The organism is Salinivirga sp. (assembly GCF_035268865.1).
Lineage (GTDB): Bacteria > Bacteroidota > Bacteroidia > Bacteroidales > Salinivirgaceae > Salinivirga.
The window spans coordinates 57,672-107,389 of the sequence record NZ_DATFKB010000104.1 but is presented as its reverse complement, the minus strand read 5'-3'; the positions used below and the strand labels follow the sequence as shown (position 1 = coordinate 107,389).

38 protein-coding genes and 1 pseudogene (1 of these 39 only partly in view) are annotated in these 49,718 nt (G+C 38.8%); 18 read left to right on the top strand and 21 right to left on the bottom strand.

What is annotated here, in order from left to right:
• Positions 1-262: pseudogene (locus VJ937_RS06575) on the top strand (signal peptide peptidase SppA); the annotation flags it as partial.
• 51 nt (positions 263-313) lie between these two features.
• On the opposite strand, the gene VJ937_RS06570 reads toward VJ937_RS06575, so the two are convergent.
• On the bottom strand, positions 314-2,797 hold the full coding sequence (locus VJ937_RS06570; protein ID WP_324066094.1) for a DUF5686 and carboxypeptidase-like regulatory domain-containing protein: 2,484 nt from the start codon (positions 2,795-2,797) through the stop codon (positions 314-316).
• The gene (gene lptB / locus VJ937_RS06565) at positions 2,794-3,531 is read right to left on the bottom strand and encodes an LPS export ABC transporter ATP-binding protein (protein WP_324066093.1); all 738 of its coding nucleotides are present in this window, start codon (positions 3,529-3,531) and stop codon (positions 2,794-2,796) included. Before lptB ends, VJ937_RS06570 begins: the two co-directional genes overlap by 4 nt.
• Positions 3,532-3,853: 322 nt before the next feature.
• Between lptB and VJ937_RS06560 the strand changes: the two genes are divergently transcribed.
• Positions 3,854-4,057, top strand: coding sequence for a hypothetical protein (locus VJ937_RS06560; protein ID WP_324066092.1), 204 nt, complete (start codon positions 3,854-3,856; stop codon positions 4,055-4,057).
• Between the two features lie 28 nt (positions 4,058-4,085).
• Here the strand turns inward: VJ937_RS06560 and VJ937_RS06555 are convergent, their stop codons facing one another.
• On the bottom strand, positions 4,086-5,333 hold the full coding sequence (locus VJ937_RS06555) for an ABC transporter permease (RefSeq protein WP_324066091.1): 1,248 nt from the start codon (positions 5,331-5,333) through the stop codon (positions 4,086-4,088).
• Between the two features lie 118 nt (positions 5,334-5,451).
• On the opposite strand from VJ937_RS06555, the gene VJ937_RS06550 reads away from it, so the two are divergent.
• Positions 5,452-6,636, top strand: a complete 1,185-nt coding sequence (locus tag VJ937_RS06550) for a DUF1343 domain-containing protein (RefSeq protein ID WP_324066090.1) — start codon at positions 5,452-5,454, stop codon at positions 6,634-6,636.
• Positions 6,637-6,652: 16 nt separating this feature from the next.
• Here the strand turns inward: VJ937_RS06550 and VJ937_RS06545 are convergent, their stop codons facing one another.
• The 3 genes from VJ937_RS06545 to VJ937_RS06535 form a co-directional block, all read right to left on the bottom strand.
• Positions 6,653-7,288, bottom strand: coding sequence for a hypothetical protein (locus tag VJ937_RS06545; RefSeq protein WP_324066089.1), 636 nt, complete (start codon positions 7,286-7,288; stop codon positions 6,653-6,655).
• A gap of 139 nt (positions 7,289-7,427) precedes the next feature.
• Positions 7,428-8,009 (bottom strand): hypothetical protein, encoded by a 582-nt coding sequence (locus VJ937_RS06540; protein WP_324066088.1) that lies wholly within the window; start codon positions 8,007-8,009, stop codon positions 7,428-7,430.
• Between the two features lie 177 nt (positions 8,010-8,186).
• Positions 8,187-9,386, bottom strand: a complete 1,200-nt coding sequence (locus tag VJ937_RS06535) for a pyridoxal phosphate-dependent aminotransferase (RefSeq protein WP_324066087.1) — start codon at positions 9,384-9,386, stop codon at positions 8,187-8,189.
• 215 nt (positions 9,387-9,601) lie between these two features.
• On the opposite strand from VJ937_RS06535, the gene VJ937_RS06530 reads away from it, so the two are divergent.
• Entirely contained in the window at positions 9,602-12,238 is a 2,637-nt protein-coding gene (locus VJ937_RS06530; RefSeq protein WP_324066086.1) for a valine--tRNA ligase, read from the top strand.
• 263 nt (positions 12,239-12,501) lie between these two features.
• The gene (locus VJ937_RS06525; protein WP_057952599.1) at positions 12,502-12,966 is read left to right on the top strand and encodes a homing endonuclease associated repeat-containing protein; all 465 of its coding nucleotides are present in this window, start codon (positions 12,502-12,504) and stop codon (positions 12,964-12,966) included.
• A 54-nt stretch (positions 12,967-13,020) separates the two neighbouring features.
• Here VJ937_RS06525 and VJ937_RS06520 read toward each other — a convergent pair whose 3' ends face one another.
• The gene (locus VJ937_RS06520) at positions 13,021-14,979 is read right to left on the bottom strand and encodes an ABC-F family ATP-binding cassette domain-containing protein (protein WP_324066085.1); all 1,959 of its coding nucleotides are present in this window, start codon (positions 14,977-14,979) and stop codon (positions 13,021-13,023) included.
• Positions 14,980-15,164: 185 nt separating this feature from the next.
• Between VJ937_RS06520 and VJ937_RS06515 the strand changes: the two genes are divergently transcribed.
• Together VJ937_RS06515 and VJ937_RS06510 are read left to right on the top strand one after the other, a co-directional pair.
• Positions 15,165-15,932: a glycosyltransferase family 2 protein gene (locus VJ937_RS06515; protein ID WP_324066084.1), complete on the top strand. Its 768-nt coding sequence runs from the start codon at positions 15,165-15,167 to the stop codon at positions 15,930-15,932.
• Complete coding sequence (locus VJ937_RS06510; protein ID WP_324066083.1) at positions 15,905-17,011, top strand: glycosyltransferase family 4 protein; 1,107 nt, start codon at positions 15,905-15,907, stop codon at positions 17,009-17,011. The genes VJ937_RS06515 and VJ937_RS06510 overlap by 28 nt, the downstream gene beginning before the upstream one ends.
• Before the next feature lie 21 nt (positions 17,012-17,032).
• On the opposite strand, the gene VJ937_RS06505 is transcribed toward VJ937_RS06510, so the two are convergent.
• Genes VJ937_RS06505 through VJ937_RS06495 form a run of 3 tightly spaced genes read right to left on the bottom strand, consistent with a single transcriptional unit; the run spans position 17,033 to position 19,109 of the window.
• On the bottom strand, positions 17,033-17,272 hold the full coding sequence (locus VJ937_RS06505; protein ID WP_057952595.1) for a 4a-hydroxytetrahydrobiopterin dehydratase: 240 nt from the start codon (positions 17,270-17,272) through the stop codon (positions 17,033-17,035).
• Between the two features lie 57 nt (positions 17,273-17,329).
• Positions 17,330-18,388, bottom strand: coding sequence for an adenosine deaminase (gene add, locus VJ937_RS06500; protein WP_324066082.1), 1,059 nt, complete (start codon positions 18,386-18,388; stop codon positions 17,330-17,332).
• Positions 18,389-18,401: 13 nt separating this feature from the next.
• On the bottom strand, positions 18,402-19,109 hold the full coding sequence (locus tag VJ937_RS06495; RefSeq protein WP_324066081.1) for an SAM-dependent methyltransferase: 708 nt from the start codon (positions 19,107-19,109) through the stop codon (positions 18,402-18,404).
• 166 nt (positions 19,110-19,275) lie between these two features.
• On the opposite strand from VJ937_RS06495, the gene VJ937_RS06490 reads away from it, so the two are divergent.
• The 7 genes from VJ937_RS06490 (at position 19,276) to VJ937_RS06460 (ending at position 27,228) form a co-directional block, all read left to right on the top strand.
• The gene (locus tag VJ937_RS06490) at positions 19,276-20,178 is read left to right on the top strand and encodes a hypothetical protein (protein ID WP_324066080.1); all 903 of its coding nucleotides are present in this window, start codon (positions 19,276-19,278) and stop codon (positions 20,176-20,178) included.
• Between the two features lie 6 nt (positions 20,179-20,184).
• The gene (locus tag VJ937_RS06485; protein WP_324066079.1) at positions 20,185-20,946 is read left to right on the top strand and encodes an MBL fold metallo-hydrolase; all 762 of its coding nucleotides are present in this window, start codon (positions 20,185-20,187) and stop codon (positions 20,944-20,946) included.
• A 10-nt stretch (positions 20,947-20,956) separates the two neighbouring features.
• Entirely contained in the window at positions 20,957-21,688 is a 732-nt protein-coding gene (gene pgeF, locus VJ937_RS06480) for a peptidoglycan editing factor PgeF (RefSeq protein WP_324066078.1), read from the top strand.
• A gap of 81 nt (positions 21,689-21,769) precedes the next feature.
• On the top strand, positions 21,770-22,792 hold the full coding sequence (locus VJ937_RS06475; protein ID WP_324066077.1) for a sigma-70 family RNA polymerase sigma factor: 1,023 nt from the start codon (positions 21,770-21,772) through the stop codon (positions 22,790-22,792).
• Positions 22,793-22,905: 113 nt separating this feature from the next.
• Positions 22,906-23,937, top strand: a complete 1,032-nt coding sequence (locus VJ937_RS06470; protein WP_324066076.1) for a hypothetical protein — start codon at positions 22,906-22,908, stop codon at positions 23,935-23,937.
• A 42-nt stretch (positions 23,938-23,979) separates the two neighbouring features.
• The gene (locus tag VJ937_RS06465; RefSeq protein ID WP_324066095.1) at positions 23,980-25,377 is read left to right on the top strand and encodes a PKD domain-containing protein; all 1,398 of its coding nucleotides are present in this window, start codon (positions 23,980-23,982) and stop codon (positions 25,375-25,377) included.
• A 333-nt stretch (positions 25,378-25,710) separates the two neighbouring features.
• Complete coding sequence (locus tag VJ937_RS06460; protein WP_324066075.1) at positions 25,711-27,228, top strand: adenylate/guanylate cyclase domain-containing protein; 1,518 nt, start codon at positions 25,711-25,713, stop codon at positions 27,226-27,228.
• 3 nt (positions 27,229-27,231) lie between these two features.
• On the opposite strand, the gene VJ937_RS06455 is transcribed toward VJ937_RS06460, so the two are convergent.
• The 10 genes from VJ937_RS06455 to VJ937_RS06410 all read right to left on the bottom strand — a co-directional run bounded on the left by VJ937_RS06455 (position 27,232) and on the right by VJ937_RS06410 (position 42,671).
• Positions 27,232-28,896: a nucleoside kinase gene (locus VJ937_RS06455; protein WP_324066074.1), complete on the bottom strand. Its 1,665-nt coding sequence runs from the start codon at positions 28,894-28,896 to the stop codon at positions 27,232-27,234.
• Between the two features lie 4 nt (positions 28,897-28,900).
• Positions 28,901-31,750: an excinuclease ABC subunit UvrA gene (gene uvrA / locus VJ937_RS06450; protein ID WP_324066073.1), complete on the bottom strand. Its 2,850-nt coding sequence runs from the start codon at positions 31,748-31,750 to the stop codon at positions 28,901-28,903.
• Positions 31,751-31,754: 4 nt separating this feature from the next.
• The gene (locus VJ937_RS06445; RefSeq protein ID WP_324066072.1) at positions 31,755-32,702 is read right to left on the bottom strand and encodes a lytic transglycosylase domain-containing protein; all 948 of its coding nucleotides are present in this window, start codon (positions 32,700-32,702) and stop codon (positions 31,755-31,757) included.
• A gap of 7 nt (positions 32,703-32,709) precedes the next feature.
• The gene (locus tag VJ937_RS06440; RefSeq protein ID WP_324066071.1) at positions 32,710-33,774 is read right to left on the bottom strand and encodes an MraY family glycosyltransferase; all 1,065 of its coding nucleotides are present in this window, start codon (positions 33,772-33,774) and stop codon (positions 32,710-32,712) included.
• Positions 33,775-33,794: 20 nt separating this feature from the next.
• On the bottom strand, positions 33,795-36,209 hold the full coding sequence (locus VJ937_RS06435) for a GumC family protein (RefSeq protein ID WP_324066070.1): 2,415 nt from the start codon (positions 36,207-36,209) through the stop codon (positions 33,795-33,797).
• A 2-nt stretch (positions 36,210-36,211) separates the two neighbouring features.
• Positions 36,212-36,973 (bottom strand): polysaccharide biosynthesis/export family protein, encoded by a 762-nt coding sequence (locus VJ937_RS06430; RefSeq protein ID WP_324066069.1) that lies wholly within the window; start codon positions 36,971-36,973, stop codon positions 36,212-36,214.
• A gap of 49 nt (positions 36,974-37,022) precedes the next feature.
• Complete coding sequence (locus VJ937_RS06425) at positions 37,023-38,219, bottom strand: glycosyltransferase (RefSeq protein WP_324066068.1); 1,197 nt, start codon at positions 38,217-38,219, stop codon at positions 37,023-37,025.
• A gap of 11 nt (positions 38,220-38,230) precedes the next feature.
• Positions 38,231-40,108: an asparagine synthase (glutamine-hydrolyzing) gene (gene asnB, locus VJ937_RS06420; protein ID WP_324066067.1), complete on the bottom strand. Its 1,878-nt coding sequence runs from the start codon at positions 40,106-40,108 to the stop codon at positions 38,231-38,233.
• Complete coding sequence (locus VJ937_RS06415) at positions 40,109-41,215, bottom strand: pyridoxal phosphate-dependent aminotransferase (protein WP_324066066.1); 1,107 nt, start codon at positions 41,213-41,215, stop codon at positions 40,109-40,111.
• Positions 41,216-41,276: 61 nt separating this feature from the next.
• Positions 41,277-42,671 (bottom strand): C1 family peptidase, encoded by a 1,395-nt coding sequence (locus VJ937_RS06410; protein ID WP_324066065.1) that lies wholly within the window; start codon positions 42,669-42,671, stop codon positions 41,277-41,279.
• 289 nt (positions 42,672-42,960) lie between these two features.
• On the opposite strand from VJ937_RS06410, the gene VJ937_RS06405 reads away from it, so the two are divergent.
• The 3 genes from VJ937_RS06405 (at position 42,961) to VJ937_RS06395 (ending at position 48,457) form a co-directional block, all read left to right on the top strand.
• On the top strand, positions 42,961-44,298 hold the full coding sequence (locus VJ937_RS06405; protein WP_324066064.1) for a saccharopine dehydrogenase C-terminal domain-containing protein: 1,338 nt from the start codon (positions 42,961-42,963) through the stop codon (positions 44,296-44,298).
• A gap of 162 nt (positions 44,299-44,460) precedes the next feature.
• A complete protein-coding gene (gene secDF / locus VJ937_RS06400) occupies positions 44,461-47,640 on the top strand; it encodes a protein translocase subunit SecDF (RefSeq protein ID WP_324066063.1) in 3,180 nt (1,059 codons plus the stop codon).
• 127 nt (positions 47,641-47,767) lie between these two features.
• Positions 47,768-48,457, top strand: coding sequence for an ABC transporter ATP-binding protein (locus VJ937_RS06395; RefSeq protein ID WP_324066062.1), 690 nt, complete (start codon positions 47,768-47,770; stop codon positions 48,455-48,457).
• On the opposite strand, the gene VJ937_RS06390 is transcribed toward VJ937_RS06395, so the two are convergent.
• Entirely contained in the window at positions 48,411-49,079 is a 669-nt protein-coding gene (locus VJ937_RS06390; protein ID WP_324066061.1) for a LysE family translocator, read from the bottom strand. The two genes, VJ937_RS06395 and VJ937_RS06390, sit on opposite strands and share 47 nt — an antisense overlap.
• A gap of 62 nt (positions 49,080-49,141) precedes the next feature.
• Between VJ937_RS06390 and VJ937_RS06385 the strand changes: the two genes are divergently transcribed.
• On the top strand, positions 49,142-49,718 hold the 5' portion of the coding sequence (locus VJ937_RS06385; protein WP_324066060.1) for a TIGR02757 family protein. The gene runs 203 nt beyond the window's last position; the window shows 577 of its 780 coding nt (coding positions 1-577); the start codon lies at positions 49,142-49,144; its stop codon lies off the right edge, out of view.

Here is a 49,718-nt window from a genome sequence, read left to right as displayed (position 1 = left end):
TTTGGTCGATGTGTTGGGCGGACTCAATGATGCTATCGAAATTGCGGCAGAAAGGGCCGGTGTCGAAGATTATGTTATAAAGGACCTTCCAAAGCAAAAGGATCCTATACAGCAAATGCTTGAAGAGTTTGGAGCTAACGCATCGATGCAGGAGATTTTCCTGGAAAATACCAGGCTTAATCCATACCTGGAACACTTGAAAAGTTTAAGTCAAATGAAAGGCGTGCAAATGCGCTTGCCATACGATATTATTATCGAATAATAAATTCTTTGTAAAATTAGCGCGATCGTCCAGGTCGCGCTTTTTTTTGTTCTAGAATTCTACTTTTAGCTGTGCTCTGATGCCGAATTTTGGGATTTTTGTAAAGTTCTCCACATCATCTGGTTTGTCGAGATAGGTTAATCGCCACATGGCATCTATTCGGAAAAGTTTTAGAATATTTTCTATTCCTGCGCTGGCTTCTATATAGGGTTCTTTTAGTCCACGAAGATTATCGGGAAAAATCATTGCATCTCTGTTTCTTTCACTCACACGGCCAATTAGTGCTTTTGCTGCAATAACTTCCCGCCATTTGAGTTTTCGGAAAAGGGGTATCCTGTTGAGGAAAAAGCCATCGAAATGGTGCTCTGCCAGTACGCTGACATATCGATCACTAACGAACTCGTAGTAATTCATCATGTTAAAAGCATAGTCGTCGTAGGCATATGTTTCATTTCCTTCATGAATTTGCAGCAGCGGATATGGGGCTGTGCCAAAATAGTACCCGGCGTCAACGATGTAGCGGAACCTGCCAAATGGATTGATATTGAACTTGTGGTCAATGCTCATATGGAGTTTATAATACTCATGATTACTTTTCAATACGTTAGGTAGGCCGATAATGAAATTGAGATTCAGAATCGGATATTTTGTGCCAAGACTTACCCGTTCAAATTCACCCATCAGAAATTTTTCGTTGTATGCAAATCGGGTATTAAGTTTTATTTCGGTACTGGATACCTGACTTAATGTGGCAGTGTCGGCGTTATTTACAGTTTGAAAAGGGACATATTCTGTTCCGAAAATTCGCCGTGTGTTAATGCTTAGTGTGTTCGAGAAGCCCTGATACCACTCATGTTCATAGAATACTCCGGCCTCATTGACCATTGTCAGTTTTTTGTTGTAGGTGCGTCTGAGAAATGAAGCCAGTATATTGTCCTGGGTAAAAGCATTTTGGCTTATGCCAAGCTGCTCCATATCATGTTTTATGTTGAACCCCGTAGACCGCCTGGGGTTTTTATTGAGCATGTAGATCATGCCAAGCGCTCCTTTAAATCGGTCATCTTTTTCGCCGTAAGCCACATGTCCGGTAAACATAACTTTTGTGCTGAAATCGTTACTGGTTCTTCCTCCAAACCTAAATCTGTGGCCCTCAATTGCGTTGAAACTATATAGTTTGTAATATGGCCCGATTTCCCAAAACCCAACGACGTAGTGCCCGGTTATGAGCGTGTTGATAACATCTACCCAGGTTCGGAAAACAGGAACCTGTTTAATGGAGTCTACCATTTGATAAATGTTACTTTCTTTTTCAGTTAGTATTTCGTGCCTTTTGCCTTGCCAGAAATTGGTGGTTTTCTCATTCACACTGTCTTTGGTAATGGTTTCCTGCGCCACTTGCGGGTTGAAGAATCCTTTAGGTATGTCAATATTGAGCTTTACATCACGGTAAGATGTGGTTTTGCGACCAAATATTCCACTGGTTTTGTCTGCAATGTTGAAATCGATAAAGTAGTGCTCTCTTTTCAAAAACCAGAGGGAATCCTGGACTTTTTGATAATCCATTTCAGCATAAAGGTCGTTGACAAAGTTTATATTAGCATCTTCTGCTATGCGGATGTTGACTTTTTTTATGGCATAGGTTGTGTCGTGTACCCAGAAATCGCCGGTGAAAGTAGGGTCTTGTTTTCGCTTGGGCTGAAAAGATACCTGGTAGCACCAGCTATTATCGATATATGAGGAGTCAACCAGGTAGTATTTGTAATAAAGTTTGCCGAAACTTGCAATCGGGCTCACGAATCCTTTGCCAAAGATACTCATGAAATTTTCGTAGATATTGACTTTGAGGTACATTTGCCCCGTGAATTCGGAGATTTTTTCGTTTTTTACTCCTGAAATATTGCTTCCATGAATAACCTCTTTCTCTTTCTTTGGCGATTTTTGAAAATAGAAGTCGGAGAGCGTCTCTGTGATAAAAACAGGCAGGTAGCTTTTACCTGTTACAGCACTGGTATCAACATAGTCAAAAACAAATTGAAATTGCTTAAAAAGCCGGTTTTTCCTGAAGTTCTCATCTACATTGCTTATGTCGATTTCCATTTTATTATAAACCTCATAACTGTAGGTATCGTAGCGTTCAATGTTGTTTCTTTTTCTGTTCTTATCAATTTTACGTAGTAAAACGTGCGCCGGGTTTTCGCCGGGTACTACAACAACTTCCTGAAGCTGCACACTACTTGGCTGAAGAGAAGTGTTTATAATTTGAAATGTGTTGGGTTGTACTGAAAAGGATTCGCGCTGGTAGCCAACATATGAAAACACTACAGAGTCAACTGTTTTTTTAGTTTCGAGAAAATATTTTCCATTAAAATCAGTAATTACCCCAACGGTAGTCTCTTTAAATGATACATTGACGAATGGTAAAGGTTCGCCTGTTTCAGCGTCTTTCACCATTCCTCTTACTTTGGTCTGTCCTGTTGCGTTTTGGAAAAAAAGTAATGCCAGAATGAATAATATGATAAGGGACTTATCTTTCATGCCTGGTTTTTTCTCAATTGGAAATTTTTACCAAGATAAAGATTTCTCACCTGTTCGTCTGAAGCTAGTTCTTCAGCGGAGCCTTTTTTCAAAATAGCCCCTTCAAAAAGTAAGTAGGCCCTGTCGGTTATTGAAAGGGTTTCGTGTACATTATGGTCAGTTATAAGAATACCAATATTTTTATCCCGGAGCTTGAAAACTATTTCCTGGATATCTTCAACAGCAATTGGGTCTACTCCTGCAAAAGGTTCATCTAATAGTATGAATGATGGTTTGAGTGCCAGGGCTCTTGCAATTTCAGTTCTTCTGCGTTCACCTCCCGAAAGCTGAATGCCAAGGTTTTTCCTTCTTTGTGTAAGGTTAAATTCGTCAAGCAAGCTTTCCAACCTGTCTTTTCGTTCATCTTTATCGTAACCGGCCATCTCCATTACAGACATTATATTGTCTTCCACACTCATTTTTCTAAAAACAGATGCTTCCTGAGCCAGGTAGCCAATGCCCATCTTTGCGCGGTGGTATACAGGCTCGCTTGTAATATCTCTGTCATCAAGGTATATGTTGCCTGCATTGGGTGTTATCAGGCCAACAATCATGTAAAAAGAGGTTGTCTTTCCAGCTCCGTTTGGACCCAGAAGACCAACAATCTCACCCTGTTTAACCTCAATTGAAACGCCTTTTACGACTGTTCTTTTCCGGTATTTTTTAACAATATTTTTTGTGTATAATGTTTTCATCTGTTTGTATTTTTCTTACGTTGAAGCTATTTTGTCTATTGTGTTACCAATTCTATATTATAATTTTATTCTTCATTTGTTTTGCCAATTCTTGTAAAATGTTCTGCTGAAGATTATGTTCTGTATTCTGTTTTGTTGGTAACCCTTATGCTCTGGCCTGAATAATGATGATGACTGATAAATGTTTTATTTTTCTCCGTAAAGATTTCTAAAGTAACTTTTTCTGAGTAAATTTGTTAAATAGTAAAGTGATGAAAAACAAAAATAGGTCATTTTAGAATTGTGAGAAAAATATTATTGTTTATTTTTAAATAAAAAACATATGCAAACCACCTACATACTTATCGGCCTGGGCGTTATTTTTGTTCTAGTTATATTCTTATTATTTGAAATTTACAGATTAAAACGTAAACTAAGACAAGCTGAAATTGATACGCTGCAACAAATAAATCTTACCATAAAAAGCCTTGATACTGAGGTTCAGCAGCTCAAAAAGGACGTCTATAAAACAATCGACGAACAATAGCTAGTGTCATGTCAAGCATGATATTACACTAGTTAAACTTTATAGCTTGAACAGGACGTATTCTGGCTATTATGAGACTGGGTAATATCATCATAGCCAGGTTTACAATAAATGCACCAGCATTGAGCAAAATAAAGTATGTCCAGTTAAAATTAATTGGGACCTCTGATAAGTAATAGCTGTCCGGGTCTAGTGAAACCAATCCAAATTCCTGCTGTAAGTAACATAGGGTTATACCAATTACATTACCCCAGAGCATGCCTTTACCTATTATTTTGGCTGCATTTATCATAAATATTTTAATAATTTGCTTGTCTGTTGCACCCATGGCTTTAAATAATCCAATTTGGTTGGTTTTTTCCAGTATGTTGATTAACAGGCCTGTTATCATGTTGATGCCAGCTACGAGCGTAATTAATATGAGTATAACCCATACGTTCATGTTTTGTAATTGTAACCAATCATAAATCTGCGGACTCATATCCAGTGTTGAGATGGTTTGCAGGGATTCATTTTTGGAATTGAATTCAAGTGCTACCCGTGAGCTGATTTTTCTTTCAATTTGCCGTACCTGCTCAAAATCATTAACCATTATTTCAAATCCGCTGTATTGATTGGGTTCCCAGTTGTTGAGTTTTTGCAAGTGACGTAAGTCTACTACCGCATAGAGTTCATCAAAAGTTTTCAGGTTGGTTTGGTATATGCCTATAAGCTTAAAACGCCTTAACCGGATAGGTTTTTGCATGAAAAACATGTTAATACGTTCACCTACCTTAAGTTTAAGTCTGTTGGCAATATAGGCAGAGAGTAAGATACCATTACTTTTCTGGGTGCTATCAAGCTTCGGTGCCTGACCACTAATCAGGTACTTATTGAAAAACGACCAGCTGTAAGTGCTGTCAACCCCCTTCAGTACAATAGCTTCAATTTCATCGTCTTTTTTTATAACGCCTGGTTTGGTGATAAATGGATGAATGCTATTTACACCTTCGTAGTGCTGAATTTCAGCCAGATATTCCCAGTTGTTGTCGACGGGCGTGTATTCATACGATCTGTTCAGGTCCCTGTTTACAAGTTGTATGTGGGCACTGAATCCGGTTACTTTTTCGCGAATCTGATTTTTGAAGCCTGTAATAATTGCTACTGCAGTTATCATGACAATCATGCCCAGTATGATGCCAAATACGGCAATACGCATCATGGGTTTAGACCATAATTGTTCACCTTTTTTGCTTGTGTGATTGTATCGTTTGGCAATATACCTGGCGAAACTCATTCGCTTAATTTTTAAATTTAAACCTTAATAGCTTCGATTAACTTGTTAAGATTAATGGTTGATGATTATAACAACATTGCAAAATATTTTGTACTATTGTTTGTTCAAATATTTCGGTATGCACAAAAATAGTTTAATCGTTGGGATTGGCCTTTTTTTTAGCTCGGTTTTTACTCTGTCTGCCCAGGAAATCGTGCCGGCGGCTCATCGTGTACAGGAATATATCCCTTTGTTGCAAAATAAATCAATAGGTGTTGTCGCTAATCATACCAGTTTAATTGAAGATACCCATATTGTGGATTCCCTTTTAAATATGAATGTTGATATTAAATACATTTTTTCACCGGAGCATGGATTCAGGGGTAATGAAGATGCCGGGAAACTCATTTTAAATTCTACCGATAGCATTACGGGGCTCCCTGTGATATCATTATATGGAAAACAAAAAAAGCCGGCAGGCAATTACTTTGAACATATTGATTTTATGCTTTTTGACCTGCAGGATGTTGGCGTTCGGTTTTACACCTATATATCAACACTACATTACGTAATGGAGGCATGCGCTGAAAATGATACCCCTTTGATATTACTTGACCGTCCGAATCCTAATGGATATTACATCGATGGTCCGGTGCTCGATACTGCCTACAGATCATTTGTTGGTCTTCATCCTATTCCTGTTGTATACGGATTAACAATTGGTGAGCTTGCTTTTATGATAAACGGGGAAGGATGGATAAATGAAAAATGTGACCTTAAGGTTATTGAGTGTGATGAATACACACACAGAGACCTTTATGATCTGCCAGTACCACCTTCACCCAACCTGCCTAATATGCAGGCCGTGTACCTCTATCCCTCACTTGCATTTTTCGAGGGTACAGTGATGAGTGTTGGGCGTGGAACGCGATTTCCGTTTCAGGTTTATGGACATCCGAAATACAACGAAAAAGACTTTTATTTTGTTCCTTTGCCAACAAAAGGGGCCAGCAACCCTAAGTATAACGGACAGAAATGTTATGGGCATAATTTAAATGATCTAATACAGTTGGGGCGAGGGACTCATGGAATTAAACCTGAGTACCTGAAAGATGCTTATCTTAAAACCCAAACCGATAAGTTTTTTAATAGCTTCTTTAAACTTTTAGCCGGCACCACAAAATTGCAGCAACAGATTGAAGATGGAGAGAGCGCTGAGCAGATCAAAAGCAGCTGGCACCGGGGATTAAATGATTTTAATGAGCTGAGAAAGAAATACCTGCTTTACGAAGATTTCGATCGTCAGGGACTAAAAAACGAATAGCCCCGGACCAAGTGGTTCATTCTGCGGGAGCTGTTAATTCAATTCGATGCTTCTTAGATTTGCCGGTATAATCATAATATGACATACTTCCGCTATAGCTTCCCGTAAGTGTTTGTGCCTCGCCTATAGGCATATAGGTTTCCTGATCGTACTCTTGCACAGTAAGGTTAAATGAAATATCGTAGCTTGCTCCATCCTGGGTAATTTCAATTAACCCTTCGGTGGCTCTGAATATTTGATCTGCAACAAAACTTGATGCCTGAAGATTTAGCATTAGAGAAACATAGTTTGACGTTCCTGCTTCGGGACTGTAATTTGTGAAATCAAAAGTTCCACCCTCAAAACTTGAAGATCTTGTGTATACATCAAAAAGCATAAGGTCACCTGATCCGGACTCTGATTGATAAGTAAGTCCGGATGAAGCCAGTGCAATTGTGTATTGGTACATGTCAGATCCCGTTTGATAGGGTCCATAATACTCTAGTATACCTTGTGAGAAAGAAATTTCAGTTGTCCCTACAGTGGCAGAGCCTGAACCCGTTCCGTTGTTGTCGTTGCTGTCATCATCGTCGTCACTGCATGATGTAAACGATAATGCTACGCTTATTAAGGCACTTAAGAAGAGGAAACCTAATCTTTTGCTTTTTTTCATAATTTTTGAATTTAGTTTGTTTTGTTAAGTTCCGAATATTCTTTTACAAAAACAATATTTTAACATTTAGTTGACTGATATGCAGGCATAAAAAAACCGCTACAACTTGCAGCGGTTTTTATTGGATTTATGTTGATGTTTATTTTGCTTCATCATAAATAAGCTCACCTGAGTAATCTACGCTAATAGATGTTATTGTTGTTTGATCTTCGTCACTTGCTGCTACAGGAAAAACTGCGTTTATTTCGTATATGTCGCCATCTTTGGAAATAGAAAGTGAGTCACCCTGGCCAGGCATAAACTTATAGGCAACCTCCGATTCCATGGTTACCGGGTTGGCCTGTACTGCAAAATATGAAAATGCTGAGTCAATAGTATTTACCTGGGGAGAGGTATTTAGAGTAAATGTACCATTTGTTAAAGGTTTTTGATCGCTGTAAACCACCAACCATACTACTTCACCTATACCGCTGAAGGTTTCCCAGTCGAGTCCTGATGAACCTAAAATTAATGCGTAAGTGTTAAAGCTATCGCCTTCGTTAGATAACTGGAGCACTCCTTGTGACAGGTCGTAGGAATCTCCTGTTGCAAGTTCAACTGTGCCACTGCTTTCAATGTTATCATTATTGTCTTCATCGTCATCACTGCAGGCTGTAAATATTAATGCTGCGCTGAGCATTGCAATTAGAGCGATGTAAAAGGGGCGTGTCAAATTTCTCATGATATTGATTTTTTAATGATTAGTTGTATTTTAAATTAAGTGATTATCCGACAGAATTCTATAATCAAATTTTGGCTTAACGTATGCTTAACATTCTTGTGTGTTGTTTATAATGTAGCGAAAAAAAGGCTGTTCAGAAAACTGAGCAGCCTTATTATTTCATTTAAATCGTACTTGTTAAATTGTTCTGCCAGGATACTGTTTTAACCCTTCTTCAAGGGCTTCCATGGCGTTTGTTAGATCTTCTTTGTTGAGTACATATGCAATTCGTACATGTTGCTTGCCTAACTCGGCATCTTCATAAAAGCCTGATCCGGGGGCCATCATTACGGTTTGGTTTTTATGTGAAAAGTCTGACAACATCCACCGACAGAACTTATCAGTATCGTCCACGGGTAGTTCTGTGATTGTATAAAATGCGCCCTTAGGCATTGGGCATGTTACACCCTCCATTTTATTTAACGCTTCTACCATATAATTACGACGTTCAATGTATTCGTTGTAAACCTCTTCAAAATATTCTTTTGGCGTATCGATAGAGGCTTCGCCTATTACCTGTCCAAGTGATGGGGGGCTTAAACGTGATTGTGCAAATTTTAATGCCGTTGCCAAGACCTCCTTGTTTTTTGTCACGAAGGCCCCGATTCTAACACCACATGCGCTATAGCGTTTCGACACCGAGTCAACTAAAATAGTGTTGTCTTCAAGTCCTTTTAGGTTCATTACAGAGAAGTGGTCGTGTCCATCATAGCAAAATTCACGATATACTTCGTCAGAGAAAATATAGAGGTCGTGTTTTTTTGCCAATTCACCAAGCTGCTCAATTTCTTCCTGCGAATATAAATATCCCGTGGGGTTATTTGGATTACAGATCAGAATTGCCTTGGTTTTTGGCGTAATGGCTTTTTCGAATTCCTCTATTGGAGGTAGTGCAAATCCATCTTTAATGGTAGCATTAATCGGCTTTATTTTTACACCAACAATATTTGCAAATGCATTATAGTTTGCGTAAAAAGGTTGTGGAATAATGAGTTCGTCTCCGGGATTCATGACTGAATTAAAAGCAAATGTTAGTGCTTCCGATCCACCAGTTGTAATTAGCAAGTCGGTATAATCAACGTCGATACCGACACTTTTGTAATAACCCGCCAGTTTTTTCCGGTAACTTTCATTTCCTGCAGAATGACTATAGGCGATAACCTTCTCGTCAAAATTCCTGATGGCCTCAAGCGCAACCTCAGGTGTTGGGATATCTGGCTGGCCAATGTTGAGGTGATACACCTTTTTGCCATCTCTCTTGGCTTGTTCAGAATAAGGAACAAGTTTGCGAATTGGAGAGGCAGGCATGCTCTTGCCTCTATCTGATATTTGTGGCATAATTGATAATTTAGATTTTATATTACCTGTGCATTTTGCATTGAAAACTACAAATTTAGCAATAGTTTAAGCTTTGGCATTAATTTTTGCTTATTTATAATTATTTTAAATAGGTTTAAAACATTTGGGCCTAAATTTTTTCTTGCTTAGATATTACAATAAGATTACTATTTTTGTAATCTTTTAGTAAAACACAGTAAATAAATCGATTCGATATGAAGGAGATACCCACCAAGTACAATCCCCTCAACACAGAAGATAAATGGTACAGTTACTGGCTCGAACATGGTTTTTTTCACTCAGAGCCTGATGATCGTGATCCATATACGGTAGTTATACCACCGCCCAATGTAACAGGCGTTCTCCATATGGGACATATGCTCAACAATACAATTCAGGATGTATTGGTTCGCCGTGCCCGCATGAAGGGTAAGAATGTTTGTTGGGTGCCGGGTACCGATCATGCATCAATCGCAACTGAGGCCAAAGTAGTAAACAAACTAAGGGATGAGGGTATCGATAAACATAGTCTGTCTCGTGACGAGTTTCTTGAACACGCCTGGGAGTGGAAAGAGAAACATGGAGGAATAATATTGGACCAGTTAAAAAAACTGGGTGCTTCATGCGATTGGAACCGTACCTCGTTTACTATGGACGAAGAGTATTCTAATAGCGTGCTCCAGGTTTTTGTTGATTTGTATAAGAAAAGCAAAATCTACCGTGGTGTGCGCATGGTGAACTGGGATCCCAAAGCTAAAACTGCCGTTAGCGATGAAGAAGTAATATATAAAGAAGAACAGTCGAAGTTATATTACCTTAAATATCTTGTAGAAGGCAGCGAAAGCGAATATCTGACAATTGCAACAACGCGTCCGGAGACAATTTTGGGTGACACAGCCGTATGTGTAAATCCAAACGATGAGCGGTTTCAGAAGTTTGTGGGGAAAAAAGTAATTGTGCCCCTTGTAAACAGGCCGGTTGAAGTTATTGAAGATGAGTATGTGGATATGGAGTTTGGTACGGGAGCCCTTAAAATTACGCCTGCACACGATATTAATGACTATGAAATTGGACAACGCCATAATTTGAGGTCAATTGATATTTTTAATGATGACGGTACACTTAATGAAGCTGCAGAGGTGTTGGTAGGGACCGACCGTTTTGAGGCCCGTAAGCAAATTATTCCCATGCTTGAAGCACAGGGAAACATGCTTAAGATTGAAGATTACACCAACAAAGTGGGTTATTCTGAAAGAACCGATGCTGTTATAGAACCAAGGCTTTCAATGCAATGGTTCATGCGTATGAAGGAAATATCTAAGCCGGCATTAGATGCTGTAATGAACGATGAGGTTCAGTTTCATCCCGCAAAATTTAAAAATACATACCGCCACTGGATGGAGAATATTCAGGATTGGTGTATTTCCCGCCAGCTATGGTGGGGACATCGCATACCCGCCTGGTATTTACCCAACAGCAACGATTTTGTGGTAGCCCAAACAGAAGAAGAGGCTCTGAAGCTGGCGCAGGAAAAAACAGGTGACACAAGTCTAACGCTTGACCAGTTGCGTCAGGATGAGGATGTGCTCGATACATGGTTTTCTTCATGGTTGTGGCCCATCTCTGTATTTAATGGACTGACACAGCCTGATAATAAGGATATTCAGTACTATTATCCTACCAATGACTTGGTAACTGCACCTGAAATTATGTTTTTCTGGGTGGCTCGTATGATCATTGCCGGATATGAATATTTAGGTCAAAAACCTTTCGAAAATGTTTATTTCACAGGTATTGTGCGCGACCAACATCGTCGCAAAATGAGCAAATCGTTGGGCAACTCGCCAGATCCGATTAAGCTAATGGAGAAATATGGCGCCGATGGTGTGCGTGTGGGTATGCTTTTATGCTCTCCTGCAGGGGGCGATCTGCTTTTTGATGAATCGCTTCCTGAGCAGGGCCGTAATTTTGCCAATAAAATCTGGAACGCGTTCCGACTTGTTAAAACCTGGGAGGTAGATGATAATTTGGACCAGCCAGAAGCGTCAAAAATGGCTACAGCATGGCTCGATGCCAAATTGAACGAGACTTCTAAGAGACTCGATAAACAGTTTGAACAATTCCGGTTAAGTGAAGCTCTAATGACAGTTTACAAGCTTTTCTGGGATGAGTTTTCTTCCTGGTTCCTCGAAATTATTAAGCCGGCTTATCAGCAGCCCATCGATGGAAAAACAATGTCTGAGACTATTGTGCTTTTCGATCGGCTGTTGCACATACTCCACCCGTTTATGCCATTTATAACTGAAGAGATATGGCATTACCTCGAAGAGCGCAATGCGGGCGAGTCGCTAATGATTACACCTGCGCGTAAGGCTGGTACATATGATTCTAAAGATCTGGATGTGTTTGAGCAGGCTAAAGAAGTGGTGGCCGGAGTGAGGAAGGTGCGGAAAGAGAAAAATATTGCCATGAAAGAAGGGTTGGATTTGTTTGTGAATAGGGGAGATGATGCATGGCCTGAGCATTATGAAAGTGTAATCAGCAAATTGGCTAATGTAAATAAACTGGAGCATGCAACAGCGAAAGTTGAAGATGCTACTTCATTTTTGGTCCGCACACATGAGTGCTTTATTCCGGTAGGCGATATGATTGATAAAGAGGCCGAATTGGAAAAGTTAAATAAAGAGCTGGAATATAATAAAGGCTTTTTGAATTCGGTTATGAAAAAGCTCGGTAATGAGCGATTTGTAAATAATGCTCCGGAGAAGGTTGTAGAGGCTGAGCGCAAGAAAAAAGATGATGCTGAGCAAAAAATCAAAACGCTTGAAGAGCAAATTGCTAATCTGAGTTAATACTAAATAATATTTAATACCTATAATTTTTTAAGGCTTCATTCAATTCGCATTGGATGAAGCCTTTTTTATGATAGTGATTTTTTAGCCCAAAAAGGAGCCGAAAATGTTTTTTATTGTGTTTCCTGTATAGTCTGTATCTCTATTTCTTCGGCGGCATAAGAAATTTATTAACAAATATTTATGATTTCATTTATGGGTATTTTCCAAACAAAAATTGTGTTTGGTTTGTTTGATACTAAACCCATTAAAATGACTTGCTGATGAAGCGACTAAATTTGAATAACGAAGAAAAGAAGCAGCTTAGCCGCCAGGAAATCAAGCGGGTTGCGGAAAGGCTAGGTAAACCGCCTACAAAAATAGAATATAAAGGGCAGGAAGATACACGTATCTCATATGGTCAAATTGTCTATCTTTATGGAACATGGAATGCTGCAGTACACGATGCAGGTTTACCGATAAACTTATATAGATTGCCACCGAGCAACGAGATTTCTAAGGAAGAGCTTATACAGGAATTTATTAAAGCTGCAAATGCTGAAGGAAAGATGCCTTCTTTCAGGCTTTTTAGAAAACACAGCGATTTTTCTTTAACGCCATTTATACGGCATTTTAAATCCTGGAATAGTGTGAAGCAATATGTTTACGATCACTATCGTGATGAACTACGTTTTGCACCACCTAAGATTTTGCCAAAACGCAAACGCCGAAAGCGTCAGGAACAATAAGTAATTTTTTTCATGACAGTTTTTTTGTGAATCCATTTGTTTAGAAAAGGGAAGTTATTTTAATGCTTCCCTTTTCTCTTTAAGTATTTCTATATCCTGGAGGGCTACTTCCCAATTTTCCAAAGCTTCAGATAATTTTTGCTCCAGCGCTTTTAACTCATTACTGTCTTTTTCATATTCGGCTTTTGCTGGATCAGCCATTTTTTTATTCACAGTTTCAATAGCTTTTTCGTAATCCGTTATTGCCTGCTCCATTTCCGTGGCTTTTTTCTCTGCTTTGCGAATGTCCTTGTCTAAGGTTTTTCTGGCTGCGTAAAGGTCTTTATTGCTTGCATTGGTATTGTCTGAACTGGCCTTATCTGATTTGCTTTTGGTGCCCGAAGTCGTGTTAAGTTCATTGAGGCGCTCCAGTTTGCGTTTCCTAATGAACTCTTCAATTCCTCCCAGATGCTCAATTACCCTTTTTTCGCGAAACTCATAAGTCTTTTGCGTTAGTCCATCCAGAAAATACCTGTCGTGCGATATAATTATGAGTGTTCCGTCGAAATTGTTTAAAGCTTTTTTAAGCACATCTTTAGAATACATATCTAAATGGTGCGTTGGCTCATCCATAACAAGCAGGTTAATCGGGTCTAATAGCATGCAGGCGATGGCAAGCCTTGCCCTTTCTCCACCACTAAGCACACTAACCTTTTTATCAATATCTTCGCCGCTAAAAAGGAATGATCCCAAAATATCGCGGGTTTTTGTGCGCATGTCTCCCGTTGCCAGGTCGTCTATGGTTTCAAATACCGTTTTATTCGGGTTCATCTGCTCGGGTTGGTTTTGAGCATAATACCCAATTTTTACATTGTGCCCTGTTTTTAATTTTCCCTCATGTTCAATTTCGTTCATTATGATGCGTACCAGGGTTGTTTTTCCTTCACCATTTTTACCTACAAAACTTATTTTCTCGCCCCGTTCAATGGTGAAGTTGGCATTGCTGAAAACTTCATGATCGCCAAAATGTTTCCCTACATCATCAGCATCAATAACAATGTCACCTGTCCTTGGTGCCGGAGGGAAACGTAAATTCATTACAGTTGAATCCATATCGTCGATTTCGATACGTTCCATCTTCTCCAGCATTTTTACCCTGCTTTGCACCTGGACCGCTTTGGTAGCTTTGTAGCGAAATTTTTCGATAAACTCTTCGGTTTCCTTGATTTTTTTCTGCTGGTTCTCAAAGGCGGCTTTTTGTTGCTCCCGCCGCTCTCTCATTAATTTCGTATATTGCGTATAGGGTACCGGGTAATCGTAAATTTGACCCAGCGAGATTTCAATGGTGCGGTTGGTAATAGCATCCAGAAAAAACCTGTCGTGTGACACCATAATGACAGCACCACGGTAGTTTTTTAATAAATCTTCAAGCCACGAGATGCTTTCAATATCAAGATGGTTCGTTGGTTCATCGAGCAACAAGACATCGGGTTGTTGCAATAATATTTTAGCCAGCTCAATACGCATGCGCCACCCACCGCTAAATTCTGATGTTGGTCTTTTCAGGTCTTTTGCTTCAAAACCCAGGCCTGCGAGTGTTTGCTCAGCAAAACCTATACGTTTATCACCATCCATCATTTGGTAACGTTCGTTTTTGTCTGTTACACGGGTGATGAGTTCCATGTAATCATCAGATTCATAATCGTCACGCTCTGCAATGGCTTTATTCAGGTGGGCTATTTCATTTTCCAGCTCATTGATATGCTCAAAAGCCGTGAGCGTTTCTTCCATCACGGTTTGCGTATCGGCAATTTGCATATGCTGGGGCAAATAACCAATTGATGTATCTTTCGATATCGCTAGTTGACCCTCATCGTAGTCTTGTAGCCCGGCAATTACTTTTAAAATAGTTGATTTGCCTGCTCCATTGCGGCCGGCAAGTCCTATGCGGTTTTTCGGATTTACCTTGAATGAAATCTTTTCAAACAACGCTTCACCGTCAAATCTTATTGTTATGTCGTTAAGTGCTATCATTTTTATGGTCTGAAATGAGAATGCGAAGTTATAAAAAGTTGAATGAAAAGATTAATGTAATATGTAAACAGCATAATTGTAATGATATTTTTTGAATGAACCTTCATGGATAAATGTTTTTAGAAAATTCAAAAAAGCATGGACTTTCAAGGTGTATGCCTATCTTTGTACCAAACCATATATCCATGACACCTGTTTCAGTTGTAGTTATTACATTCAATGAGGAAAAAAACATAGGGCGCTGCCTTGAATCTGTAAAAGGAATTGCTGATGATATAGTGGTACTTGACAGTTTCTCCAAAGACAATACAAAAAGTATTTGTGAAGCCCATGGAGCACGTTTTTTCGAGCACCGTTTCGATGGACATATCGAACAAAAAAACCTTGCTATTTCTTATGCAAAATATCCGCATGTGCTTTCTTTGGATGCTGACGAAGCCTTGAATGAGAAGCTTAGAAAAGAGATCGAAGCAATAAAGGAAAATTTCGAGGCAGATGGCTACTATTTTAACCGCTTAACCAATTATTGTGGTAAATGGATACGGCATTGCGGATGGTATCCGGACCGTAAACTACGTTTGTGGGATAGTCGTAAAGGTAAATGGACAGGAGAGAACCCCCACGACAGATATGAGATGGTAAAAGACGCTGATATTCGTTATTTGAAAGGTGATTTATTACACTATTCGTTTTATACCATTGAACAACACATGGATACGATAAATAAATTCTCTTCAATTGCCGCTAATATGCGCTTTAAAAGAGGGCAGCGTTTTTCGTATTTTAGGTTGTGGATAAGCCCGTTGTGGAAGTTTTTTAAATCTTACATATTAAAAGGTGGCTTCAGAGATGGTTTTTATGGTTATGTTATTTGTAAAAACTCTGCTCATTCCACATTTTTAAAGCAGGTAAAATTATATCAGTTGTGGCACAAGGAGAAGACCAAAAAGTAATTTGTTTTTTTAATTCATGTAAAGCCTGGGGAGGCGGTGAAAAATGGCATTTTGAGATGGCTCAGCGTTTGCTGGCCGAAGGCATGCAGGTAATTATGTGTGCTGCTCCAGACACCCGCCTTGCTCAGCGTGCCAGGGCAGCTGGCATTCCATTATATGAATTTAGAATTGGAAATTTAAGTTTTTTAAATCCATTTTTGAAAGCAAGGCTTAGCAGGTTTTTCAAAAGAATGGACGTAACTCATATTGTGCTCAATTTACCCGCCGACCTCAAAGCAGCCGGCATTGCTGCCCGCTCTGCAGAGGTGCCCGATATTGTATATCGTCGCGGAAGTGCAATTCCTATAAGCAATACCTGGCTTAACCGTTATTTATTTAAGAAGGTTGTGGACAGGGTGTTGGCTAACTCTGAAGAGACACGCAGAACCATTTTGCAAGAAAATGGCAATTTCATTGATCCTGATCGGATAAAAGTAATTTATAACGGTATTGAATTGGAACGATTCGATGCTGAAGAAACCGAACATTATGAGCGCGTGGGCCACGCTGTAATTCTTGGCAATCTGGGCAGGTTAGAAGAGCAAAAGAACCAGCTTTTTTTATTGGATGTTGCTGAAATATTGCGTGAGCGTGGATATAATTTTAGCTTAAAGATCGGTGGAGATGGACGCTTGAGAGAAATGTTAGAGCGTGAGATTAATAAGCGTAACCTGCAGGAACATGTTCATTTAACAGGATTTGTTGATGATGTAAAATCATTTATGAACCATATTGATATATTTTTATTGTCGTCTTTGTGGGAAGGGTTTGGTTATGTGCTTGTAGAGGCTCAGGCATGCAAAAAGCCAATTGTGGCTTTTGATATAAGTAGCAATCCGGAGGTGGTGTCGCACAAAAAGAACGGATTGCTTGTTCCTGTCAATGATAAAGAAGCCTTTGCTGATGCTGTTATGCAACTTATAGATGATGAAAAGGCCCGCGAATTAATGGGAAGGAATGGAAGGCAACGTACGCAGCGCATGTTCGACATCAAGCAAACAACAAAAAACCTGATTGAATTTTTCCAACCAGGTTTTTAATATAAGTTTTGTCCACTCATTTTAAACTTTCTCGTAAAGCTCGTCTATTATACCCGCCAGCTTATGGTCTTTATCTGTTATTTTGCCGACATCATGTGTCATCAAGGTAACATGTAATTTGTTATAGCCATGTAGCAGTACATCCGGATGATGCTCCATCTTGTCTGCTTCACGGGCAATTTGACCAATAAAATCGGCTGCCTGAGAAAATCCTTTAAATGTAAAATCTTTAACGAGTTGATTGTTTTGTTCTTGCCACATAATCTTTTTATTTGTGTGACACATTCAACTCCGTTTTGTTTTTAACGGGTTTAAATACTATACGTAATCTTTCCTGATTTGCAGGCCTTTCTTTTCCAGTTCTTTCGTAGCATTTCGTAGTAATTCTACTTTTTCTTTAAGTGGTAAAAAAGCAGATTTAAATGAGTTAATAATTAAATATTTTAATTCTTCTTTTGTAAAGCCAAATTCATTTACAGCCAGTTCATATTCACGGGTTAGGGTTGTGTTGCTAATCAAACGGTTGTCTGTATTTAGGGTTACGCGAATACCCATGTCGAAATAGAATTTTATCGGGTGCTTCTCAAAAGAGGCAACTGATTTGGTTTGCACATTTGATGTAAGACAAACTTCAAGTGGTATTCTGTGGTCATTTACATAATTAAGTAAATCTCCGTCTTCGAAAAGCCTTGTCCCATGGCCAAGCCTGTTAGCACGGTTGTAATGTATGGCCTGGTGTATTGATTCGGGCCCGTAAGCTTCCCCTGCGTGCACCGTTGTGTTAATATTGTTGTTGATAATCAGGTAGAAGGCTTCTTTGTGGTCTTTTGCCGGAAAGTCGCGCTCTGCACCAGCAAGGTCAAAACCAACTACTCCACGGTTTTTATAGGCAACCGTTAGCTCGGCCAGCTTAAGTGTAACTTCAGGGTCGAAATGACGCAGACCACATATAATAATACCTATGGTGATATTGAGGTCTTTTTCTGCTTGTTTTTTACCTTTAATTACAGCATCAAGCACTTCGGTGAGCTTTAACCCTTTTTTAATGTGCAATACAGGACTAAAGCGAATTTCAAGGTACCGTACATTTTCTTCTGCTGCATCTTCTGCCAGTTCATAAGTTGCGCGGTAAAGTGAATCTTCCCATTGAAGAACAGATGTTGTTATGTCAAATGGTCTGAGGTACTCTTCCAAACTTTCGCATTTGTCTCCTGCAGCCAAAAAATTTGCAAGCTTCTCTTCAGAGTCGACAGGAAGTTTTACTTTATGTTTTTGAGCCATTTCCCACATCGTTTTCGGGCGTACTGAGCCATCCAGGTGGCAATGTAACTCGGCTTTCGGGAGGCTTTTTAAAAATTCATAATTTAATTTTGTCATATCTTTTTCGTTTTTATGCTTTTAGAATAGCAAAAACCGCAGGCTTTTTATGTAAGTCCGGGTTGCTACTTTTCCATTGATTGATACTTTGTGTTAATATATTTTCCTGATCGGTTGTAATGTTGACAGCAATACATAGTTGTGTTTGTGAATGGCAAGTTTTTAAAAGTTGCTCCAGTAACTGGTTGTTGCGGTATGGCGTTTCCATAAAAATTTGAGTTTGCTTGAGTTGTGCTGACCGCTTTTCAATTTCCTGAATTTTTTTTGTCAATTCCTGACCTTTAACCGGTAAATAACCGTTGAATGCAAACGATTGTCCGTTTAATCCTGATGCTACAAGGGCCAGAACGAATGATGAAGGGCCGGTTAATGGTTTAACTTTTATGTTTTTTTTGTGTGCCAGCCTAACCAGCTTGCTACCGGGATCCCCTATGCCAGGTAAACCGGCCTCCGATATTATACCTCCGTCAAATCCCTGCAGCAGCGGGTTCATCATTTCTGATAAGTCCTCGTCGTTGGTTTTTTTATTTAACACATAGAAATGACTGCCATCAATGTCAAAAGATTTGTCCAGCTTTCTGAGATAGCGGCGTGTAGTTTTGATGTTTTCCGCATAAAAATGGCTAAGAGAGGTTGTAATGTTTTGAACCTCACCCGGAATAGAGATGTCTGGGTGGCTTTCTCCCAGGAGCATTGGTAGCAAATAGAGGGTTCCGGTCATATAAGCATCTACAAATTTTTATGATAAAATTGAGCAAAGGTACACTTTTTCTGGTAATGCCACAATACCTTTCTTTATTTCGCCTTCAGTTATAGTGTTTGTTGGTTATAGTTTGATGTTTTGCTACATTTGTCTCCATTAATTTTTACCCTTCAAATAGCATTTAATGATGTATTTGGTGCAAAAAATAATCAGGAATCGGAATACAATTCTCGTTATGGCCGTGGTTGCGGGAATGCTATTTGGAAATTTAGCCGAACCATTAGAGCCCTATACAATTTGGGTGCTTGCATTGGTAATGCTGGTGTCAACCACCGGAATTTCTTTTAAATCATTAGTGCCTTTCAGTAATACACTTAAGATTTTTGGTGCAGGAATTTTATTCAATTATGTGGTGTTTTCTGCCATGGCTATTTTACTGGCCTGGTTGCTTTTCCCGGTCGGACCTTATTTTATGGGTTTTGTAGTTATAGCTTTTTCTCCACCGGGGATTGCAGTTATTCCTTTTTCACAAATTTTACATGGTAACAGTAATTATACTATTTTAGCTACACTTGGTTCATACATCGCAGCAGTGCTTATTTTGCCCTGGGTGTTCGATCTTTTTCCAACTGAAAGTTCGTTACAGCGCACTGATATTCTGATTTTCCTAACCAAAATTATAGTTGTGCCACTTATTTTGTCACGATTACTTCTTATAAAACCAATTAAACCTTATGTGGAAAAAAGTAGGGGGCGGATTACTGACTGGGGGTTTGCTTTTATAATTTTTGTGGCAGTCGGTTTAAACCGCCATGTGTTTTATGAATTTTCCGATGTATTATTGAAAAGTATTTTGTTGCTTTTTGCACTTACATTCGTGTTGGGTTATATTTATGATAAGTTAAACAGAAAATTTCATTGGGTAGATTCCAAAACAGAGGTAAGCCAAAATTTGTTGCTTACTATAAAAAGTAGTGGTTTTACTGCCACTACTTCTCTTGCTTTATTTGGGAAAGAGGCAGCAATACCATCCGCAGTGATGGCAATAATGGTTTTGGTGTATCTTATATATTTGAGTTTAAAATAGAACGTTTTGCAAGTAACATTTTTAGGAACCGGTACATCACAGGGGATACCCGTAATTGGCTGCAATTGTGAAGTTTGTAGCTCGGGTGACCCGCGTGACAAACGCTTAAGGACAGCATTGATGCTCGAGAAAGGAAAAGACCGGCTTGTGATTGATACCGGACCTGACTTCAGACAGCAGATGTTGGCAAGCAATGTTAAAAGCCTGTCCGGGGTTTTACTCACCCATGAACACAACGACCATATTGCCGGATTAGACGATTTGCGATCTTTTAACTTCATGTCGAAAAAAGCGGTTGATATTTGGGCCGAAAATCGTGTGATTAATGTGCTTAAAAGGCAATATCCATATGTATTTGCCGATAAAAAATACCCCGGAACACCGGAGCTCGTTTTACATGAAATAAACCAGGGTAAAATACGAATAGGCGCATTTGAGATAGAGCCTATCCGTCTGTATCACTATAAGTTGCCTGTGTTGGGCTTTCGTATAGATGACGTAGCTTTTTTAACAGATGTAAGTGAAATTCCTCCTGAAAGCATTCAGAAATTAACAGGTCTTAAGTTACTTATTATTGATGCTTTACGAATCAGAGAACATATCTCTCATTTTAATTTAGAGCAGGCCTTAGATGTCGCAAATAAATTAAAGCCTGAACAAACCCGATTTATACATATCAGCCATCATTTAGGTCTGCATGCTAATGTTAATTCGAAACTTCCAGCTCATATCGGACCCGCATATGATGGTCTTTCTATGAGTATTTAAACTAATTGTTATGAGAAAAAATACTATTCATGATATATCAGTTTATGAGTTTCCTGGTATGGCGACTATCACATTACTTACAAAAAAACCTTTTGATATGCATAAGGTAAATGGTGAGGGCAACCGCAATACAATCGCCGCTTGTTTAGATATTCCTTCTGAACATCTGGTTTTTCCTGACCAAAACCATACCTCCAATGTTGGAGTTGTCACAAGTGGCAATCTCGATCATTCATTTAGCAATACAGATGCGCTTATTACAAACGAATTAAATTTTGCTCTGGGTGTTGTGACTGCGGATTGTGTACCCATTCTGCTGTTTGACAGGGCGAAGAAAGCAATTGGTGCTGTGCATGCAGGGTGGCGCGGTACAAATGCACGGATTGTAGAAAAAACCATACGGGCCATGCAGGTGAATTTTGGAACCAAACCACATGAATTGTCCGTGGGAATTGGTCCGTCAATTTCACCAGAAGTTTATGAAGTAGGTGCTGATGTGTTTGATGCATTTTTTAAAGCAGGACATAATGTAGATTTATTCTTTAAGCCATACACAAACGGTAAATATTTGCTCAATTTGTGGAAAGCCAATTATATGCAGTTAGCTTATATGGGGGTGGCCGATATTTCAATAGAACAAGCAAAAATGTGTACCTTTATGCTTCATGATGTTTTTTATTCTGCCAGGAGAGAGGGTATTCAAACAGGGAGAAATGCGGCAATTATAAAAAACCAGAAATAATACACATTTTAGTTACAACCATTTTACTTTTTCGTGTCTCTACTATAGAGTGAGCGCGTGAAAGTAAAAAATATTATTGCTGTGAATTACAATTTGCAAGAAATTTATACTGATTACGCGCCTGTGCTTTTTAAGATATGTTTGCGCTATAGCAGTTCATATGCCGAAGCAGAAGACTTATTACACGATAGTTTTATTCGGATATTTGAACGGCTTCCGCAATATAAAGGTAAAGGTTCTTTTGAAGGATGGTTAAAAAGAATTGTGGTGAGTGTGGCTATAAATAAATTGCGCACCAACAGGTTCACACCTGATTACCACGAGACTTTTGATGATATAAATGAGCAGGAGATTGAAGTAGACTACGAGGATTTATCTGAAGAACGTAAGTTGATGCTCGATGCAGAATTGTCGCATGAAGATGTGTTTAAATGTCTGCAGGAATTGCCTGTTAAAGCAAGAGCAGTATTTAATCTTTATGTTTTTGAAAAGAAAAAACATAAAGAAATTGCCGAAGAGCTCGAGATTTCTTCAAGTACCTCAAAAACGCAACTTAAAAGAGCCAGGGTATTATTACATAAACAGTTAATGAGATACGCTGAAATGAAAAGAAAAAACATAAAGAAACTATCTATATTTTCCTTTTTAATACCGGGAGCGCGATATTCGTACGTGGATAAATATGTGAAAGGAAATATTGATAAGGCTAATATGACGCCACCTCCGATGGATATGACTGCAATTGCCGGGAAATCTTCTGCCGGAGTAAATACAATATCAACTTCAGTAAATATTATGAATAGTGCGCTTAGCCATATAAAAGCCCACCTCATAACCTATACAAGTGCTTTTGTTTTGGGTACTTCAGCTATCACTTTTATGCTACTTCCGGAGACAGAAGTTACCAAAGAGCAGCAAATCGAAACAATTAACCCACGCATGCATCCCGTGTTAAATCCAATTGACCTGGATAGTTTTATGCAGGCTCCTGTTGATCAGTTTGAAGGGCGTCCCGTGCAGGTTAACACACCAATACCAGCAAAGGAATCTGTTGATACTGTAACTATTTATGAACATGTAAGAGTTGTTGATTCCCTGAAATAAATTTTAGTTTCTATTCGTCAGTAAATCTATCTGCTTTTTTATAAAAAATTGGCTTGTTATTCTCTGAATAGAAAAAAGAAACTTAATTTAGTTGCTTTTTAATCAGGGGATTTATGTTCAACGGACGGGGAAAGATAAGCTTTATATTGGTTGGTACTGCATTGCTTGCAAATATGGCCTATTCGCAGCAAAATCTCTCTATTAGGTCTGATACCGTTTATTTTGACACAATTGTAGACAATAAATCACAAGTTTATCGCAAAATTATTATTTACGATACCTTGTGGTTGACTGACAGGTTACCTGCTCGGAAAGCAGGGTTGATGTCATTACTAACTGATCCTCCCAGGTTTGTGCTTCCCGCAACTAAAATTGAAGCACCTTTTACATACCAACCCTGGATCGAAACCGGAATTTCATATTATTTTAATAATAGCTTTGTAAATAAGTCCTTACTTAATAAAAAGGAGTCTTATCAGAATACAACAGGCTTTGGAGCTTATGTGAATGCCTTTATTCCTTATGAAAATTTTTATGTGCGTTCAGGGCTCAATATGAGCTATTTTAGAACCGAAATTGATGGTGCGTATAAAATATCAGAATTAGATAGTACCATAAGCCATATTCCTTCTACATACGATTCGGTAATAATTGATACTGCCTACTTTCTTGATACCGATCAATTGCCTGATACTGTGTATGTAATGCATGTCGATACTTTTAATATGACCATTTATGATACTGTGAGGCAAGTGGATTACGATACCAGTAGTGTCAATAAATCTCTCCATTTTACGAATAGATATTTTTATCTGGAAATGCCATTCTTGTTTGGTTATAATTTCATTTTTCGACCTTTTGAATTGGCTCTGGAGTCTGGATTTTATTTAACCTGGCTTGCCAGGGTTAGGGGAAAAGTTATTAATAGGTCTCATTTTTTAAAACAACTCGATGACAAATATTTTCACCGTGTAAATTTTGATGCCGCTTTGAGGTTTCGGCTAAAATACAACATAAGTTCATCAAAAGCCATTACATTTAGCCCAGGCATACGATATTCGTTATTTAGTATATACCGTAATGATCAGATAGTTGCGCGCAGGAATTTACGTTTTGGAGTTGCTTTGGGTTATATTTTTTACTAACTTAGGAGAATGGTTTTTCGGGGTGTTATATTGGTTTTCTTGATGCTATTGAGGCTGATTTCCATTGCGCAAGTGGAAATTAGAGGTGATGTATCAAAAATGCAGGGCGATCCGATTCAGGATCATCCTGTGTATTTATATGATGAAACTGGTTTTTTAGATAAAACTACAACCGATGAAGCCGGGAATTACTATTTTGAATTGAATAGTGAGAAAGATTTGCTGTATATTAAAACAGTTGGTTTTTGTGGGTTTTGGGAAACTTACACAGATTCTGTAAATCTGGAAAAGCATACTGTTTTTGAGGTCGATTTTAGGATATGCCATAACCTGGCTCCAATAGCTTGTGATTCTAAGTTTATCGTCAGGCCACAATCGGAATATAATTTTTCATTTACTCCAATTAGTCAAACCAATGAATTTAGTACTTACAAATGGCATTTCGGCGATGGAGAAACAAGTACAAGTAGTGAACCAGAACATCGATTTGAGGAGCAGGGCGTTTATAGTGTAAGCCTGATCATGCAAAATCCTTTGGGTTGTATCGATACTACTACCAAAGAGGTATTGGTCGGACCACAAAGCTATGTCAGAGGCTGTATTGAAACCAATGATAATTACCTGTCTAATGCATTTATTTGGCTTATAGGGTTTGATTCTCACCAAAATAGTGTAATAAATACAATTGTTCCTGATGCCCAGGGGAAGTTTCATTTTTGGTGTGAATCACAAACAAAATACCTTCTAAAATTAGTACCGGATTTTAGTTTTAGCAATTACTCACCGAGGTTGTTGCCTACCTATTGGGGCAATGCCTATTATTGGCAGGATGCAGAGGTGCTCAGTATTGGGCATGAGATCAGAGACCTGGTTCTTGTGACTTTGGAATCTGACTTTGTGCCCCATGGTTTCAATGAAATTCACGGATATATTCATCATGACGAAACCATAACCTTACCCATAACCGTTTATCTTTTAGATGAGGCACAAGAGCCCATTGATTTTGCAAGGGTAAAAGAGGGTAAATTTGATTTTGAAAATCTACCATCAGGAACTTACTTCGTTTTGCCAGAATCACCAGGAAAGGTATCGTATCCGTATAGAGTTAGCTTTGATGGTGATTTTGATCCGGATGTAACTACCGAATTCAAAGTTGGCACTACCCAGATTAACCCTTTAGTTGGGATAGAAGATGTAACTTTTAACGAAAATGAATTAATACTCTCTCCTATGCCCGTTAAAGATGTGCTTCATATTCGTTCCAACCACTCATTGCATAATATCTGGATTTATGATATTAAAGGATCTTTACTAAAAGAGATCTGTCTTCATGGCCAGAATAGTGCCGAAATCGAAACAAGCGATATTGAAAAGGGAACATATTTTGTTCGGTATGTCGCTGAAAATGAGCTTTCAGGTGGTGCTGTCTTTTTAAAATAAAAAACTTTATTTTTTTTTACAACCATTCTATTTTTTTGTGTCTATTATATGAAAAGTAAAATAGTAATACCCGTTTAACAGCTATGTTACTTTGGATGTAATTTACCAACCATGGTAAATTTTCAGGTTCGGGGGAAAATCATCTTATTACAATTGTCTGCAATAATTTTTTACATTTCCCGATAGGCCATCAATTTAGATTTACAGCTATGAGAAACTATATCTGATTGACACCCGATCCTGCTTCTTCCGCATTATTAGCAGGATTTCGGTTCCCCAGCCGGAATCCTTTTTTTGCTACCATATTCAGAATATTTTATATCTTTAAAGTTCATGATTTCCAATGGACTTTATACCGTAGTTGTATTCGACCCTGCATATACACTTGCACTTGGCGATTTTCGTAAGCAATTTCCTTATATTGACTTTGTACATGTTTCATCTGATCCGGGATTACACAAAGAAGTGGATCTTATGATTCTCGTAGAAAAGGCAAATAGTAATGATGATATAGTACTCCCTGAAAATGCAGTTGTTTGGGGGGTAAAGAATTGTTTACCCGATAGTTTGCTCGACGAAATATTACCTCCTGCACCCCGGCAAGAATTCCTGTTTGATAAGATACAACATTTTATCGAGTACCTTATGCAGGCACCGCTTGCGCATAGGTCACTTATGCAATTGGCCAATGCAATACAAAATGCTGTGATTATTTTTAATGCGAAGGGTGATATATTGTGGGTGAATAAGGCATTTGAGAAAATATATGGATATAAAAAACAAGCCTTTATTCAAAAGTACGGCCGTAATTTATATGGTTTTAGCCACACTAAAGAAATTGAAAAGAAAATTGCCATATTAAAGGAATCTAAAAAGTCTTTGGATTATTTATCTTCTATTAATACACCAGGTGGTGAAATCCGGTATTTGCAAAGTACACTTTCACCGGTTTTTGATGGAACCAATATAAAATGGCTCGTTGCCATTGAGGCCGATATAACCGAGCTAAAAACTTCAGAAATACTGATGGAGGAGCAACGTGCCGCTTTACAGAAATTGACAGAGGAGCTCACAGACGCTAATCATGAGCTTAAAGCGCAAAGTGATAAGTTGAGCGAGCAACATCAGGAGCTGACGCGTGAAAAAGAACGTACCGACGAATTACTGCACAATATTTTCCCTGAAGTTGTGGCTCATCAGCTTAAGAAAGGGAAAAAGAAGCCTAAACGACATAAGTCTGTAACTGTGATGTTTGCCGATTTTAAGGGTTTTACCAAAATTTGTAAGAAACATGAACCGGCTGAAATTGTGCACACCCTTGATGAATTGTTTTCCATATTTGATACAATAGCAGAAAAACATTATCTGGAAAAAATCAAGACCATAGGAGATGCCTATATGTGTGCCGGCGGAATGCCCATGAAAAATAAAAGCCATCATGTAAATACAGTTATGGCTGCCCTTGAGATACAGCAATTCCTTTTTGAGTACAATAAGCCTCGCATGCTAAATAAAGAAACGGTTTGGGAGTGTCGTATCGGGATACATTCCGGCGAAGTGTTTGCCGGAGTAGTTGGCCAAAAAAAGTTTGCTTACGATATTTGGGGAGACACAGTAAATCTGGCATCCAGAATGGAAACCCGCGGTGCTGTAAACTCGGTGAATATTTCAGAAACAACCCATGCTTTTGTGAAAGATTATTTCGAATGCATTCCAAGAGGGGAAATTAATGTGAAAAATATTGGCAAAGTAAATATGTTTTTTGTGGTTGGATTAAAAACTGAATATACCGATGATCCTTCTGGAGTGAGACCTAACAAAAGATTCGACACTATTTTACGGCGGTTATAGATTTTAATGGTAATTAAAACTACTTCCATGTAAAAACTCTCTCAATATACTCGTGGGCGGAATTTCTGCATCAGATATCGGGCTGATGTATTTAAAAAACTTCAATAAACGATTGGCCTCTGCATATTCCGGCTCATCTGGAAATACTTCCTGTAGAATTGGTTCGGCATATTTTTTCAGGACGCCTAATTCAAAAATTAAGGCAGAATTAAACATGCTGTCGGCTTCTTCCTGAAAAGGGAAAATATATTTGGCTTCTCCACGTGTAACACTTGTCCACCTTTTAAGCGTGTCAGTTGCACTGTAGCCTCTGTATTGGTGATCGCGAACAATGCGACGCAGCAACCTGCTATCTGTTGTGGGGATACGGTTATGACTGTCCATGCACAGCGCTGTGAGTGCCGAGACATATATTTTATATTTTTGGTCGGCGGGTATGCGCGGAGTGAGGTTAGGATTTAGCCCGTGTATGCCTTCTACAATTACAAAGGTTTGATCATCGATTTGCATGTAGTCGCCATTGAAAAAACGTTCTCCTTTTTCAAAGCTAAATCTGGGCAGCTCGATTTTCTTTCCTGCAAAAAGGTCCAGGAGTTGTTGGTTGAAAAATTCTATATCAAGCGCCTCTATATTTTCGAAATCATATTCTCCGTTTTCATCAAGTGGTGTATCTTCACGATTGACAAAATAATTGTCTAGCGAAATTGTTACGGGTTTATAGCCCAGTACTTTGAGTTGTATGGCCAGCCTTTTCGAGAATGTGGTTTTGCCTGATGATGATGGACCAGAAATTAAGATCAGTCGTGGTTGTTGTGTTTTGCTATGAATTTGATCTGCAATTTTTGACAGTTTCTTCTCCTGGAGGGCTTCATTCACTTTTATGATATCTGCCACCTCTCCGTTTATTGCTGCTTCATTGAGTGCACCAACATGGCTCATCCCAATAACTTCCACCCAGTTTTTATACTCCTGAAAAATACCAAAAAGTTTATCCTGAAGAATGATTTCATGTATTTCTGTGGGGTTGCTTTGCTTTGGAATTTGCAGCAACATGCCATCATAATATTTATTCAGTGCAAATACCTTTAAATACCCGGTTGAAGGGACCAGAAAACCATAAAAATATTCAGGCAGACCATCCAGATAATAGACAGAGGTATATAGCTGGCGCCTGGTTTTGAGAAGTTTTACCTTGTCGTCGAGGCCGTGCTCACGAAATATTTCGATGGCTTCAGTTGTCAGTTTTTCTTCTCTTTTGAAGGGCAGGTCGGAATTTATTATTTTATGCATTTCCTCATAAATGGCAGATACGTCATCAACCTCCAGTTTGCGGCCAAAGTTTTCAAATTCACAATAGTACCCTTTCGATATACTATGCTCAATTTTTACTCTTGCTTCGGGGAATAGTTTGCGTGCAGCTTTTATTAGCACAAAAGAAATTGAACGCACATACATACGCTTTCCGGCAGGATCTGTAATGTCGATAAAGCGCACCATCTTAGGCTTGTAAATAAGGTAATTCATCTCCTTGAGTTTGTTATTTACAAATGCTCCAAGAATACTTTTTTTTGTGTCGGGTAATTGATCATCGGCAATGTGCTGTAAGCAAGTGCCTTGTTCGTATGATTTTCTATTGCCGTTATTTTCAATTATTATTTCAAGCTGCATAAGTTTATCTTTTTAATTCATCGGTTAGGTAGCCAGCAGTATAGCTTTTTTTGTTTTTGCTAATTTCCTCAGGTGTCCCCGTTGCAATTATTTTTCCACCACCCCGACCACCTTCCGGGCCAATATCAATGATGTAATCAGCAAATTTAATCACATCCAGGTTATGTTCAATAACAATAACGGTATTTCCTTTGTTCGCAAGTCGATCAAGCACGCTCAACAAGGCTTTTATGTCTTCGAAGTGCAGTCCTGTAGTTGGTTCATCGAGAATGTAAAGGGTTTTACCAGTATCTTTTTTCGCCAGCTCCGAAGCAAGCTTAACGCGTTGCGATTCCCCACCACTTAGTGTAGTCGAAGGTTGCCCCAGCGTAACATATCCCAGGCCAACTTCCTGCAGGGTTTTAAGCTTTTTCTCAATTTTAGGAATGTTTTGGAAAAACTCTACCGCCTGGTTTATGGTCATATCGAGTACATCTGATATGCTTTTACCCTTATAACGCACTTCAAGTGTTTCTCTGTTATATCGGCGGCCTTCACAATCTTTACATTTTACATGTACATCGGGCAAGAAATTCATTTCAATAATTTCTACCCCGGCACCCTTACATGTTTCGCATCGTCCGCCCTTTACATTAAATGAAAAACGTCCGGGTTTGTACCCTCTGATTTTAGCTTCGGGCAATTTTGTGAATATTTTTCTTATTTCATCGAACAGACCTGTGTAGGTTACCGGGTTCGATCTGGGTGTGCGCCCGAGCGGACTCTGGTTTACCTCAATTACTTTATCGATGTTTTTTATTCCTTCAATGTCTTTGTAAGGGAGCGGATCTTTTACAGACCGATAAAAATGCCTGTTTAATATTGGGTGTAGCGTTTCATTGATGAGCGAAGATTTTCCGCTGCCACTTACTCCTGTTACACAAATAAATTGGCCCAACGGAATATCAATATTCACGTTTTTTAAGTTATTGCCCGTGGCTCCTTTTAAACGAATTGATTTTCCATTTCCGGGTCTGCGCTCTTTAGGAACCTCAATACGTTTCTGGTTTTTCAGGTAATCGGCAGTAAGGCCACCGGCTTCATTGATTGTTTTTACATCACCTTCTGCCACAATGTGCCCCCCGTGCCGGCCTGCGCCTGGGCCAATATCTATCACATGGTCGGCAGATTCTATCATTTCGCGGTCGTGTTCTACTACGATCACACTGTTTTCTGCATCGCGAAGTTGCTTCAAACTATTGATAAGTTTTATGTTGTCGCGCTGATGTAAGCCTATGCTGGGCTCATCGAGGATATACAGCACGTTGACCAGCTGCGACCCGATTTGTGTGGCCAGACGTATACGTTGGCTTTCTCCTCCCGATAAGCTTTTAGCACTCCTGTTTAATGACAAATAACTGAGGCCTACATCCAATAAAAAACCCAGTCGGCTTCTTATCTCTTTAAGGATTTCTTTTGCAATTGATAACTGTTTGTCAGAAAGGTGCTTATCAATACTGTTGAACCACTGATGAAGCTGGTCGATATCCATTGCACTCAGTTCTGCAATGTTTTTGTCGTGTATTTTAAAATATAATGTTTCCTTTTTCAGCCTGCTTCCGTTACACTCCGGGCATGTGGATTTTTTCAGGTATTTGTCGTGTCCCTTTTTAGAGTTTTTAAGGTCTTCAGCATCGAGTTGCGATAAGTAATTCACTACCCCGGCATAACTTAACATATAAGAGGTGCTACGCCCGAGGGGAGTGTTTTCAATCTTTACATTTTCGTTTGTGCCATAAAGGATTTTATCAACCAATTCCACGGGCAATTTATTTACTGGCATGTCAATGGTACATTTGTACTTTTTTGCCAATGCCTCAATTTGCCAAAAGATGAGGCTGCTTTTATATTTACCCAAAGGTGTAATGGCACCTTTTTTTATGCTAAGTGTTTTGTCCGGAATGAGTTTGGCAATGTCGTATTCGCTAACTTCGCCTAATCCTTTGCATACCGGGCATGCCCCCTGTGGTGAGTTGAATGAAAAGGTATGTGGAGCGGGTTCGTCGTAAGATATTCCGCTTTCAGCATCCATCAGGTGTTTTGAAAAGTAATCAGGTTCATTGGCATTTTTTTCAATGGCCATCATTACACCTTTACCATGCTTTAGTGCAGTTTGAACGGAGTTTTTTAGTCGTTTATCTGCCGTTTCGCCCGGTATTACCTTGTCGATTACAACTTCAATGTTGTGTATTTTGTACCGGTCCAGCTTGAGACCCGGGGTAAGCTCTTTAATTTCTCCGTCAATGCGGGCGCTGATAAAGCCTTTACGCCGCACTTGTTCAAAAAGTTCACGGTAGTGGCCCTTACGACCCCTTATCACAGGAGCGAGCAGCATTATTTTTTTATTATTAAAGCGATCTTTAATGAGCTCGACGATTTGATTCTCGTTGTAGCGAACCATTTTTTTTCCACTCGCATGTGAATATGCATCGGCAGCTCTTGCAAAAAGTAAACGCATGAAGTCGTAAACTTCAGTGATTGTACCAACTGTACTGCGTGGGTTTTTATTGGTTGTTTTTTGCTCTATACTAATTACCGGACTTAATCCTGTGATTTTATCGACGTCAGGTCTTTCCAGACCACCCAAAAACTGGCGGGCATAGGATGAGAATGTTTCGATATATCGTCGCTGGCCTTCGGCATAAATGGTATCAAACGCCAATGATGATTTTCCACTGCCACTTAATCCTGTAATGACGGTAAGTTTATTTCTGGGAATATGCGTATCTATGTTTTTGAGGTTATGTACACGTGCTCCCAGAATTTCAATATTATCTGCGTAATCAGTATCTATCAGTTCTCTTTTCTTTGTCATAATATCAATAGCTCAGATGGTCATATTGATGCCGGAAATGTTTCTCTGGTATTTTTATTTTGTATGTCTTATTTCGAGGGTTGCGTAAGTAGTTTTCTCTTAACCAGGGGTTAAATTCTTTTAGCATTCTGTAAGAGATGCCGTGGTTTTTTGCAAAAGTTGCAAGATCTTTAACCTTTCCGGTTACAGTTACCGTTTTTGTTTTTATGGGCGCATATAAGTCGTTGTTGTTAAGTGTAAATCCGTATTCTGCCGGGTTGCTGAGTATGAGCTTGAGGGCAATCAGCCTGAATACATAGCGTTCAGTTTCTTCGGGTAATAAAAGGTCGTAATAGTTCGAGCAATGTTGCCGTTTAATTTGGCGAAGGGTGTTAGTCCTTCCATAATTGTATGCTGCAGCAGACATGGTCCAGGTGCCGAATTTTTTATAATTCCATTTTAAATATTTTGCTGCGGCACGGGTGGCTTTTTCCAGGTGATAGCGTTCATCTACTTCACTGTTTACCTGCAAATCAAAATCTCTTGCTGCACCTCTTAAAAATTGCCAGAATCCGGCAGCTCCACTAGGCGAAACTACATTTTGTAATCCGCTTTCCGCTACTGCCAGGTATTTAAAATCCTCAGGAACTTGCTCTTCTTTTAAAATTCTTTCAATAATGGGAAAGTAACGGTTGGCCCTCTTAATGAGTTGAAATGTGCTTGAGTGCCAAAACTTGTTTACAAGTAACTCACGATCGAGTCGCTCACGCACATCATAGAATTGAACCGGAACAACCTCATCTGCAAATATTAATTGAGCAGGCATGTCTGCAGGTTCAACAACATATGCATCATTATCAGTTTCTTCACTTTGGTATATTTCTGTTGTTTCTTTTTGTTTGTAGGAATATTTAATTATCCATAACAAAGCCACCAGCATAATGGCTGTAATCGAAATAGTTTTTATTTTCATTCAATACCTATTTGTTCGGTTTCACGATTCGGGTTAACGAGTAAAGAGAAACAAAAATGATTGCCGGCCAGGCTAAAAATAATGCTAAGGTGGAAAGGCAGGCATCGGGAAAATAAACAGTCAAAACAAATGCCAAAGTAACAGATATTAATGAACCTATTATGAAAACCCATGCCACCATGTGGTCTGACAGGCCTGCGTATGAAAGATGGTGTGTGGTGTGGTCTTTCCCTCCAACAAATGGCGATTTGCCTTTGAGTAGCCTGTTTATACTTACGGTGACAGTATCTGTCAGTGGCATAGTGAAAGCAATAACAACCGAGGCAAGTTTGAAAAGACCGGTATGCGGGCTTGGGGTTATTGGCTGATTCCATATGAACATTATAGAGAGTACGGCTAATATTGCACCAAGAAATTGCGAACCATTGTCACCCATGTACATTTTTGACGGGTGCCAGTTGAAGATTAAGAAACTTCCCATGCTGGCATATATGCTGATAAGTATGGTCAAATAAAACCACATATCGTCTGGTGTATTGACGCCTATTAGCAAACCAATAAACAGAAGTATAAATAATCCGCTTGGCGTTGTAATGGCATCCATATTATCTAGCATGTTAATAGAATTCATAATTCCGACTACCCAAAGAATGGTTAAAAGGTAATTTAGTGTATCATCAGAAAATATGTTGATATAAATTCCAAAATAAATAAGTAAGAGGGCTGCCCCTAGTTGCATCCCAAATTTAAATAATGGAGAAGTGTTTAGTAGGTCATCGGCCAGTCCCATGAGAAAGGAAATGGTTACCACAAGTATTATGGCAATACTTTCTCCGGTAATTAGAATATCTACAGGAAAAAAAACCACATAATTTATTAACCCGAAAATAAAAAGGCTGAAGAAAGTAATACCTCCAAAAATGGGTTTCGATTGCCTTTCCCAACGCTCGCCTGATATGTTGGCTTTATGCAGGTTGTAAGTTCTGGAACGATTTATCAGGTATTTGTGCAATAAAAACCCTAGAAGGAAAGTGTATGTAAAAAATAGAAATAGTAAAAGTGTGTTTTCCATAACGTTCTGTCAATCTGGTTTTATGATTTGTTGGTTTTAAAAATTGATTTCAAAAAGTTTTTCTTCGAAGGCTTTTCTTCATCGGAGTAGTATCCATAGCCGTAGCCGTAGCCGTAACCATATCCATAACCGTATCCGTAGCGTCGTTTAGCCATATCAACCGAATTGAATACAACAGAAAGATTGTCTAGTCTTTTATCTTTAATTAAAGAGTTGATATTTTCCAGGAAGTTGCGTTTAGAGAGGTTTGATTTAAGCACGTAAACCGGATAATTAGCGCGTTGTAGGTTGGCCAGTGCATCGGTTACAATGCCAATTGGTGGTGTGTCGATGATAATAACATCATAAAGTTCCTCGAGTTGTTCTATGAGTTCATCCATTTTAGGGCTAAAAACCAATTCAGCCGGATTGGGTGGTACAGGCCCCGCTGTGATGAAATCAAGGTTTTTTTGTTCCGACATGAATATACAATCTTTGTATGTGTGCTTGCCGATTAAGATTGTACTCATGCCTTTGTCGTTGTCTACATTAAATCCCAGGTGCAGACGTGGTTTGCGCATATCCATGTCCAGGATAATTGCTCTTTTACCTGAAATGGCTTGTATTCCGGCGAGGTTCATGGCAACAAAAGTTTTTCCTTCGCCTGAAATGGTTGATGTAACCGTGATGACATTTGACCCTGCTCCTGGTGAAAGAAACTGCAGGTTGGATCGAATGTTTCGGAAAGCTTCTGTAAACATGGAATTCGGTTTCTTGTTTACAAGAAGTTGTGAGACGGGAACAGCCTTTTTGTACGCGGGAACAACCCCAATTACTGGTGCGCTTGAGTAGTTTTTGATCATGTTTATTGAGGTGATCTCGTTAAACATGAGGTAACGAATAAAGATAAAAACAAAGAATAGGATTAGCCCAAGTATAAAGCTAGCTATTAAAATTTGTTCTTTTTTAGGTGCAATTGATTTCAGGTTGGCATTGGCTCGCTCCAGAATTACATTCTGGGTAACGTAACCTGCCTGTGAAATCATATATTCGGCTTTCTTTTGAATCAGTTGATTGTAAAACCCTTCGTTGATTGAATGTAACCGTTGAAGTCTGGCATATTCTAATTTATCGAATGATTCGTCTGCAAAAAGCTTCTCCTCGTACTCTTCTATTTTATTTTGGTATTCAGCTCTTCTCTCTTCTAAACGATTTATATTGTTTTTTACGAAATCAATGATGAGTTTTTTCTGGTTGGCGATCTGTTTGTCAATAATTTTGATGCGCATGTTGTTTTGTGTCACATCATTTAGCAATTGGTTTTTTTCGTTTATAAGATTCTGAAGGTTGGTTAATATGCTGACAAGTACTTTTTCGCTGTTTGTGCCGGCCAGGGTGGCAATCATCTCGTAGGTGTTCAGTTGTTGGTTTGTTTCCAGCTGTGTTTTAACATTTTTTAGGGTAATCAACTCAAAATTGAGCGTTGTAATTTGTTCTTCAAATTCCTCGATTTTTGTTGTGAAAATTGGAAAAGGTGTACGCTCTAATGCATCGCTCGGGATGTTGTTCTCTTTTCTAAATTTTTGTAGTTTCGATTCGGTAGTATCCAGTGTTTTATAAACATTTTTGAGCTGACGTTCGATAAATGCAAGTATGTTTTGTACACTCTCTTTTTTCTTTTCAACTTCAAATCGCTGAAATTCTCTTGCTACTGCATTTACTAAGTCTGCTGCCTGCTGGCTGTTATGGCTTTGATATGAAATTTCAATTGAGTTTGAGCTGCTGCTTAAGAGTTTTATGCTCAGTTTATTGCTGTGTTCCTCAAAGATTTGTTCGTCATTGTAAATCACGAAATAGTAACTATTTTGCTTGGCACTTTCATACATACTCTTAATTACATTGTAGCGCAATATTTCTGCTTTGCACGATAGTATGCCCAGGTCTGTCCATTTACCAGCTTCACCCGGGAAACTGTATGTTTCACCATTGTATTCATACTCGAATACTACATTTTTTTGGTCCTTAAAAGAAATGAAAACGGGTGTGCCAAAAGCTTTGCTGTCTTTAATCTTATATTGAATTTCAAATGGAGTTGAATTGTAAATTTCATCACTCAGGAATGCTCCTTCAACAAAATAGCGTATATCTAATGGAAGTTTTGAGAATGTACGTTTTAAAAATTCTTTAGACCTGATTAGGGCAATTGTTTTGTTCAGTTTTTTATTGTCTTCATAAAGGTCATCTAACTGAAAAACCTGACTTGTTTTTTTGTCTTCCTGTATTTGAATCACTGATTTTGCCTCATAGAGGGGGGCCGTATACCGGATCTTTAGAAAGCCGGCACCAAGTGCCAGAAGTATAATAAAAAGACCTATCCAAACAGATCTGTACAATATTCGTTTGAATGTGATGATGTCAAATGTATCGTTTATGATAGGTATTTTTCGGTTTTGCATGGTTAAAATAGATTGTAAACTAATAAAAAGGTAGAAATAAGTGTCAGGTATGGTGTAATCTCTGTCATTACCCTGCGCGCATAGCGCGGGCGGCTTTCAACATAAATAATATCGTTGGCCTGCAATAATAAATTACTGCCCTGAATATCTTCAAGAGATGATATGTTATAACGGTAAACCTCAGGGTTATTACTTACATCACCTCTGATTAGTTTTATTTTATAGGCTTTATCACTGTCGGGAATGCCGCCACTCATAGCCAGGGCCTCAATAAGGGTTAAGCGGTCTTCCGGAATATTAAGAACTGTTCCGTCATCTCCACCTCCCTTGAATACGTATACTTTTCGATTATTAACTCTCAACAAAACAAAAGGATTCTTGTAGTAATCGGCATACTCTTTCTCCAGAAAAGCTTCTGCCTCCCTTATGGTATTTCCTGATATCTTCACTCTGCCTAATGTTGGTACTTTTACGAATCCATCATATTCAACAAGGTATTCTATTTCTCTACGCAGGTTTCCTGCATTACCACCTTGTTTTTCGCCTATGTTTATGAGTTTTAGTCCATCATTGGTAGTAATGCTCAGACTGATAATGTCGTAAGGTTGTATTTTGTACTCTTTGGTGTCAACCGGCTTAAATTCATTATACGTGAAGTCACTCTCGGTCTTAAACATTCGGTTAGGTTGCAATAGCTTGCATGAACTGAAACTTGCAACTGCAACAATGAACCATAAAAAATACCTCAAACTGTTTATTTTCATTTTAAAGCCTTTAATAACCTCCAAAGATATATTTTTTTATGTATTTTGACTAACTTGAATGCGACAATAACTCATTGTATAACCGCGATGTATCATCAACAAGTCTGTTGTAACTAAATTGCCCGTTGATGCTTTTTTTGGCTTCAATTGCCATTTCACTTCTCAGATTGTCGTCAGATACTAGCGATTGCATGGCTTTTGTAAAAGCATTAACATTGTCTGACGGGACCAGTATACCATTTTTCTTATGGTTAACCACATCTTCTATTCCACCAACCTTTGTTGATATAACCGGTTTGCCTGCTGCCAATGCTTCTATGAGGCTTACCGGGGTGCCTTCGTTAAATGATGTTAGAGCAGCCAGTTCGCTTCCTGCGTAAACTTCGTCGACATCTCTTAACCATGAAGTAAATATAATATCTGTATCTTTGTCGGGCTTTCCATTGCAGTTTGTTTTTAATCCTGCAAACTCGCAATGTTTGAGAAGTGCCTCGCGCAATTCGCCATCACCGACAATAATTGCTTTTAATCTTTTTTTACATGTAGATTTCAGTCTGGATATTGATTCAATGAAAAGTTTATGGTTTTTTACCGGAACAAGCCGTCCCACAATACTTATGGCAAAATCATCTTCTTTCAGGTTCCATCGCTTTCTAAAAGCTATTCTTTTTTCTGAGTGATCCTGCCTGAATCGGCTTAAATCAAATCCCAGGGGTATAACCTCAAACTTATCGGGTGGTGCAATTTTAAACTCTTTCGATAGTTCTTGTTTTTGCTTATTGCTAATTGCAATAATTTTTGAGCTCTTATTGGCCAGATACTGTTCAATTTTTCTGAATACAGAAGTTTTGGCTCCTGAGAAATATGAATGAAATACATGGCCGTGAAAAGTGTGCACAATAACTGGCACTCCTTGCGATATTGCAGCTAATCGTCCTAAAGTTCCGGCTTTGGATGCATGCGTATGAACAATATCGGGCTTATAGCTTTTTATTATTTCTTTAATTTTAATGTAAGCCTTTCTGTCATTAATCAGGTTTAGAGATCTGTGCATTTCTGGAATAATCTCAGCTTCTATGCCCAACTGGTTGAGGATGAACATAGAGTCAGCTTCTGAATCTTGAGAAGCTCCGCCCACCAGCTTTGTTTCGAACCCTTTTTCAGTTAGGTAGCGGGTAAGGTAGGCAGCATTATAGGTTGGGCCTCCAAGGTTAAATCTGTTTATAATCCGTAAAACTTTAGGCATAGGCTTTAAGTTTAATTCATGTATTTATCCCACCAATTCTGAAAAACTATTAGCGCCCATATTCTGGCCGGGGCATCCCCGGGGCTTGCACTCATAAGCTGAGACCGTAATTTCGCAATGGTTTTATGATTTAATATTTGCTGGTTTTTTATTTTTTCTTCGTTGAGTATTTCGTGAAATATGAAATCATTTAGTTCGTTACGAAACCAATTTACCAGTGGTATCTCAAAACCCTTTTTAGGGCGGTTATGCAAAATCTCTGGTAATTCGTCTCTGAATGTGTCTTGCAGGATTCGTTTTTGTTGGTTTTTGTTGATTTTATAGTTGTTCGGTAGTTGCATTGTAAAGTCCACAAGTTCGTGATCAAGAAATGGTACACGTACTTCAAGACTGTTCGCCATTGACATCATATCTACTTTTGTCAGCATATCACCTGGAAGTAGCATTTTAATATCTGCATTTAGTATGTGGTGCAATCCATGCTCCGTTGGAATATCCAGTCCTAGTTGTTCCCAGGGTTTTAATTTTGTGGTTTCTGGTTTGTTTAATAGCAATTCATCGGTGTAGCTTTCTGAAGATATCGAGGCCCAGAACCAATATCTTGCAGCTCCTTTGAGTTTTATTCCCCGGCTGAATCTTGCTGCCTGACGAGCTTTATCAGTAATTTTGTTCTGTCGTGACTGGGGAGCAGCCTCAAAAATCGGAGCGGCATTTTTTATTAAAGTATTAAAAATGGAAGGGTTCAGTGCACGTTTATGAGCCATGTGCTTCCTGTAGCCGCCAAATAGTTCGTCTGCACCATCACCGGAAAGGGCTACTGTAACATGTTTACTTATTTCACGACTTAAAATAAATACTGGTATAGCGCTGGAATCGGCAAAAGGCTGGTCAATGTAATCCAATACATCTGGTAAAGCCTCCAGCATGTCTTTTGAGTGCACATCGATGATGTGGTGTTTTAATCCGGCTTTTTGAGCAACCGCCTTTGCGTATTGGGTTTCATCGAAATATGGTTCATCGGGAAACCCAATGGAAAAGCTCTCTATGTTCGGGTTTATTTTGGCTGTTAGGGTGGCAATTATGGACGAGTCAATGCCGCCACTCAGAAAAGAACCCAGTGGCACATCAGCAATGAGCCTTTTCTCAACTGATTTGAGCATTAATGCTTTGAGTTTTTGTTGAGCTTCTTTATATCCACCGGTGTAATCTGGTTTTTGCGGAGGGGTATAATAGTTTAACAACTTTTTACCTTTGTTGTTGATTAAGACGGAAGTGCCTGGTTCAATTTGTTTTACATTTTTAAATATGGTGTCCGGACCAGGTATGTAGTTAAGTTGAAAATATCGGTGAATGGAATTAAAGTCTGGTGTTTTGTCAATATTCAGCTCTATTAGCGCTTTTATTTCTGATGCAAAGCAAATTTGAGTCTCAGTTTCAGCAATGTATAGTGGCTTTATGCCAAACCGGTCACGTGCTAAAAATATCTCGTTTGTTGAATGGTTATAAATCGCAAAGGCAAAAAAACCATTCAGTATGGAGGGTGTTTCGGTATGGTATTTTTTGTAGAGTTCAAGCAGTACCTCGGTGTCCGAATTGGTGCGAAATTTTACACCATCCTTCTCAAGCAATTTCCGGTGCTCCATGAAATTGTATATTTCGCCATTGAAGATGATGGTGAAATTACCTGTTTCATCAGAAAAGGGTTGATTTGCAGCTGCTGAGGTGTCAATAATAGACAGTCGTGCATGCCCCAGCCCTACATTTTTCTGTGAAAAAAAGTTGCTATAATCCGGGCCCCTTTTATTGAGCCGCTTAATAGCATTTTCCAGATTCGTAAGGTGAGAAGTTGCATTTCCGTTTTTAAGCCAATATCCAGCTATTCCACACATTTATTTGACCAATGGGTTTAGGTACTTAACAAACTTTTCGTGCGGTACAGATACACATATTCGCGAGTGGTTCTTATATTTTTCAGGTTCAATACTGAAATATGACATCGAAACCGCACTTATTTTATTTGCAAGTAGTTCTTCTTCTATTCTGTTTATACTTGCAAAAATACCCATAGGTTTGGAGTTTTTATAAAATTCTGTGGACAGTAGGTTGTTGTTAATCAAAAAATCTATGTTTTTGGCAATTGCCTGACTGGTTTCTCTCTTGAATTTTTGAATCGCAGTTTTGCCTTCTTCAGTGCTTATGAGTTTATAAATAAGTTCCTGGGCAAATGCATTGACTCCATTTGTTGCGTATAATAAGCGCTGTTTAGCTTCCTGGATGAAATCTTTATTCTGACTATGCAAAAAGCCAATCCTTTGGCCACTTAACCCCATCGACTTACTGAAACTATCGACAATAATCACGTTTGGATATTTCAGTAAACGCTGGTAAAGATCATCTTCATCATCCATAAATACCCTGCGGTAAGGGCTGTCTATCAATACAGGAATGTTTTCGTGGTATAATCTGTCTATTGCATTAAAAATGTCTGTGTCGGGGTGTTTTTCGCCAAGCGGATTGCCCGGGTCGTTTATTATAACCAGTTGGTTCGTGTACTTATGTGGGTACTTTATGACTGATTGCAGGTTTGGATAGGCATTCAGCTTGATTTTCCGAAGTTTGGCCAGTTGAGCATAAGAACCCCAGAAAAAATTGGGTAAAGCTATACCATCTACCTGTATGTTCTGGAAAGTGATGTCCAGTCCACTTATGCCGCCTGGCATTATAAGTAAATTTTCAGGATTTGCTTTACCTTTAAAGTAGCTGTCGGAAATTGCCCTGCGAAGCTTTTCTTTACCGGCTGTGCCTGGGTATACCTGTATGTCTGTGGAATTAAAATCAATGGATTTCGCTATTGAATTTATATCGATATTTACAACCGCATTTACGCCCCTGTGAAGCATTAAATAAGGGGTTTTTTGTTCTTCCTGAAGTTTGCGCGCTCGTTGTCCAATTTTTAATATGCGCGAGGTCTCGGTTTTGGTTTCATTGATTTGCATAGCTGTAATCAATTATAAAAAGACAGCGGTAAATTGCCGCTGTCTTACTGAATTATATTTATTATTCGTCTGCCTTAAACATGGGGTCCCAGGGTGGTAACATGGTTGGCTTTTGATCTAGTATTTTTAGTACTTTATCGGGCAAATGTTTTTTATGTACCACAACTCTGAACATATATTCGTCGAACCAGCTGTCTGTAAATGAGAGGTATCCCTTGTGGCCACTATTGCTCCCCCAGCTGTTTTCAAATTGCCATTTTACCGGGTTCTCCTCTTTATCTACATCTACAGCTATTAATGCCATGCCATGGCTGGAACCACTCTCGCGGCTTAAAATTCTTGCTTTTTTGTCCATGTTGAATTCAATACCATAGGCGCTTTCAAAATCATAATTATCGGGATCCAACAATCCGATGTCGTTATTGAGTTGTTTCCCAACATCGCATGAAGCGTACATGGCATCATTTCCTTTAATTGATTCTATGGCATATTGTTTAAGTGCTTTATTCGGTAAATTGATATACTTCCAGTTAATACCTTCCATTACATTGCGGTCATTGTCTATCTCGTAAAGTTTGTGATAGGGTCTTGTTGGATCATTCATTAACATTACGTAGTCATCGTAATTTGTCTCTGGTAAAATTGTCTTTGCAAATTCCTGCGGTGTATAGGATTTTGTTTCTCCCAGCTCTCCATCCTTGCTCACGAACCTGTAATCAAATTTTTGAGGTGGTTCTCCAAGATTAAGTGCCAGCATTTTGTATACTACTCCCATCATCTCGATTTTTCGCTTTGCTAAATCTTTAGGTTTAGCCCCTTCATTTTGCATGGCTCTTAGTTCAATGGCAAATTCACGAACTTTTCGTCTGAGCATGCGTCGCATATAACCCGTGTTTTTTGAGTTATGCGTTTCTGGCATAATGCTCAATGGTACAAGTCCATATTTAGTCACAAGGTTTGTAAATGAGTTCCATACACCACCATCTCCAACAGGCGATTTTAATAGCCATTGATTATAGCGGCTGTCAATATCTTCATCGGCGTGTGCAATAATGTTCTCTAAAAAAAGATTGGCTTTTTCGAATTGATCCCAAAAAAACAGGTGGTTTTGCGAAAATTCAAAGTCTGATAAATCATATTTGTCAATAACTTTGGGGCGAATAACATTTAGGCTTGTAAACAGCCAGCACCTTCCGGATTTTTGCTGATCTGTAATACCGGTAACATCTACTTTGTACTTAAAGTGGTGTTCTACGCCACTTAAATTTTTTCTGCTTAAGGCAATTTCTTTAATGCTGTTGTTTGAAATTGCATTCATGCGCATTATGTTTTCTTTATCTGTATTAAAGGTTTTATGCATATCCTCAATCATTTCAAGGCTAATACTGCCTTTTTGCGCAAGAGCAAATGAAAAAGAAGATAACAGGATGACAACTAAAACGGAAGATTTTCTCATAATTATTGAGTTATAGATTTCTACAGTGCAGCAAAAATAACAGGAATAAAATGTAATTGCAACAAAAAATATCAGGTAATTAAAAGTCTTTTTCTGGCTCTTAATCCTGCTTATTGTGCCTATTAGCGTTTCGCTGTGTGGTTTGTTGTTAATTGTTGTTTCAGTTCGAGTCACTCAAAAAATGATAAAATACCTTTTATGCTCTGCAATAAACTTTTATTTTCGCTGATATTAAGAAATTAAACACGAAATTTTTGATGTCGCAGGCATCAAAGGAAAAATAAACCCTATGAAAAGTGTATTGATATTAGGTTCAGGGATGGTTGCAGGTCCCATAATTGAATATTTACTCAATAAAAATTATGGGTTAACTGTAGCTAGCATTGACCAAAAAAGAGCTTTAGAGCTGCTAAATGATCATCCAAATGGCCAATTTGTTTATTGGGACGCTGAAGATGAAAAGGGGCTTCATGATTTAGTTCCAAAACACGATCTTATTGTGAGTTTGTTACCTTATAAGTTTCATGTGATGGTTGCCAAAGTTTGTTTGGAATATAAAAAACATATGGTAACCACTTCATATGTAAAACCAGAAATGCAGAATTTGTACGATGAGGCTGTAAACAAAAATGTGCTTTTGCTTAACGAGATTGGTGTCGATCCCGGTATTGATCACATGTCAGCAATGCGCATAATTGATAAAGTACATAAAAGTGGAGGAGAGATTGAAGAATTTTTTTCTATAACGGGAGCGCTCCCTGACCCAAAGGATGTTGATAATCCATTAGGGTACAAGTTCTCATGGAGCCCCAAGGGAGTAATTCTGGCAAGTAAAAATGATGCCACTTACCTGCATAAAGGTAAGGAGGTTTACGTTGAGCCCCAAACACTTTTCCAGGATATCTTTGAGGTTGATTTTCCAAATGTTGGAACAATGGATGTTTATCCAAACCGGAATTCAATTGATTATATCGATATTTATGGTATACCTGAGGTTAAGACAATATTCAGAGGCACATTCAGACATCAAAGTTGGTGTGCCACACTCGATGCTATAAAAAGACTCAATCTGATTGAGACGGATGAGCATGATTTTACAGGTAAAACTTATGCCGAATTTGTTAAAGATATGGCCAGGTTAAACGGAGCAGATATCAAACAGGCTATTGCTGAAAAGCTTAATATCCCCAAAGATGCTGATGCTATAAAATCAATCGAATGGCTGGGGCTTTTGGATGATAAAGAGATGAACAGGGAAAAAGATACAGCTTTTGAAGTTACATCAGATCTTATGATCGAAAAAATGTGGATGAATGATAATGACAGAGATATGGTCGCTATGCAACATGTCTTTTTGGTCAAAAGAAAAGATGGCGAAAAAGAAGTTATAAAATCGCGGTTGCTCGATTTTGGTGATCCTCAGGGCTATACTTCAATTGCTCGTACTGTGGCGCTTCCTGCTGCTGTTGCTGTAGATCGTATTTTGCAGGATAAAATTAAACTTGCCGGCGTATACAGACCGGTTGTGAAAGAGATTTATGAACCAGTAATGGATGAACTCGAATCCATGGATATTAAAATGGTAGAAGAATTTGGCCTGCCATTAAGTGAAAATATTCAAAAATAGTACGTAGCGTACATACCCGGAGTATTTCAAATTAAAGTAGTTTCGAGCGGATTTGCTAATCTTAAGATCAATGTATGAATCCGTAAGGTATTTAAAAAATTTTGAATATATTTGCCCGATTAATTGGCAAAAAATTGAAATCATTATCAAAAACCAAACGAAATGCAGAATAAAGGAGTAATTAGGTTTATTGCAATTGCACTGGCTTTGGTAGTTATCTACCAGTTATCGTTTACTTTTGTTACTTCAATGGTGTCTAGTGATGCTGAAGAATATGCAGAAGGAATCGTAGCAAATGCAAAAAAATCTGAGAAAGACTTAAGTGAGGAAGAATTAAACGAGCTTAAAAAAGAGAAAAAGAATCATTATCTGGATTCAATCGCTGGTGAACCGGTTTATAATTTTATCGGAATCCGTGAGTTTACTTACCGTGAATGTCAGGAGCGTGAAATCAACCTGGGGCTTGACCTTAGAGGGGGAATGAACGTTATTTTAGAGATATCTGTATCTGATGTAATCAAGGCATTAGCAGGCAACAGTGATGATCCTGATTTTCTGGCAGCTTTAGACCGGGCAAAAGAGTACCAGAAGGAGACGCAGGAAGATTTTGTAACTCTTTTTGGCCGTGCTTATGAAGAAATTGCTCCTGAGGGCCGTTTAGCTACAATATTTAGCACAAAAGACCTGCGCGAAAAGGTTAACTTCAACTCTACTAATGATGAAGTGCTTGAGGTAATTCGCAAAGAAACAGATGGTGCTATCTCAAATGCTTTCAATGTGTTGCGTAATCGTATCGACCGTTTTGGAGTAGCACAGCCTGTAATACAGCCACTGGAAACCGATGGGCAGATTCTTATTGAACTGCCTGGAATTAAAAATCCGGAACGGGTACGCAAGCTGCTAAAAGGAACTGCAAAACTCGAGTTTTGGGAAACATACAGTAATAAAGATGTTTATGAATATTTGTTCCGGGCCAATGATAAAATTCGCAGCCTGCAAAAAATAGAAGAAACCCAGCAAGATAGCGTAAAAGCTGCAGACGCAGCTGAAGAAGAGGTTGCTCAGGCATCGGAGGAAGAAGCTCAGACAGAAGAGGCTGACCTGTTGGCTGAAGAAGATGATTTGCTCTCAGAAGATTCCAGCTTAATTGCTGAAGATACTACATCAATGAGCGATGCCCAAATGCGTGCTCAGAACCCACTGTTCTCAGTATTAATGCCACGCGTTTCACAAGATGGGAAATTAATGCCAGGAGCTTCAGTTGGTTATGCCCATTTTAGCGATACAGCTCAGGTTAATGAATATCTTCATATGCCAGAGGTTCAGGAAATATTCCCTCGTTCAATGCGAATTATGTTCCGCTGGAATGTACAGCCTATTGATGAAGAAGGTAATATTTATGAATTAGTAGCACTGAAAGTTAGCAATATGGATGGTGAACCTGCGCTTTCAGGTGATGTCGTTACTGATGCCCGCGCCGATTTTAACAGTCAAACAGGCGGTAGTGCTGAAGTTTCTATGTCTATGAACACTGAAGGTGCTAAAAAATGGGCACGTCTTACCAGAAATAATATTGGGAACCAAATAGCAATTGTGCTTGATAATTATGTGTACTCTTACCCAAGAGTAAACCAGGAAATTAAAGGAGGCCGTTCTTCTATTACAGGTCAGTTTTCAGTTGCTGAGGCAAAAGACCTTGCCAATGTGTTGAAATCTGGTAAATTACCTGCCCCTGCACGCATTATTCAGGAAGAAATTGTTGGTCCATCATTAGGGCAGGAGTCCATTACCAAAGGTTTGTGGTCGTTTGTGATCGCTTTTCTTGTCGTAATGCTCTATATGATTTTTTACTATCGTCATGCCGGATGGGTGGCCAACTTAGCGCTCATAATTAATATGTTTTTCATAACCGGTATATTGGCATCTTTGGGTGCCGTACTTACCCTTCCCGGTATTGCAGGTATTGTACTGACCATTGGTATGTCAGTAGATGCTAACGTGCTTATTTATGAACGTATTAAAGAGGAACTTAATGCCGGAAAAGGCCTTCGGATGGCCTTATCTGATGGATATAAAAATGCCTATTCTGCAATTATTGACTCTAACCTAACAACGCTGTTGACAGCGATTATACTTGGATATTTCGGTAAGGGACCTATTTACGGATTTGCCATTACATTAGGTATCGGTATCATCACTTCCTTGTTTTCTGCAATTTTCATTACACGCCTTATTTATGAAGGCTTCCTCGGTAAAAAGAAAAATATTGCATTTGCTTCTAAATTAACGCAAAATGCATTTAAGAATACAGCCGTTAAATTTATTGAAAAACGTAAAATTGCTTATGTCATTTCAGGTATTGTAATCATTATTGGTGTTGGTTCATTGGTTACCCGTGGACTTAATCTGGGTGTAGACTTTACCGGAGGACATAACTACATTGTACGTTTCCAGGATGATGTGTCTGTAAATAGCATTAAAAATGATCTTGAAGATGAATTTGGTGGTGAAGCCCCTGAAGTGAAAACATTCGGTGGTAATAACCAGATTAAGGTTACTACAAAATACCTTATAGATACCGATTACGAGTTAACAGACGCTGATAAGCAACAGTTTTATAATATTACAGGTTTTGCTCAGGATGTACAGGTAGACATAGACGATTTTGTGGAAGCAAAATTATATCAGGGACTGAAGCCTTATCTTGGCGATGTAGATTACCAAATGTTCATTTCTGACCAGGATAAGAAAGTTGGTCGTATGAGCTCTCAAAAGGTTGGTCCCACCATTGCCGATGATATTAAAACTTCCGCTGTTTATGCCGTAATATTCTCGTTAATTATCATTTTCCTGTATATTTTAATTCGATTCTCCAACTGGCAGTTTGGATTGGGAGCCGTTGCCGCACTCTTGCACGATGTGTTGTTCATACTTGGAATTTATTCCCTGTTCTACACAATCATGCCTTTCTCCATGGAGATTGATCAATCATTTATTGCAGCTATTCTTACTGTTGTAGGTTATTCTATTAACGATACTGTGGTAGTATTTGACCGCATCCGCGAGTACCTCGGCCTTTACAAAAAACGTGGAAGAAAAGAAATCCTCAATACTGCACTCAACAGTACCCTTGCTCGTACATTTAGTACATCGTTGAGTACATTTGTTGTGCTGTTGACCATCTTTATTTTTGGTGGTGAGATGATTCGTGGATTTATATTCGCCATGTTGGTAGGTGTTGCAGTAGGTACCTATTCATCACTATTTATTGCAACTCCGGTTGTTTACGATACAGTAAAAGCCGATGAGCGTAAACGGGCGCTTAAAGGAGCCAGAAAATAATTTTATTATTTGAAATATTAGCCCCGGCAAACTATTGCCGGGGTTTTTTATTGTCATGTAATTATAATTCGTATTTAATCTTAATTTTGCAAGTAATGATAAATGCCTAACCGCTTTAATGTTGATTATGATAAAAGTAGAAAAGTTAAATAAATACTATGGTGACCTGCATGTGCTGCGCGATGTCGATTTATATATTAAACAGGGGGAAATAGTCACCATTGTCGGGCCCAGCGGGGCAGGGAAAACAACATTGCTTCAAATTCTGGGTACACTTGACAGGGCAGATAGTGGGGCTGTTTGGTTCGACGAGCAGAATCCCTTTGAATTAAAGCAGCAAGGTCTGTCGCGCTTTCGTAATGATAATATTGGTTTTGTGTTTCAGTTTCATCAGCTGTTGCCCGAATTTAGTGCTTTGGAGAATATTAGCATTCCTGCATTAATTAAAGGGCAAAATATGAAAACTGCCCAGGACAATGCGCAAAAGCTATTAGAAAAGATGGGGCTTACAGATCGCGCAAACCACAAACCATCAGAGTTATCCGGTGGGGAGCAACAGCGCGTTGCCGTAGCTCGCGCCTTAATGAACAGACCAAAAGTAATCTTGGCTGATGAGCCATCGGGAAATCTCGATACTGCTAATAAAGAGTCTTTGCACAAGCTTTTCTTTTCTTTAAGAGATGAGTTTAATCTTACATTTATTATTGTAACCCACGATAAAGAATTGGCTGGTCTTGCTGACCGTATTGTAGAATTGCGTGATGGAGCAATTATAAACCGTCAACCTGCCCAAAGTGGCGCAAAGCCAGAAGAATAGCCGCAACGATGGTTAAAGTGAGTATAACAATACCCGATATTTTATTTATCCACCAAAGTTGCTTAAGTCTGAAGCGGTGCCGGAAAATATTTACAATTGAGGTTAAGCTTATCCACCAACTCATGGCTCCTGCACTTATTCCACCCACCAGTATCAACTGCGATGCAAGGTAGTGATCAGTATCGTGAATACTGAGGGCAGCAATTGTGGCACCGAAAAACAATACGGTTAATGGATTACTTAGCGTAAGAAAAAATACTGAAATAAAATCGCCAAAAATGCCCTGACGTTTATTTCTGGCTCTTCTGCGGATTTGAGTTATCGGGTTTGAAAAGAAAATTTTTGTACCAAGACCTAAAAGCACAATAACACCTAAAATTTGTAGTTCCAATCGGTATTCAAGCAGAAAATTTTTAGTTACAGTTAAACCAAAAATAGCAATAATGGCAAAAACAGTATCGGCAAATGCTGCTCCGAAACCGGAAAGCATTCCATGAAGTCTTCCTTTATTGATGGTTTTTTGAACACACAATACACCAATAGGACCCATAGGTACCGATACAGCAAGGCCAATGACTATGCCTTTTAAAAATAGTATTATTGGAGCTACGGCTTCTTCCATAAATCTTTTAAAAAGATTCAAAAATAATTAAAATTGCACTAAAGAGAAAACTATTTATATAAATGACAAATGAAGCTACCAGACTGTTGATAAAAGAATTGCTTGAAGAGAAATATGAGCAATACAACAGACCCGAATTTATTGAAGATGATCCTATTGCTGTGCCCCATCAATTTTCTCAACAAAACGATATTGAAATTGCAGCATTCCTGGCAGCCACAATAGCCTGGGGACAACGACCCATGATTGTAAAAAAAGGCATGGAGATGATGCAGCTTATGGACTATTCTCCTTTCGAGTTTGTGAAATTTGCCTGTAAGGATGATTTTGCCCGACTGAAAAAATTTATATATCGTACTTTTAAGGATACCGATCTTGTATATTTTATCGGGGCTTTACAAAAACTAATAAACGATTACGGTACGCTTGGAAATAGTTTTAAAAGTTTTTATGAAGAAAAGGGAAATGTGTATGACCTGCTCGTAACGTTTCATTGCCGTTTTTTTCAATATAAAAAACCGGGTCGGACCCAGAAGCATTTGTCTAATCCTGCAAAAGGTTCAGCAGCGAAGCGAATGAATATGATGTTGCGATGGATGGTACGGAACGATAACAGGGGAGTTGATTTTGGCTTGTGGC

Coding starts and splice junctions, on each gene's coding strand:
- VJ937_RS06555 (WP_324066091.1), bottom strand. CDS start 5,333: ATGAGTTTCGCCAGGTATATTGCCAAACGATACAATCACACAAGCAAA.
- pgeF (WP_324066078.1), top strand. CDS start 20,957: ATGAGAAAAAATACTATTCATGATATATCAGTTTATGAGTTTCCTGGT.
- VJ937_RS06455 (WP_324066074.1), bottom strand. CDS start 28,896: ATGCAGCTTGAAATAATAATTGAAAATAACGGCAATAGAAAATCATAC.
- VJ937_RS06515 (WP_324066084.1), top strand. CDS start 15,165: ATGACACCTGTTTCAGTTGTAGTTATTACATTCAATGAGGAAAAAAAC.
- VJ937_RS06560 (WP_324066092.1), top strand. CDS start 3,854: ATGCAAACCACCTACATACTTATCGGCCTGGGCGTTATTTTTGTTCTA.
- VJ937_RS06410 (WP_324066065.1), bottom strand. CDS start 42,671: ATGAGAAAATCTTCCGTTTTAGTTGTCATCCTGTTATCTTCTTTTTCA.
- VJ937_RS06465 (WP_324066095.1), top strand. CDS start 23,980: ATGCTATTGAGGCTGATTTCCATTGCGCAAGTGGAAATTAGAGGTGAT.
- VJ937_RS06520 (WP_324066085.1), bottom strand. CDS start 14,979: ATGATAGCACTTAACGACATAACAATAAGATTTGACGGTGAAGCGTTG.
- VJ937_RS06445 (WP_324066072.1), bottom strand. CDS start 32,702: ATGAAAATAAAAACTATTTCGATTACAGCCATTATGCTGGTGGCTTTG.
- VJ937_RS06535 (WP_324066087.1), bottom strand. CDS start 9,386: ATGCCACAAATATCAGATAGAGGCAAGAGCATGCCTGCCTCTCCAATT.
- VJ937_RS06490 (WP_324066080.1), top strand. CDS start 19,276: ATGATGTATTTGGTGCAAAAAATAATCAGGAATCGGAATACAATTCTC.
- VJ937_RS06545 (WP_324066089.1), bottom strand. CDS start 7,288: ATGAAAAAAAGCAAAAGATTAGGTTTCCTCTTCTTAAGTGCCTTAATA.
- asnB (WP_324066067.1), bottom strand. CDS start 40,108: ATGTGTGGAATAGCTGGATATTGGCTTAAAAACGGAAATGCAACTTCT.
- add (WP_324066082.1), bottom strand. CDS start 18,388: ATGACAAAATTAAATTATGAATTTTTAAAAAGCCTCCCGAAAGCCGAG.
- VJ937_RS06540 (WP_324066088.1), bottom strand. CDS start 8,009: ATGAGAAATTTGACACGCCCCTTTTACATCGCTCTAATTGCAATGCTC.
- VJ937_RS06495 (WP_324066081.1), bottom strand. CDS start 19,109: ATGACCGGAACCCTCTATTTGCTACCAATGCTCCTGGGAGAAAGCCAC.
- VJ937_RS06435 (WP_324066070.1), bottom strand. CDS start 36,209: ATGCAAAACCGAAAAATACCTATCATAAACGATACATTTGACATCATC.
- VJ937_RS06460 (WP_324066075.1), top strand. CDS start 25,711: ATGATTTCCAATGGACTTTATACCGTAGTTGTATTCGACCCTGCATAT.
- VJ937_RS06405 (WP_324066064.1), top strand. CDS start 42,961: ATGAAAAGTGTATTGATATTAGGTTCAGGGATGGTTGCAGGTCCCATA.
- VJ937_RS06525 (WP_057952599.1), top strand. CDS start 12,502: ATGAAGCGACTAAATTTGAATAACGAAGAAAAGAAGCAGCTTAGCCGC.
- VJ937_RS06390 (WP_324066061.1), bottom strand. CDS start 49,079: ATGGAAGAAGCCGTAGCTCCAATAATACTATTTTTAAAAGGCATAGTC.
- VJ937_RS06415 (WP_324066066.1), bottom strand. CDS start 41,215: ATGCAAATCAATGAAACCAAAACCGAGACCTCGCGCATATTAAAAATT.
- VJ937_RS06530 (WP_324066086.1), top strand. CDS start 9,602: ATGAAGGAGATACCCACCAAGTACAATCCCCTCAACACAGAAGATAAA.
- VJ937_RS06430 (WP_324066069.1), bottom strand. CDS start 36,973: ATGAAAATAAACAGTTTGAGGTATTTTTTATGGTTCATTGTTGCAGTT.
- secDF (WP_324066063.1), top strand. CDS start 44,461: ATGCAGAATAAAGGAGTAATTAGGTTTATTGCAATTGCACTGGCTTTG.
- VJ937_RS06550 (WP_324066090.1), top strand. CDS start 5,452: ATGCACAAAAATAGTTTAATCGTTGGGATTGGCCTTTTTTTTAGCTCG.
- VJ937_RS06505 (WP_057952595.1), bottom strand. CDS start 17,272: ATGTGGCAAGAACAAAACAATCAACTCGTTAAAGATTTTACATTTAAA.
- VJ937_RS06470 (WP_324066076.1), top strand. CDS start 22,906: ATGTTCAACGGACGGGGAAAGATAAGCTTTATATTGGTTGGTACTGCA.
- VJ937_RS06440 (WP_324066071.1), bottom strand. CDS start 33,774: ATGGAAAACACACTTTTACTATTTCTATTTTTTACATACACTTTCCTT.
- VJ937_RS06395 (WP_324066062.1), top strand. CDS start 47,768: ATGATAAAAGTAGAAAAGTTAAATAAATACTATGGTGACCTGCATGTG.
- VJ937_RS06570 (WP_324066094.1), bottom strand. CDS start 2,797: ATGAAAGATAAGTCCCTTATCATATTATTCATTCTGGCATTACTTTTT.
- uvrA (WP_324066073.1), bottom strand. CDS start 31,750: ATGACAAAGAAAAGAGAACTGATAGATACTGATTACGCAGATAATATT.
- VJ937_RS06425 (WP_324066068.1), bottom strand. CDS start 38,219: ATGCCTAAAGTTTTACGGATTATAAACAGATTTAACCTTGGAGGCCCA.
- lptB (WP_324066093.1), bottom strand. CDS start 3,531: ATGAAAACATTATACACAAAAAATATTGTTAAAAAATACCGGAAAAGA.